Origin of the sequence: Streptomyces sp. XY431 (assembly GCF_001279805.1) — a bacterium.
In the GTDB taxonomy this organism is placed as follows: domain Bacteria; phylum Actinomycetota; class Actinomycetes; order Streptomycetales; family Streptomycetaceae; genus Kitasatospora; species Kitasatospora purpeofusca.
Window position 1 is genome coordinate 1 of the sequence record NZ_LGDO01000324.1, and the last position, 54,543, is coordinate 54,543.

A 54,543-nucleotide genomic window follows, 5' to 3' on the forward strand; every position below is an offset into this window, starting at 1 on the left:
CGCCTCGGGAGCGGGGGCCTCGGGGGTCGGGACCGGGGCAGCAGCGGTCGGGGTCGGGGTCGGCGTGGGGGCCACCGGCTCCGCGGTGGGAACGGGCTCCGCCGTGGGGACGGGCGCCGCGGTCGGGACGGACGGCGCGGGGCTCGTCGTCCGGGCGCAGGCGGCCAGGGCGGTGCCGGCCGCGGCCACCAGGAGGGTCCGCCGACTGAGTGACATCAATGCGCTCCGAATCTGCCCGACTGTCAGATGATCTGACTACCTCCTATTCAGGGCCCGCCCCACCCCCCGGCGCAACCCGGGTCCGCCTTCACGGGGCCGCCGTCCGCCGGTGGGGCCCGGCTCACCGGGGGTTCACCCGGGCGAGCGGGTCGCGGGTAGGTACGGGCCGCGAGCATCCCCGGCGAGAGCGGAGGCACCCGATGGCGGACGACGTGCACGAGGAGCAGGCCCGGCCGGGCCGGCGCGGCCTACTGGCCGCGGGCGCGGCGGGCGCGCTCGGCGCGGTGGTGGCGGGCGCCGGCACCGCCCGGGCCGAAGGAGCCGCGGCCCCGGCCGCGCCGCAGGACCGGACGATCACCCTGACCGGGAAGCTGCCGACCGGCGCACCCGACTTCGTGTACCTGCCCTTCGACGTCCCGTCCGGCGTCCGCGAACTCGCCGTCTCCTACCGGTACGACAAGCCGACCGTGCCGCCCGGCACCCCGGGCAACTCCTGCGACATCGGGCTGTTCGACGAGCGCGGCACCGAACTCGGCGGCCGGGGCTTCCGCGGCTGGTCGGGCGGCTTCCGGACCGAGTTCACGGTGAGCCGGGAGCAGGCCACGCCCGGCTACCTGCCGGGGCCGGTCCGCCCGGGTCGCTGGCACGTCGTCCTCGGGCCCTACCAAGTCGCGCCGCAGGGGCTGGAGTACCGGGTCGACGTCACGCTGCGGTTCGGCGCGCCCGGCGGCGAGTTCACCCCCGCCTACCCGCCGGAGCGCGCCCGGGGGCGCGGCCGGGCCTGGTACCGGGGCGACTGCCACCTGCACACCGTGCACTCCGACGGGCGCCGCGAGCCCGCCGAGGTGGCCGCCGGGGCGCGCGCGGCCGGGCTGGACTTCATCGTGTCGACCGACCACAACACCTCCTCCGCGCACGGCGCCTGGGGTCCGCTGGCCGGCCCGGACCTGCTGATACTGCTCGGTGAGGAGGTCACCACCCGCAACGGCCACTGGCTGGCACTGGGCCTGCGCCCGGGCGAGTTCGTCGACTGGCGCTACCGCTCCCGCGACGAGGCCCTCCCCCGGTTCGCCCGCCAGGTCCGGCGGCAGGGCGGCCTGGTGGTGCCGGCGCACCCGTACTGCCCGTACGTCGCCTGCCAGTGGAAGTTCGGGTACGAGAGCGCCGACGCCGTCGAGGTGTGGAACGGCCCGTGGACGTACGACGACGAGTCGGCCGTGGACGGCTGGGACGCCCAGCTGGCGGTGGCGCTGCGCGACGGGCGCTCCTGGCTGCCCGCGATCGGCAACAGCGACGCGCACAGCGCCCCGCAGGTGATCGGCTCGCCGCACACCGTCGTGCTCGCCGAGGACCTCAACCGCGACGACGTCCTCGACGGCCTGCGCGCCGGGCGCAGCTGGCTCGCCGAATCGGCGGCCGTCCGGCTCGAGTTCACCGCGACCGGGAACGGCCGGCAGGCCGGGATCGGCGAGGAGCTGGCGGTGCCCGCGGACGCGCCGGTGGACGTCCGGCTGGCCGTCTCCGGGGTGCCGAACGGCACGGTGCGGTTCCTGACCGACGAGGGCCAGCTGCACCAGGAGTCGCTGCCCGCCGACGGCGCGGGCACGGTGGTCTGGCGGACGACGGCCTCGCTCGCCGCGTTCGTCCGGGCCGAGGTGCGGCACCCGAGGGCCGACGGGACCCCGGGCCGGGGCAACGCGATGGGCCCGGACCTCCCCTGGGGCCCGATGGCCGCGCTCACCAACCCGATCGTGCTGCGGGCACGGGCATAGGCGTTGGCGTTGGCACGGACGCGGGCGTAGCGGGAAGGCGAACGGACGGCGAGGGGCCTGCGGGGGGACGGCGGGAGGTCCGGGGAGGGGAGGACTCCGGGGCGCACCGTGGACTAGGTTGATCCTCGACAGCAGTCACTCGTAGGGACGAGGCGGTCGGCTGTCCGCCTTGCCGGATTCGGCCGGTTCGTGTGCCGACTCCGGCCGGCCCCCGCGTGTTCCGCCCGTCCCGCCCCGGCCCCGTCCGTCCAGGCCCGCGAAGGGATCAGCAGCTGTGAACCGTACGACCGTAGGTGGGCCGGAGCTCGGAGGCGGACGGGGGGCGGGCAGCGTGGTCGTCCTCTCCGACCCGGCCGCCGGCGCCGGGAGCGGCACGGTGGCCCCCCTGGTCGCGGACGCGCTCTTCCCCAGCGTCCACCTGCGCGCGGAGGACTTCCGGCGGGCGGTCCGGCAGGGCTATGTCACCCCGGACCGGCCGGAGGCCCGGCGGCAGAACCTGACCGCGCTGGCGGCCACCGCCCAGGCGGCCTTCGCCTTCGCCGCGGGCGGCTACCAGGTGGTGGTGGAGGGCTCGGTCGCCCCGACCGCGCTGGACGCCTTCCGGCGGGAGAGCCGGGCCACCGGCGCGGCGCTGCACTACGTGGTGCTCAACGGTGGCACGACCGGCGGTGCCGCGGCCGGCAGTGCCGCGGCCGACGGTGCGCCGCAGGCCAAGGGCCCGGCGGCGGCGGACGCGGCCGAGGCGACGGCGGACACGGTGCTGGCGGGGCTGCGCCGGGGGGCGTACCTGCTCGGCTGGTGAGCCTGCCGCCGCCCCGGGGGGAGACCGGGGCGGCGGCGGGAACGGAAGGCGGCGAACGGCGGCCGCGAACGGAAGAGGGGCGGCCGGTCGGTTCTGGGGGGACCGACCGGCCGCCCGCGGCACGGCGTCCCGAGCGGCGACGCCCCGGCGTCCGCTCTCCCACAAGAGCGAACGCCGGGGCGGCCGCGGACCCGGCGCCCGAACGGGGGTACGGACGCCGGTGGCGGTGCCGCCACAATGGTCAACGGGCGGCGGATCGGAAGCGGTTCACGGCCTTCCGGTTCGGGTCCGCCCGGACCGGCCGCGGTTTCCCGAAAGGGCAGCGATCCGGGGCGGTGCCCCAGCCGGTCAGCCGCCCGGTCGATCCCCCGCCCGCTCGGCCGTCCGGTCAGCCGGCCCAGGCCATCCCGCGGGCCGCCAGGATCGGACGCAGCGCGCGGACCGCGTAGAAGCTGCGGGACTTCACCGTGCCGACCGGCACTCCCAGCACCTGCGCCACCTCGACCATCGACCGGCCCTTCATGTGCAACTCGACCAGGACGTCCCGGTGGTGGGGCTGGAGCTCGGCCATCGCCACCGCCACGTCCCGGGCGACGAGCACCTCGTCGTAGGGGTCGTGGGAACCGGCGTGGTCCTCCGGGGTCTCGTCGGCGACCTCCTGGGCGCGGGCGGCCTGCATCCGGTAGTGGTCGATGGCGATCCGGCGCGCCACCGTGAACAGCCAGGGACGGCTGTGCTCGGGACCGCGCTGCACGGCCGCCGGGTTCTGCCAGGCACGCAGCAGGGTCTCCTGGACAATGTCCTCCGCCTTGCCCCGGTCCCCGCTGGTCACCCGGAGCATCGCGCGCAGCAGGTAGCCGCCGTGCAGGCGGTACAGCTCGGCGAGGACGTCCTGGTCCAGCGTGGGCCGGACGGCGGGCGCGGCGGGCGCGGCAGGCGCGGCAGGCGCGGCAGGCGGGGCGGGCACGGCGGGTACCCGGGCGTCCCCGGAGGTCGTCCCGGCCCGGGCGGTTGCGTCGATGGCCACGGCTGTTGAACCCCTCACACCATTCATCGGTACCTCGGTCGGTCGGTACCGGGGTCGATCGCTGTCTCGGTGCACCGGGGCAGGCCACCGCGATCGGACGGCTCCCCGGGCGGTGCCACGCTGGCAGCCCCCGCCAACGCGCGGCCAACGCGGCCGCGACCGCCCGCGTTGGCGGGACGTTGGCGGGGCCCGCCGGGGTCACTCCGCCGACGGCGCCCCGGTCCCGGTCCCGGCCCCGGCCCGCCCGGCCGCCCGGTTGCGGCCGACCCTGGCGGCGGCCGCCGCCAGGGCGAGCAGCGCCGCGCCGCCCAGGCTCACCCCGGTGACCGCCGCCGCCAGCCGCACCGGCCGCCCGTCCGGCGGCGGCGGGACGACCACGGGTTCGGCCGTGGCGGCCGCGTTCGTCCCCGGCGCCGCGGCCGGTCCGGCGGCGGCCGGGGCGCCGACCGCCGTCACCGGGTCCACCGCTCCCCAGCCCACGGCCGGATCGGGCAGCGCCGTACCGGGCCGGTAGGCGGTCGAACGCAGCCGGTCGGCGAGCTGCTCGACCGTCAGCGACGGCGACCGGCCGAGCACCAGGGCCGCCGTCCCCGCCACCAGCGCGGCGGCGTAGCTCGGCCCGGAGGCCGTGAAGGTGCCGCCGCCGGGGCCGGCCGCCAGCAGGCCCTCGCCCGGCGCGGTCACGTCCACCCGCGAGGTCCGCCCGGGGGCGAGGGCGGCGGCCGCGCCGCCCGCCTGGCCCGCCGAGCCGCCGGCGGAGTCGGAGCTCCCGGAGCCGGCCGGGGCGCCGTCCGTACCGATCCCGGCCACCGCGAGCACCCCGGGGTACCCGGCGGGGTAGACCGGGGCGTTCACCGCCTGGCTGTCCGGCCCGACCGGGGCGACCAGCAGCATGCCCTTCGCCGTCGCGTAGCCGACCGCGTCGGCCAGGGCGGGCGCGGGCTCCGCGATCGGCGCCGCGACCAGGCCGATCCGGGCGCCGCCGTCGGCGGCCGCGCGGATGCCCCGGGCGAGCAGGTCGGCGTTGGTGCTGCCGGCGTCGTCGGTGGCGGCCACGGCCAGCACCTTCGCCGCGGGGGCGACACCGGACGGGCCGCCGTCGGCGGGTCGGCGGCCGGCCACCAGGGTCGCGAGCGCGGTGCCGTGGCCGACGCAGTCCCGGCCCGCGTCGCCGTCCCCGTGCAGCCGGGGCCCGAGCGTGAGCCGCCCGGCCAGCGCACCGGGGCCCGAACCGGCCGCGGCGTCCACCCCGGAGCCGATCACGGCCACCGTCACCCCGGCGCCCCGGCTCAACGGCCAGACGGCCTCCGGCCGCAGGAAGACCTGCGACCAGCTGGGCCGGTCCGCGGCGCGGGCGACCGGCTTGCGGCACCCGTTCTGCCGGACGTCGGACAGCGTCTGCGCCATCGGGGGGAACTCCGCCGGCTGCGCGCCCGCACCACCGGCAGCCGCACCGCCACCAGCACCGGCAGCGGCACCCGGCACCGCGTTCCCGACGGTCGGCGCCGTGGTACCCGCCGCGGGACCGGCCGCCACGGGCCCGGCCCCGGACGCACCGGCCCCGGACGCACCGCCGACAGCCGACGCCCCCACCGCCCCCGACGCCACGTCCGGGGCGAGGGCGGCGAGCGCGGCAAGGCTGCAGGCCACCGCGGCGGCGGGGCGGGCGAGCCGCCCGCGGCCTCGGCCGGTGCTCACACCGGGCTGCCGGAGCGGTCCGCGGCGATGTCCTCGGGCAGCAGCAGGCTCAGCTCCGAGAGGTCGGCGACGTCCAGCCGGCTGAGCCGGCCGGCCTGGCGGGTGATCATGCCCTCCAGGGTCTGCCGGGCGAAGCGGCCGTTGCCGAAGGTGCGGTCGCGCGGGACTCCCGCGAACAGCTGCTCCAGCGCGGCCAGCGTGTGCGGCGCGCACTCGTACCCGGCGTTGACCGCGTGGTTGCGCACGATGGTGACCATCTCCGCGTCGGAGTAGTGGCCGAAGTCGATCTGGCGCGAGAAGCGCGAGGCGAGACCGGGGTTGGAGGAGAGGAAGTGCCGCATCTCGTCCTCGTAGCCGGCCACGATCACCACCACCTCGTCCCGGTGGTCCTCCATCAGCTTCATCAGGGTGTCCACGGCCTCCTGGCCGAAGTCCCCGCCGCCCCCGTGCCGGGGCGTCAGGGTGTACGCCTCGTCGACGAACAGGACGCCGCCCCGGGCCCGGTCGAAGGCCTCCTTGGTGAGCTGGGCGGTGTGGCCGACGTAGCGGCCGACCAGGTCGGAGCGGGCGGTCTCGATCAGCTGGCCGCCGGGCAGCACGCCCAGCTCGGACAGCAGCCGCCCGTAGAGCCGGGCGACCGTCGTCTTGCCGGTACCGGGCGGACCGGCGAAGACCAGGTGGTGACTGATGGTGGCGGTCGCCAGCCCGGCCTCCTCCCGGCGACGGACCTGCCGGATCAGGTTCACCAGGTCCTCGACCTGCTCCTTGGCGGCGGGCAGGCCCACCAGGGCCTGGAGCTCGGCCAGCGGCTCGGTGCCGTCGCTCTCCTTCACGGGCGGTTCGAGTTCGACGCCCACGTCCCCGGGGACGAGCAGGGCGAGGTCCTGGTCGCTGATCTCGGGCTGCTCCGCCAGCCGGGTCGCCTGCCGGTCGACCATCTCCTCGAAGACCTTGCGGGCCGAGCGGCCGTTGCCGAAGTCCTCGCCGCGCGGCATCCGCTCGAAGAGCAGCGTCAGCGCGTCGCCGGTGCCCGCGGCGAGCTCGTAGCCGTGACTCGTGGCGGCCCGCTCGACGATGGTGACCAGCTCGTCGACCTCGTAGTTGGCGAACTCGACGGTCCGGCTGAACCGGGAGGCGAGACCGGGGTTGGAGGCCAGGAACTCGGTGATCTCGGCGGAGTATCCGGCCACGATCACCACCACGTCCTCGCGGTGGTCCTCCATCAGCTTGACCAGGGTGTCGATCGCCTCCCGCCCGAAGTCCGGGCCGGAGCCGCCGGAACCGGCCGACAGGGTGTACGCCTCGTCGATGAACAGCACGCCGCCGAGCGCCTGCTGGAACACCTCGGTGGTCTTGATCGCGGTGCCGCCGATGATCGAGGCCACCAGGTCGGCCCGCGCCACCTCGGTCAGGTGCCCGCTGCGCAGCACGCCCAGCTCCGCCAGGATGGCGCCGTAGAGCCGGGCGACCGTGGTCTTGCCGGTACCGGGCGGACCGGCGAAGACCAGGTGGCGGCTCATCGGCAGGGACGGCATGCCGGCCAGTTCGCGGCGGCGGGCCAGCTTGTTGAGGTTGACCAGGGTGGCGACCTGCTCCTTGACGCCGGCCAGGCCGACCAGCGACTCCAGCACCTCCAGCGGTCCCGGCGGCGCGGCCGGGGCGGGGGCGCGGCCGGGCTCCGCGCCCGGCTCGGGGGCGCCGTTCCCGGCGGCGGCCGGACCGGAGGAGGAGGCGCCCTCGGCGCGCGGGCCGCCGGTGGCGGCCGCGGCGGTGCCGTGGGCGTCCGGCAGGCCGTTCTCCTCGCTGGTCAGCTGCTCCACCGCGAGCCGCTCGCTCGCCGCCGTCTGCCGCAGGCCGGAGCCCCGGTTGCGGGACAGCTTGCAGCCGGTCAGCCGGACCGCCTCCACCGAGTCGAGGCGCACCCCGTCGCCGATGTTCTCCACCGCGTCGACCTGGGCCAGCGCGGCCCGCCCGCCGGCGCCGATCCGCACGCCGTGACGGCGGTTGCCGTGGCTGCGGACCCGGGTGCAGGTCAGGTCGCCGCCGTCCTCGACGGACAGGCCGTCCTCGCCCGAGCCGCTCACCTCGCAGTCCCGCAGCGAGGCCCGGCCGACCTTGCCGACGACCACGCCGGAGCCCTTGGCGCCGCGCACCACCCCGGCGCCGACGAAGGTGTCGGCGCCGTCCGTGATCCGCAGACCGGCCCGGCCGGCGTCGGTCACCTCGACGCCCTCCAGCCGGCCCCGGCCGTCCCGCAGCACCTCGACGCCGTCGGCGCCCGCGCCGGTGACGGTCAGGTGGCGCACCCGGGGGTTGGCGCCGCCGCCGATCGACAGGCCGGGCCCGGTGACGTCCCGGATCTCCAGCCGGTCGATGTCGGCGGCGCTCTCCTCGGCCAGTTCGACGCCGGCTCCGCCGCAGCCGCGCACCACGGTGCCCTTGAGCACCGGACCGGCGTGCTCGCCGACCCAGATGCCGGTGCCCTCGGCGTCGGCGACCTCGCAGTTCTCGAAGTGGCCGCGCGAACGGCCGGTGATGTGGATGCCGTGCCCGGCGGTGCGGGCGGTGGAGCAGCGGCGCAGCTCCGGGTCGGTGCCCGCGGCCAGCGCGATGCCGTGGCCGGTGGTGGCGCTGACCACGCAGTCTTCCAGCACCACCCGGGCCTCGGAGCTGATGTACACGCCGATGGCGGTGTCCCGGACGGCGGTGCGCACCAGCCGGGTGGTGGAGCGTTCCTCCAGGGCGACGGCAGGCTTGTCGGTGACGGAGATCTCGCAGTCCTCGAAGGTGCCGCGGGCCTCGCCGTTGGCGCAGATGCCGTTGCCGCGGGCGTCGCGCAGGACGCAGTTGCGCAGCAGCGGGTTGGCCCGCTCGCCGACCACCACGGCGGAGGTGCCGAGGTGCTCGATCACGCAGTCCTCGATCACGCTGGTGCCGGTGGAGGTCTCGACGATGCCGGCGCCGGCCGGGTTGGTGACCCGGCAGTCGCGCATCGCGAGCGAGCCCTGCTGGCGGGTGAGGACGGCCGTCCAGGAGGCGCCGACCACCTCGCAGTCGGACAGCGCGGCCTGCCCCCGGGGCACGTCGACGGCGGGGAGTTCCTCGTCCTGGCCCTGCACGACCAGGCCGGTGAGCTGGACGGCCTCGGCCACCACCTGGACGACGCAGCCCCGCCGGGCGGTGATCCGGACGCTGCCGCGCGGCTCCTCGGCGGTGATGGTGACCATCTTGGTGATGACCAGGTTCTCCTCGTAGCGGCCGGGGCGGACGGAGATCACCGCTCCGCTGCGGGCCGCCGCGAGCGCGTCGCCGATCGTGCGGTACGGGCCGCCCCGCTGTTCCGGGCACACCGTCAGCACATGGCGCGACATGGCCGTCCTCTCCTGGGTTTTCATCGGTACGTCGTCGTCGGGCAGGTCGGACGGGGTCGGGCAGGTCGGACGGGCCGGGGCCGGGCCGGGCGGGGGCGGTCCGGAGGAGGTCCGGACCGCCCCCGCGCGGTCAGGAGGCCGTGCAGTCGGCCCTGACGGCGGAGGCCGCGATGTGCGCCTTGTCGGTGGCGGTGCCGGCCCAGTCGAGGCCGCGGGAGTGCAGCATCACCGAGATCTTGCCGCCGGAGACCGCGACCGTCTTGCCGGCCGCCCAACTCCCCCGGCTGGTGGTCTGGTTGACCGAGAAGTCGCCGATGACGCCGGAGCCCGGGGAGTTGTGGACGGTGTAGTACGCGGGCTTGCCGCCGACCAGCTTGTAGTCGCTGTTGTTGGGCACGTAGACGGAGATCGTGCAAGTACCGGTCGTGACCGGCGCGGTGGAGAACGTCCAGACCACCGAGTTGTCGTTGTCGTCCTTGCTGTCCGAGCCGGACATCGGCAGCGACACGTACTTGCCGTTGCAGCCCGAACCGGTGTACCCGCCGGTCGAGCTGGTGAGCCAGCCGGTGGAGCCCTGCTCCCAGTAGCCGTGCTGGGCGTAGGCGACCGAGGCGGTGCTGCAGTTGCCGCCGCCGATGGCGCTGTAGGTGGCCTTCGCGGCGGCGGGCGGCTGGACGGGGGGCTGGGAGGCCGGCGGCGGCTGCGGCGCGGGCTGCTGCGGGGCCGGCTGGCCCGGCGCGGGCTGCTGGGGTGCCGGCTGCTGCGGAGCGGGCTGGCCCGGCGCGGGCTGCTGCGGAGCGGGCTGACCCGGGGCCGGCTGCTGCGGAGCGGGCTGACCCGGGGCCGGCTGCTGGGGCGCGGGCTGACCTGCGGCGGGCTGCGTCGTCTTGCCGTTGCTGCTGCCGCCGCCCGTGCTACTGCTGCTGCCGCCGGTGCTGCCGCCGCTGCCGTTCTGGGTCCCGCTCTGCGGCGCCTTGCCCGCCGGGACGGTCGTCCCGGCCGGCTGGCCGGCCGGCACCGCCGGGGCGCCGACGGTGCCGCCGCCGAGGGAGAGCCCGGGCACGGTGCCCGAGCCGTCCACGGGCGGCGCGTTGAGCGCGCCGGGGTCACCGGTGGCGGGCGGGTCGACGGGCGCCGGGAGCGGCAGTCCGGTCGTCGGCGGGTCGGTCGGCACCGGCTGCTGGACGTCGTCGATCTCCGGTCCGTCGACCAGCTGGGGGTCCGCCCGGTTCACGCCCCGGTTGTCGCCGTGCTTGTCCGCGCCGTCGGTGATCAGGAACGGCAGGCCCATCAGCACCACGCCCGCCGTGGCGGCGGCGACCAGCGCGGGCCGCCGGAACCGGGGACGACGGGAGGTCTCGTCCGGCTCCTCGCCGTCCGCGCCCTCCGTCCCGACGGGGACCGGCGCCCCGGGCTCCTCGCCCGGACCGAACCCGGCGGCGGAGGCGGCCGAGGGGACGACCGCGACCGGCGGCACCGCGGCGGCGGTCACCACCGGCGTGACCGGCCCGTACTGCGGCACGGCGACCTGCTCGGTCGGCGCCTCCGCCGTCGCCGGGGCGGCTGCCGCAGCGGCGGCGGCGCCTCCGGCCGAGGCGGCGGCACCCGCCGGCGCCCCGGCCGGCTCCTCCTCCATCTCCCAGTCCATCGACGGCAGCTGGATCCCCGCCGCCCCGCCCCGAGCCCCGTTCCCGCCCGTACTCGTGCTCACCGCAGCTCCTCCGGCCTCGCATGCAGTCCCAGTCGACAGGACCACCCCGGCGACTGGACCTCGGGTGCTCCTACTCCGTTCCTACGGCCGGACCCGGCCCGACGGTTCACGGCCGCCCACCGCCGCTGGGGAACCACTGCGTCAGGGCGCTGAAGATGCTGTCCTCCAGGGTTTGTGCGGGTTCCGGCTCCTCGATCCGCGAGGGCCCGCCTGCCTCGCGCGACGGCAGCGGCGTGTTCGAGAGCTGCGGGGGCTGGATGTTCGGGGGCTGGACGTTCGGGGGCGGAAGCACCACCCAGGAGTCCTCGGACGTCTCGCTCCGGGAGTCCGACTCGTCCGACAGGGCCGTGTACCAGGTGTTCGTGGTCGCCTCGCGCTGGTGCGGCGCCTCCGGCAGACCCAGCAGATCCGTGTCCACCGACACGTTGTCCGACTCGTCCCCCAGCCGAGCGCCCTCGTGCTGGTAGAACGTCTCCGGGGCCGTCGCGTACGAGGCGCCCGTGGCCTCCCGCTCGTGCTCGCCCGAGCGGTCCTCGGAGGAGACACGCCGCGATCCGTCGTTCGACGGCGCAAGGCCCGGCGCGCGCTGCCCCGGCTGGATGTGAACGGGCGGGACCTGCAGCGGCGGACCGACCTGCTCCGTGGTCGACTCCTGCACCACCACCGGCTCCTGCAACACCGTGGTCGACTCCTGAACCACCTCGACTTCCTGCAACACCGTCGTCGACTCCTGCACCACCTCGGCTTCCTGCAGGACCGTCTGGTCCTGCACCGCCTCGGCTTCCTGCAACACCGTGGTCGACTCCTGCACCACCACCGGCTCCTGCAGGACCGTGGTCGACTCCTGAACCACCTCGACTTCCTGCAACACCGTCGTCGACTCCTGCACCACCTCGGCTTCCTGCAGGACCGTCTGCTCCTGCACGACCGTCTGCTCCCCCGTCTCCCCCGTCTCCCGCGACGGCGGTCCGACCCGGAAGCTCCGGACACCGCCGACGGGACGGCCCGCCTCGAGTGCCTCCGCCCGCTCCACCCGGGCCGTGGTGGTCACGATGGCCACCTCCACCTCGCGCGGGCTGGTCCGGAGCACCCCGCGCAGCGTCCGCTCCAGACGGTCGGCCTCCCGCACGGCCCGCTCCGGCGACACGTCCAGGGTGATCTCGACCCGCTGGGGCGCGTCGCCCTCCACCGCGAGGACCCTGCGCCGGACGTTCTCAAGCAGCCGGTTCAGGCTCCCGTTGTTACCGGCGTCGGCGGCCAGCCGGACCGTCGGATCCGGTCCGGCCGACGGTTCCCGCAGGTTCAGGTCCGCTTCCTGGTGCAGGCCCGGGGCGTTCCAGTGGGTGTTCACCTCGGCCGCCGACATGTCGACACGCTCGCCGATGTGCTCGACCAGATCCTGGAGCCGGCGCCGGTCCGCAGCCGGGACGGACTGGCCGTCGCGCACCCGGCGGATGTGCTCGAAGGCCCCTCCGTTCGACTCGTCCGCGGCGAGGACGAGCATCCGGTCCAGGCCCCTGAGCCACCGCACGGCCCGGTCCCCCTCAGTGGTGAGGGAGCCCGCGAGCAGGTCCCGGGCGACGCGGCCGACACCCAGGATCCGGGCGCGGTCGCCCGGGACCCCCGGGTCCAGCCCCAGCGCGTCCGCCACCGACCGTACCGCCCCCGACGAGGCACCGTGCAGCCGGAGTTCACCGTCGCGCGTGTCCTCGTCGAACCGCAGGTAGCCGCCGGCGGGGACGTCCGCGCTCCCCTTGACCTGGTCGGCGGGGATGTCGATCTCGATCGCCATCAGCTCCTGGCGGGGGAGCGTCTTCCCGTCCTTGTGGTAGATCACCTCCACCTCGGCGAAGCCGTGGTACCGCGCGGTGTCGGTCTTGATCTTGGCGTTGTTGACGATCTGGCCGCCCTCGCCGGTCGCGAGGTCGGTCCGGTGCTGGTAGGCACCGTCGACGTAGACGCCGGCGCGACCGCCGACGTGCTCGTTGATCTCGCCCTTGCCGCCGCCGGTGAGGCGGATCGCCGCCTGGACCGAGCGCTGCGCGTTGGCACCGTCGGTGACCGAGGTCGTGTTGGTCGGGTTGGACTCCGAGGTCGCGTCGGTCCGGACGAACTCCAGCTGCTTGATCCTCACCCTGACCTCCACCCGGGCGTCGCCGGCCAGGTCGGTCGGTCCGATCAGGAGCGTGGAGTTCCCCGGTCCGTGCGTGATCGTCGGCGCCGACGGATCGGGAGCCGCGCCCGCGTTCTCCACCGGGGTGCGCGGGGGCAGCGGGGTGACCGGGCTGCTGAGACGGCTCGCCAGCGCCACCGGGTCGATCATCCGGTCCACCGTGCCCCGGATCCGGTCCCAGGTGTCCGCGCCCAGGAACTCCTCCGCCCCTGCCTTCAGCTGCTGCCGCGCGTCCGGCCCCATCTCGACCTTCCGGACCACGTCCGTGTCGACGAGCCCGTGCGTCCACACCCGGTCCGGCGGGATCCGGACGACCTGGTCCGCGGGCGTGTGATCGGTGAGGCCGCGCAGGGCGGCTCCGCGCGGCGCGGTCGCGGCGTCGAAGACGTTGCGGGGGTTGGGCGTGTCGCCGACCGGTGCCTGTGCCCTCGTCTCGGCGACGTCGATGACCGTCTCCATGCCGAGCGCGCGCCGGAAGTAGGCGTGCTTGGTGGCCATCACGAAGGGGGGCGTGGTGCTGATCGGTTCCTTCCACTCGACCCGGAAGTGCAGATCGGCCTCGCCGCTGAAGATGCTCGCGTTGGCGGGCTTCACCTTGGTGGTGTTGCCGGAGCCCGCACGGTTGGACCAGGTCTCCTGGGTGTCGTGTCCGGTCGCCCCGGTCAGCGCCCCGCCCGCGTACCAGGGGCCGCCGCTGACACCCAGCGTGGCGCGCAGCTGATGGCCGGAGCCCGCCCCGCCGCCGGTCGCCCCGTCGGCCGCCGAGTGGCTGTGCTCGTTCTGGGTCCCGGTGTTGAACTCGGTGGTCTTGGTGCTGCCGGTGTGCTCCAGCGTGCGAACGGACGCGCCGATCCGGACGGTCACGCCCCCGTCGGAGACCACCAGTTCACGGCCGGACATCATGGTCTTGAGCTGGTCGTGCAGGGTGTTCGGGGTGAGGACGTCGTAGAGCTTGTGCCGTAGGCCGGACCTGCCCGGGCCGGCCAGCCACTTGGTGATGTCCCTGCCCCCGAACTCGCCCGGGTCGCCCTGTCCGCGCAGGAGGTCCTTGGCGAAGTCGGGCCTCCTGGCGCCGGTGTTCGTGGTGGCGTTGTTCGTGTCGGCACTGTTCGCGACGATGGTGTTCGTGCTGGTGTTGTTCGTAGCGAGGCTGTTCCCGCCGACGCTGCTCTCGTTGGCGTGCCCCGCACCGGAGTTCCGGTCGGAGGACACCGATCCGGTGCTCCCGTGGGACGACGCCGCGCCGTTGTTCCGGGTGTCCGGCACGAACACGTTGGTGACGACGTCCGAGGACCCGAGCCGATGTGTCTGCCAGATCCGGTCCGGGACGGCGCGCGGCGCCTCCACCGGACTGTACTGCGGGGTGACGACCTCCGCCTCCGCCCGGATCTCGCGGAGCTTCGTGGTACTGGGGATCAGGCCGCCCGTCCAGCCCCGGATCTCCACCTCGAAGCCGACATCGGCGTCGGACACGGCGGCCCTCGACACGTTCTTCGCCCGGTTCACCGTGGTGCCCGCGGTCTCCAGGGCGATGCCGGTCGCCGAGTCGTGCCGGTAGGAGTAGTCGACCGTCAGCACGCTCTTGCCGTCCGACCCCGGCTTGCCGGTCACGCCGACGGTGCCGGTGATGCGTTCCCGCTCGTCGTACGAGACGCCGTGGCCGGTCCGGTTCTGCGTACCGACCTCGATCTCGGCGTCGCCCACCTCGCGGCGCAGCACGGGGGCTTCCCTCAACCGGGCCCGGACGACCACCTCGGCCGACCAGCCCGGGCCCCCGACCGGCACCTTGAGCGCCCCGCCCCGGGTGAGCTGGGACAGATTGGCCTGGAGCGCCCTCGGCCCGAGCTCCTCGGCGAGGGTGCGCTCCAGTTGCCGGGAGACGCCCCCGCGCGCGGCGAAGCGCTTCTGCAGGGCGGCGCGGACGTCCGTGAGCACCTGGGTGCCCCCGCTCCGCCCGTCCGGCAGGTCCTTGAACGAGACCACCGAGGAGGCGCTGAGCTGGTTGCGCGGCAGGACGGTGTGGGTCCGCAGGTGCGGCTCCAGCGGCAGCTCGGCCTTCGGGGCGCGCACGCTGAACTCGGTGCTGAAGTCCCCCTCGACGGGGCGCGGAGCACCCCTGCCCTCCAGGGTCAGGGTCAGCGTCACCCGTCCGCCGAAGATGTCCTGCGCGTCGCGGATCTTGCTGTTCGCGTAGAGCTTGTCCGCGGCGGAGTCGCGGGTGCCGACCCGGACCCGCTCCTGCGAGCCGAGGTCCGCGTTGGCGTAGGGCGCGTTGGCGACACCGGGGAACGCGACGCCGCCCTGCTTGACCTCGTGCTTCCCGGCCTGCCGGCGCTCCGAGCTGAAGGTGCTGCTCTCGTTCTGCCGGCTGAGGTCGGCACTGGCGCTCTGCCTGAGGTACTGCGGGTCCGCGAGCGTGGCGGTGACGGTCACCTTGAGGTTGCGCCCGAGCACCGTGTCCTTGAGAACGCCCGGCTTGCCCTGGTCGAAGGAGTTCAGCTCGAACCGCTCCCCGCGGGTCATCGCGCTGAGCCGGGACGCAAGCGCGGGCTGGGTGACGAGTTGCATCACCTCGTCCCGCACGGTCGGCCAGAGGCTCCCGTAGTACTCCTTGCCGGCCGCCTCCAGATCGGTCCGAAGCTTGTCGACGGAGCCGATGTCGCGGACGACCGCGGACTCCGGCAGACGGTTCTCGACGAGCCTGGCCGCCGCGGCCCCGGCCGCGTCCGCATCGTGCTGCGGCGGTGCCATCAGGTCCGACTGCGGCATCACCGTACGGAACCCGACCGGGATCTCGACGGGATCGCCCACCTGCCGATCGCCCTTGTGGACCACGACCTCCAGGTAGCCGTCGCCGTCGAGGATCGCGCCGGGTTCCTTGGTCTTGGTGGTGACCGCGGTCTCCAGCGTCCGGCCGGAGATGTGGATCGAGTCCGACCCCTTCCGGCCGCCGTAGGAACCGCTGACATTGAGTTCGTCGGGGCCGATCCGGCCGCCGCCCTGGAGCTGCCGGAGCCCGCTCACGACCTTCCGCCGGAGCCTGGTGACCATGTCGCCCGCGCCGGTGTTGAACTCGGTCTCCTTGGTGAGGGCCAGGACGTTCAGCTCGCGGTTGGCGGCCTTCACCTCGATCCGGACATCGCTGCCGGGGATCCGGAGGACGACGGACTCGCCGTTGGTCATGCCCTTGAAGTCCTGCTGGAGGCGCTGGTAGCCGAACTCCGCCACGAGCCGGTCGGACAGCGACCTGCGGTTGCTCCCGAGCGCCTCCCTGACCTCGGCGTTCCCGGCGAGGAGGTCGACCACGCCCGCCATGACCTGCCGCGGCAGCGGCCGGCCGGGCGGGGTGTTCAGGGGCTGCAGCTCCACGTTGCCGCCCGCGTCCTCGCCCGGCGTGGCGCGCAGCCGCGGCAGGCCCTTGGCGTGGACGTCCAGCATGACGTGGGACAGGTGCAGCCGCGGCTGCGTCCGGCGGGCGGGGTCGAAGCCGTCCGGCCAGCCGAGGTGGACGGCGTCGAGGTCGTCGGCGGAGGCCCTGGTCTCGCGCTGCGGGATGCCGACCTCGATCGGGGTCGTCACGACGTTCGCGGCCGCCGGGTCCAGCCGGACCGACAGGTCCTCCGTCCCCCTCCGGCCGGCCGGCTGGTAGCCGACCTCCAGACGCAGCTTGCCGTCGAACATCTCCGTCAGCTCGGTGGTCTTGGACCGGGAGAAGAGCCGCGCCCGGGTGGTCAGGCCCTCCCAGGACATCAGATCGCCCTGGACGCCGCCCGCAGCCTGGACCCGGAACAGCTTGATGAAGTCGAACCGTCCCTGGAGGCCGAGTCCGCCCCGCTTGCGTCCACCCGTGGTGGTGCCGAGCGTCACGACGCGGTCGCTGCCGCCCTCGTACTCGAACTTGGCCTTGGCCTTCTCCTTCGACCGGTGCACCAGCTCCGCCACCTCGCCGCGGACGGTGATGGTGCCCTGCCGGGCGTCGGTGCCGACGGGGATGTGCAGGACCTCGCCCCGGGACAGTGCGGACACCTGGGCGCGCAGCCCGGAGTCGCTGAAGAGGCTCTCCGCGAGCGTCCTGGCCAGGGCCTCGCGGTTGACGGTCGCCGGGGGCAGGGCGTCGGCGATCCTCGCGGCGAGGTTGACGATCAGGGCGCTGCTCGGCTCGCCGATGCCGGTCACCATGTGCGAGCCGGAGAGCAGGCCGGACTCGGTGACGGCCCGCGGCGCGTGCAACGGCACCCGTTCGTCGGTCCTGGGCAGGGCCTGGACCACGATCTGCTCGTCCTTGGGCGGGAGCACCTGAGCGGGCTCCACTTCGGTCTCGTCCTTGGGCGGGAGCACCTGAGCGGGCTCCACTTCGGTCTCGTCCTTGGACGGGGCCTTCGGCTCCTCCTCGTCGTTGAGCGGGGACTTCGACGGCCGGCTGCCCGAGCCCTCCCCCTTCGTCTCCGCCTCCTTCGCGGCCTCGGCGACCTCCATCGCCCTGATTTGCCGGTTGATCTCGGTCATGTCCGACTCTTCGACCGCCCGCTTGCCCTGCTCGGGGTTGTCGCGCCCGGGGTTGTCGCGCCCGGGGTTGCTGCCCGCGCCGTCGCTCTCGTCGACCGTGGCGGGGGCCTTGGCCTTGTCGGCGGCGTTCCTCCGGATCCGCTCCAGGTCCTGCTCGGTCAGTTCCTCGTCGGTGTCCCGCGTGAGGCGCTGCTCCTCGTCGGTGTCCCGCGTGAGGCGCTGCTCCTCGTCGGTGTCCCGCCCGAGGCGCTGCTCCTCGTCGGTGTCCCGCCCGAGGCGCTGCTCCTCGTCGGTGTCCCGCCCGAGCAACTGCTCCGGCTCCCGCTCGGCCTGCTCCCGCAGGGCCCGGTCGAGCCGCTCCCGCTCCTGGCGGCGCTCGGCGGCGGAGACGGCCGAGTAGCCGTCCTGCTCGGTGTGGTCGAGGGTGGTCCGGCGGCCGTTCGCGGTGCCGAACTCGGCGAGCGGCGCCAAGCCGTCGCGGACGTCCACGAGCGTGACCCGCAGGTCCAGCGCGGCGGCCGTGAGCACCGCGAAGGCGTCCCGCACGATGCGCGGGTCGGCCGCGCCGCGCTCGTCCGTCCCGTGCCGCGCGCCGATCTCCCGCCCCAGGTCCTCGACGAAGGGCTGCCAGTCCGCAGGCTCGATGCCAAGCCGGCGGGCCCAGGCGGTGTGGAGTTCGTGCGCCTCCCGTGCCAGCTCGGGGTTGTCCCGGAACCGCTGCTGGACCAGCTCGCGCAGGGCCCGTTCCGCGGCGGCCGGGTCGGCGGCGAGCCGCCCGCCCTCCTCCGCGCCGAACAGCGTCCGCAGCAGCTGCGGATCCTCCTCGACGAGCGCGCGCAGCAGCGGCGAACCGCTCTCCGGGGTGTCCCCCTCGACCTGGGCGGTGTGCCGCGGGCCGAGGACGCTCCCGTTGCCCGGGGTGGAGTGCTGGCGGGAATCCCGCTGGCCGGGTCGGCCCCAGTAGTCGGCGATCAGGCCGTCCTCGCGGCGGACGTTGACGACGACCCCGCCGACGGTGTCCTGGACGACGCCGTTGTCCGGCACGTGCTGCCCGGCCGCGCGCAGCTGGACGATCACGGTGGCGGCGGCGTTGCGGGCGTCGTCGGCGGACCATTCGCGCGGCAGGCCGGGGCCGGCCGGGTCGTTCCAGGCCCGGGCGGTGAAGTCCGGCCGGAGGGTGTCGACGTCCAGGTCCGGTGTGCCGACGGGGCGCCGCTCGTCCGGCCGCAGGGGGCCGGGTTCGCGCAGCGCGGTGGGGCCGTGCAGCGGGAACGCCTCGTGGGTGAAGGCGTTCACCGGGGAGGCGGCCCGGAACAGGCCGGGGAACAGGGCGTCCCGGCCGTTCCAGCCAGGCGCGGGGGCCAGTGGGCCCAGCAGGCCCTGCAGGCCCAGGGAGTTGGCGGCCTGGATGCCGATGCTGCGGACGGCGCCCGCAGGGTCGGCCACCGGTACCACGTTGACGTTGACGAGCAGGGGCTGCCCGCCGTGGCTGTGCTGGGCCCAGGCCTGCGCGGCCGCGGTGTTCACCCGGAGGGCGAAGTCCCGGACCTGCTGGGGCGTCGTGCCCGGGTCGGCCGTCAGGTGGAGCGGGACGGTGACGTCGAGGCCGTGCTGGCCGGAGTCGAAGAGCACCCGCCGGGCCAGGAGCCGGGCGCCGCCGACGGGCAGCTCGACGGTCCCGCCGGCGCCCGTCACCCGGGTCGGGTCCCAGTGGGCGAGGGTCGGACCGGGCTGCCGGTCGGACGGCCGGTAGGCCAGGTGCTGGCCGTCCCGGGAGAGGCCCTCGATGCGGACGCCGCCCGCCTCGCCGATCCAGCGGTGGGTCCGCTCGTCGACCCGGACCCGGGTGTACGCGGAGCGGTGCGCGGTCTCGACGGCGTCGAGGAGCATCGGGCGCGTCCAGGTGCGCGGGAACATCGTGCGGCCGTGGGTCTCCCGCGGCTCGCGCCAGTGGTTGCGGAACGCGGCGAGCGGGCTGTCCGGGGCGACGGTCGCGTCGAGGAAGCGCACCCGGGCCCGGTAGGTGCCGTTGGGTGCCACCGGGCCGCGTTCGAACACCTCGACGCCGCGCCGGCGGTGCCAGTCGGGAAGGTCGGCGTTCTGGAACAGGCCGGGCTCGTGGTGGAGGCCGGTCATGCTCTGCCGGTCGCCGTAGCGGGCGATGTCCTGGGCGCGCTGCCCGTAGCGCTGCAGGCCGGCGGGCCGCGACGGCGCGGACGCGGGGATGTCCGGGTGGGGCTGGGGGGACAGGTCGGAGAGTCCGTCCCAGGTCCTGGCCGTGGGCCGGTGGCGCGTCGGCTGGGGCGGCTGGCCGTCCTGGTCGGGCTGGGTGTCGGACGGCCGGAAGCCGAGGAACTCCCCGGCCCGGATCCGGCCCTCGATCCGTACACCGTGGTACTCGCCGGTCCAGTGGTGGCCGCCGCCCCCGGTGGGGACGATCCGGCCGTGGCGGCGGGCGTCGAGGTAGGCCTGCTCGGCGGCGTACAGCGCGTCGTCCTCGGTCCAGTGCTGCGGGAACATCCGCCGCCGGACGGCCGTGTCGGAGCTGTGCAGGTCGCCGGCGTCACTGGTGAGGCGGACGTCGGCGGCGTGCCTGGTCCCGCCGCGGCCGGTCGGCGCGGCCTCGAACTCGACGTGCAGGACGCCGTTCGGGTGCCGGCCGATCACACCGGTCGGCCGGGGGCGGTCCGAGCCGGGCGGCGCGACCAGGTGGCCGCCGGGGTTGTGCCGGTCGCCGTAGAGCGAGCTCTGCCGGGCGTCCGGGCCGAAGGAGGCCCGTGGCGGCTGTCCGCCGCCGTCGCCGAGGCGGGACGGCTGGGTGCCGAACGCGCCGTCGACGGCGGCGCCCAGGTCGCGCAGGTTGCGCGGGGCCAGGGTGCCGCGGCCCGGTGCCCGGGTGCCGCCGATCCCGGCCTGCTGGTCGGCGGAGACCCGGCCGTGCTCCACGCTGTCGGAGCCCATCAGCCGGGCGTCGGTGTGGACGGGGTTGCGGCGGTGCCGTTCGCGGTACTCGTCGGGCAGGCCGAGCAGGTGGCCGATCTCGTGGGCCACGACGTGCGGCGCGGAGTCGAGGGACCAGGCCTCGTGGTTCTCCCTGGGCATGGTGCGGTGGAGGTCGACGATGTGGATGTGGTGGTTCTCGTCGTCCATGTAGTCGACGAACTCCGGGCGGACCAGCAGCACGTCGCCGTTGGGCAGCCGGTGGCCGATGTTGAGCACCTCCTCGACGCCCTGCCAGGCGTTCTCCATCACCCGGTCCATTTCCGCGGGCGTGAACTGCTCGGTCGGGGCGTCGTCGTAGTCGTAGTCGCTCTCCGAGTCCGTGGAGCGGCGGTCGAAGTCCATGCCGGGGGTGTCGGACAGCAGTGCCGGCAGCAGGTGGATCCGCACCACGAGTTCGGTGGCGGGTTCGCCGTTCTCCAGGAAGCCGCGCCGGGCCTCGTAGCCGCGCAGGGCGGCGGCGGAGACGGTCTGGCGGAAGTGGTCCGCCGGCGGCCTGACCTCCCGGGAGCCGGTGATGTGGTCGAGGAAGGACTCGGCCCCGCCCATGGAGGTGTCCGAGTGGGCGTCCATGGAGGTGTCCGAGGCCGCGTCGTCGAACTGCTCGTGCGGCTGCTGGTGCGGCTGCTCGTGCGGCTGGGCCCCGGAGGGGTGCAGCGCCTGCAGGGGCGGCTGCTGCGCGGCCGGGGGCCGCCGCCGCTGGGGGGCGAACTCCTGGCCGGGGGCTCCTTCGTAGTCGGTGATCCGCCCGTTCCGCAGCGTCACCAGGATCCGGACACCGGCGAACTCGCCGTCGACCGGGTCGTTCGGGCCGCCGGGCGAATCGCCCGCGACCGTCCGGGCCGCGTGCCGGCGCTCGGCCTCGGTCCACTCGGGCGGCAGGCCGCGCCCGGCGTCCTCCGCGAGGTCCTCGTGGAACGGCGGCGTGAACTCCGTCGGGTTCTCGTCCTGTTCGCGGGTGCGGGTCGGCGGCCGCTCACCGGTGCCGGGAGTGACGGGGGCCCTGAGCGTGGACGCGGGCGGGTCGCCGGCCGGGCCGGCCGCCTGCTGGTCGTCGGTCGGGCGGTGGAAGAGGTGCTGGCCGTCCCGGACGATCCCTTCGATCCGGACGCCCCCGGCCCGGCCGATCCAGTGCACGCTGCCGTCGGGCAGCTCCGTCGAGCTCGTCCGGGTTCGGTAGGCCCGGTCCACCCTCTCCAGGGTCTCCTCGGGGCCCCAGCCCTTCGGGTAGAAGGTGTGGCCCTGCTCGTCGGCGCGACGGTGCCAGCGGGACGGGAACCGGCTCATGGGCGAGCCGGGCGCGACGGTCGGATCCAGGAAGTAGGCGTGCGCCCGCCGGGTCCCGTTGGGGTTCGTCGACAGGTCGGGCCCGACATGCAGGCCGCGCTCGGCGAGGACGGCCTGCATGGGCCGGTCGTTGTGGAAGCCGGTGAGCGTGTGCCGGTCGCCGTAGTGGTTCAGTTCCTCGACCCGGTGGCCGAAGGGGGTGGACCGAAGGTGGGGGACGAACGTGGCCGCTTCCAGTCCGTGCTGGTTGTCGGAGGGCCGGAACCAGGTGAACTCGCCGGCCAGGATCTCGCCCTCGATCCGCACACCGCCGTACTCGCCCGTCCACCGCTGCCGACCGCCGACGGGCCCGGTGACACCGTCGGTCCGCCGGGCGTGCAGGAACGCCTGCTTGGCGTTGTACACCGCGTCGTCGGCGTTCCAGGTGTCGGGGAACATCGTCCGGTACCGGCCGCCGTCGCGGCGGCCGTCCGACAGCTCGCCGACGTCGGTCCGGTAGGTGCCGTTGGGGTTCTCCGAGCCGGGCACCGGCGGCAGCCGACGACGTCCGGAGGCGGGCGGGGCGGGCAGGTGCCCGCCCCGGCCGTCCGGCCCGTCGTACAGGGAGGTCCGACGGGCGTCCTCGCCGAACTCCGCCCGCCGCGGGAGCGTGCCCGGCGGCGTCACCTGCGGCGGGGTGCCGAACGCCCGGTCGAGCACCGCGCCCAGCTGGTCGAGGTTGTGCGGGCGCAGGGCCGTGTCCGGCAGGTCGGTTCCGTTGTCCAGCCGGGGGTGGGCCGCGTCGACCGAGACCCGGCCGAACCGGTCCAGCGCCGGGGCGCTCATCAGCCCGAGCTCCGGGTAGACGGGGCGGGGGCGGGAGCCCGGCCGGCGGTACTCGTCGTCCAGGCCGAGCAGGTGGCCGACCTCGTGGGCGATCACCCGCGGGTCGCTCTCCACGCCCCAGTTCCCCGAGTCCTCCGCGACGGAGCCGTCCCAGAGCTCGACGGTGTGGTGCGGATCCTGGTCCGCGTCGACGAACCGGACGGCCACCTCCAGCCGGTCGCCGTCGGGCAGCCGCTGGCCCCGGTCGTAGAGCTGCCGCAGGCCCGTCTCGGTGGCGAGCTGCACGTGTTCGAGGTCCCAGTCCCGACGCACTCCGGTGGTGTTCACACCCCCGGTGTCGAGGTGCACCCGGACGGTCAGGACGGTCCGGGTGTCGCCGTCGGGGTCCACGAGCCGCTGGGCCTCGAAGGCCTGCACCCGCTGGGCCTGCAGGGAGGACAGGAACCTGCCCCGGGGCGTCCCGGTGTCCGGCGGCCGCACCTCGACCGTGCGCAGCACCCGGCCGGGCAGGGGCGCCGGCGCTGCCGAGGCCTGGTCGCCGAGGCGCTGCCCGGGCTCGGCGTGGTAGTCGAGGATCCGGCCGTTGTCGACCAGCAGCCTCATCCGGACGCCGCCGGACTCGCCCTCGACGATCGCCTGGTTCCGGCGTCGCTGCTGGTGGTACTCGCTCCCCGTCAGCACCTGCTGGGCCGCGTGGTGGCGCTCGTCGGCCGTCCACTCCCGGGGCAGGCCGAGCCCGCCGTGCGCCAGGGCCTGCTGCTCGAACAGGTGGCGGTCGTAGCGGGGGGCCGCCGGCGGCTGCGGTTCGGGGGCGGCCGGCGGATCCTCGGGGTCCGGGAACCGCAGCATGGCCGCCGAATCGCGGTCCAGGCCGTCCCGGACGTGCTCGGTGCCGTGGAACACCGCGTCGATCAGCCCGCGCTCGTGCTCGGGGTGGAGCGCCTGCGGAAGGGAGATGCGATCGCCGGCGATGTGCCAGTCGGCCTCCTCCGGCCGGTCGGTGAAGGTCAGGGTCGCCCGCAGCTGCCGGTGGTCGTCCGAGTTCTCGAAGAGCCGCTCGACGTGCTGCGTCAGCCGGTCGCGCAGGACGTCGGCCTGCTGAGGCGTCAGTCCGGCGGGGTCGTGGTGGACGGCGAGGCTGAGCAGGTGCAGTTCGTGGCCGCTGTCGACCAGTCCCCACCACGCGGCGAACCGGACGCCGCCCAGGTCGACCTCCGCCTCCTCCGACATGAAGAGCTGGCGGGAGTCCGCCCACTCCCGGGTCGTGGTGTCGTCGCGGTGGTCGGCCGGGCCGTGGACGAGGATCTTCTCCCCCCGGGAGATCCCGGTGATCTCCACACCGTCGTGGACGCCGGACCAGCGGGTCCGGCCGTCCCCCAGGTCGAGCCGCCGGGCCGGGTTGTCCGCGATCGCGCGGACCGCGCCGTCGACGGTGCCGGCGTCCCAGTGCTCGGGGTAGTCCAGGGGACCGCGGGGGTCCCGGGGTGTCCACCAGCGGGACGGGAGCTGGGACAGCGGCGCGCCGGGCGCCACGGCGGTGTCGAGGTGGCCGAGGGTCAGCTCGCGGACGCCGTCGGCGCGGACGCGCTCCCCGATGACCGTGCTCCGCGGGGCCGGGCCGTCGAGGTGGGCGGGCGGCGTCGGGGCCGCCTGGTCGGTGAGCGGCGGGGCCACGGTCTCCCGCACCGGGGTGGCCGCCGGAGTGTCGTCGCGGAGGACGACCTGGGTGGCGGTGTTGTGCGGGCCGAACCCCGCGACGACCGCTCCCGCCTCGTCGACCACGACCATCCGCACCCGGAAGGTGTGGGCCAGCAGCGGGGCGAGCGCCCCGCCGAGTCCGCCGTCGCCGTCGAGCGCGGGGTCCCAGTCCAGCAGTCCGTGCCGCAGGCCGCGCAGAGCGTTCGCGGCCCCGGAGTCCGGCTCCAGATCCGGGCGGAAGCCGGCCACCACGTCGCGCGGGAGGTCCTCGGGCCGGGTCCGCTGGAGGTAGTCGGCGACGTCCTCCATCATCAGCCGGTGCACCTCCGCCGGCTCGGCGTGCTCGGTCAGCCCGTAGCGCTCGCGGAGGCCGTCGGGGTGCGCCTCGACGACCGTCCGCAGCAGCCCGACCGGGTCGGGGGCCTCCAGCACCGGCCCGTCGGCGCCGGGCGTGAGGAGGACGGGGACGTTCGCCGGCCCGGCGGGGTGGCTCCGCGGCGGCACGTGCAGCTGCGGCGTGTCCCGCTGGTCGCCGACGCCCTCGACCCGGACGATCAGCCCGTCCTGCAGCTCGACCCGGAGCCGGACGCCCTGGTATGTCCACTCGACGACGCCGTCGTCCGTGCCTTGGCCGGCCGCGTCGTCGTGCTGGGTGACCGCCCAGTCCGCGATCCAGTGGGTGTCGTGGGCCGTCCACTGGTGGGGCAGGCTGCGGTCGGCCGGGAGGTCGCGCGGGTCGGCGGCCCAGGCCTCCGGCGAGAAGGCCGCCTCCAGCAGCCGCAGGTCGGCCATCGGCCGGAGGTCGGTGGGCGGCGTCTCACCGGGCCGCAGCGGCCCCGGTTCGCGCAGGTCAGCGGGGCGGGCGGCCGGGCCCGCAGCGGTGAAGAGGTCCTGGTGGGTGGGGGTGAGATGGGTGACGAGGCCGTTCACCACCCCGGCGAAGCTGTCCTGCCCACCGTGGAGGACCAGCGGGCCGAGGACCTCCACGAGTCCGGGCTGCGTGCCCGGGCGGACCCGCACGGCGGTGAACGCGACGGCCGGGTCGGTGACGAACTCCACCCGGACGTTGAGCAGCAGCTGCGGCGCCCCGCCCTCGGGCACGCCCTGCATGACGCGCTCCTGGACGAAGGCGGCCACGTCCTGGTGGATCCGCAGGCTCGCCGCGTCCCGCTGCTCGGCCGTCATGGCCGGATCGATGTCCGGGAGGACCCGGACGGTGATGTCGAGACCGGCCTGGTCGGAGTCGAAGAGCACCCGCCGGACCGGCAGCGGCCGGCCGCCCACCAGGACCTCGGAGAACTCGGAGACCATCCGCGCCCGGTTGCTGTCCCAGGCGGTCATCGGCTGCGCCTCGGTGGGCCGGTGGGCCAGGTGGGCGCCGTCCCGGGAGAGGCCCTCGATCCGGACCCCGCCCGCCTCGCCCACCCAGTAGACCGTCCGCCCGTCCCCCTGGGGCACGGCGTGCAGGGCGTTGCTGTACGCGTGGTCGACGTTGGCGAGCAGCTCCGTCGCCGTCCAGCCCCGGGGGTACATGGTGCGCCGGCCCTCGCCGGCCGCGTCGGTGCGCCAGCGGGTCGGGATCTCGGCGAGCGGGGAGCTCGGGGCGACCGTCGGGTCCAGGAAGTACGCCTGGGCCCGGTAGGTGCCGTTGTGGATCGGCTCCGAGCGGTCGGTGACCATCGCGCCGTGGCCGCGGAGCACCGGATTGGGGTCGGAGGACATCGTGGTCGGCAGCGCGGGGTTCACCATGGCGACCGGGGTCACCTCGTGGTGCAGACCGGTGAGGTTCTGCCGGTCGCCGTAGCGGGCGACGTCCTCGGCCAGCTGGCCGAAGACCGGGACCGGTCGGCGCGGGGCGTGGCGGGGCGGCGGCGCCGGAGTGCCGCTGCCCGGCGGGGGCAGCTGGGCGCCGAGGTCGGTGGTCACCGGGTCCGGCCGGTGCTGGGCCAGCGACTCCCGCAGATCGCCCCAGGTGCGGATGTCGGCCGCCCCCGGCTGGACGTCGGACGGCCGGAACGACCGGAACCGGCCGGAGCGGAACTCGCCCTCGATCCGCACCCCGGCGTACTCTCCCGTCCAGTGGTGCAGGCCACCGCCGGTGGCCACCACGCGGCCGGTCCGGCGGGCGTCGAGGTAGGCCTGCTCGGCGGCGTACACGGCGTCGTCCGCGGTCCAGTGCCGAGGGAACATCCGCCGCCGCACCGCGGTGTCGGAGGACAGCAGGTCGCCGGCGACCGCCGGGCCGGCCACGCCGACGGCGCGGCGGCGGCCGTTCGGGCCGGTGGGGCCGGACTGCGCCGGGTCGAACTCGACGTGCAGCACGCCGTTCTCGTGCCGCTCGATCAGCGCCCACGGGCTGCGGCGCTCCGCACCGGCCGGGGGGATCAGGTGACCACCCGGGGTGCGCTGGTCGCCGTACAGCGAGGACTGCCGGGCGTCCAGGTCGAAGGACGCGCGCGGCGGCGGCGTGCCGGCGTCGTGCGGCGCCGTGACGTGGGTGCCGAACGCCCCGTCGATCGCGGCGCCCAGCTCCCTGAGGTTGCGCGGGGCGAGCGTCTGGTTCTGGATGGTGCCGTCCGTGCCCGCCATGCCGGCGTCCTGGTCGTAGCGGATCCGGCCCTCGGCGAGGAAGCCGGGGCCCATGATGCCGCCGTCGGGGTAGGCGGGCCGGGCACGACGCTCCGGGTGGGCGACGCCGTTGTCGTCGGTGCCGGGGATCCGGCGCTCGCGGTACTCGTCGGGCAGGCCGAGCAGGTGGGTGATCTCGTGGGCGAGCGAGGGCTCGTCGGTGTCCAGGCCCCAGCGGGCGCTGTCCTCGCGGAAGGTGCCCGGGAAGACGGTGACGTGGTGGTGCGCCGCCTCGGGGGTGTCCACGAACTCGGTGCGGACCAGCAGGACGTCGCCGCTGGGCAGCCGGTGGCCGATGTTGAGGCGGTTGTCGAGGGAGCGCTGGGCGCGCCCGCGCAGCGCGGCGACGGCGTCCGTGGTCGCCCGGCCGTTGGGGAGCTGCCCGGTGTCCAGGTGGATCCGCAGCACGAGCTCGGTGGCGGCGTCGCCGGTGGACAGCCGGCCGCGCCGGGCGTCGAAGCCGCGCAGCTCGGCGCCGCCGGAGGGGCCGAGCAGCCTGGGGTCGCGGGGCGGGCCCACGGTCACCGGGGCGGTCTCGGGCACGAAGCGCGGGGCCTGCGGCCGGTGCGGCGGCGGGACGTTAGCGGCTCCGGCGTCGGAGCCCATGTCCGAGTCGAGGTCGGAGTCCATGGACGTGTCCGGATCGGAGTCCTCGTCCATCGACTCGGTGTCGTCGGGGCGGTCCGACCCCTCCATGTCGTCGTCGCTGTGCAGGGAGTCCGTGTCGTCGCTGTCGGACTCGTACACGTAGTCGGAGTCGTCCATGTCGTCGTCGGAGTCGTCCTGACGCGGCACCAGCGGGGCGTTGGGCTCGTCGCCCCCGGGGCGACGCGGAGCGTTCGGCCCGGCGTTCTGCCCCGTGCTCGACCCCGCGTTCTGCCCGGCGTTCTGCCCGGTGCCCGACCCCGCGTCCGCCATGCCTTCGGGCTCCGGTACGGCGCGGGTGAGCTGGGGCGGGAACTTGCCGTCGCCGACCGCCTCGACGCCGACGATCCGGCTCCGCTCGTCGCGAACCAGCCGCAGCGTGACGCCCCCGTACTCCAGCACGTCGACGGTGTGGCCGGCCGGTCCCTCGTCCAGCGCCTGCCGCCGGGCCGTGAACACGCCGCCATCCACCGCCCGGCCGACATAGTCGAAGGTGTCCGCGCGGGACCAGTGGACCGGCAGGCCGGACGGCGCCGGAGCCCAGTCGGCGGGCAGGTGGTAGTCGCTGTCCGCCCCGGGGTTCTCCGAGGCCCGCCAGCTGACCGTCTCCGGCCGCCGCGCCGTCCCGGGGCTGTCGGGCTCGCGCAGCGGCACCGCGGCGGGGCGCGGGTCCCCGTGCGGCGTCCAGCCGTCGGCGGGGGCCGCGTCGCGGGCGTAGTCGGCGAGGCCCGGGAGCTCGACGTGGCCGCCTTCGATGTCGGGCATCAGACGGCTCAGCCCGACGCCGTCCGCCGGGACGTCCGCGGTGACGTCCACGGTGCGGTGGCCGGGGCCGTCGTGGTCGACGAACTCGGCGACCACCCGGACCAGTCGGCCGTCCGAGTCGCGGACGTCCGCGGTGAGCCGGTCGGCGGCGTCCTGCACGGCGGCCCGGTAGGCCGCCGTCTGCTCGGGCGTGGCGTCCGCCGGGAAGCGCAGGCGGACCGGTACGTGGAGTTCGACGCCCTGCTGCCCGGCGGCGAAGCGGACGTGCCGGACCGTCAGTTCGGAGGTCCCCGCGCCGTACACGACCGGTCCCCCCCGGGCGGACCGTTCGACGACCTCCTCGTCGCGCCAGCGGCTGATCGGCTGGTCCGCGGTGGGGCGATGGACCAGGTGGACCCCGTTGCGGGTGAGGCCCTCGATCCGCACCCCGTCGTGGGTACCCACCCAGTGCTCGGTCCCCTCGCCCGTCGGCTGCGGGTCGAGCCGGTTCCGGTAGGCCTCGTCGACGGCCCTCCGGATGGTCGACGGCGTCCAGCTGTCCGGGTACATCGTGTGCGGAGCGTTGTCCGCGCGACGGAACCAGCGCGTCGTGAAGGACGCCAGGGGCGCGTCCGGGCCGACCACCGGGTCGAGGTACCAGACCTGCGCCCGGTAGGTGCCGTTGTCGTTGGTGTGCAGAGGGGTCTCGTCCACCTGGACGCCGTGGACGGTGCCCACCGACGCGGGGGGAGGGCTGTCGACACCGGTGGCCACCGGCACGGGGGGACGGCTGTGGACGCCGGTGAGCGCCTGGCGGTCACCGAAGAGGACGTGGTCCTCGCCGCGCAGCCCGAACCGCCGCTCGCCGAGGTTCGGCGGCTCGAAGGCGGGGGTGGCGATCCCGTCCTGGTTGTCGGAGGGACGGAAGGCGCCGAACACCCCGCGCGTCACCTCGCCCTCGATCCGCACACCGCCGTACTCACCGGTCCAGTGGTACGTGCCGTTGCTCTCGGTGATCCGGTCGGTGCGGCGGGCGCTGTGGTACGCCTGCTCGGCGGCGTAGACGACATGGTCGGCCGACCAGTGCTCGGGGAACATCGTGCGGGTGACCGGCGCCCGGCCGGCGGCTCCCGTCCACAGGTTGCCGGCCGACTGCAGGTGCCGCGAGCTCGGGCCCGCGTCGGACACCAGGACCCGGAAGGTGCCGTTGCGGTGCTCCGAGCCCGGGACCCGCTCCGGTCGGGGCCCGGGCGCGGCGGCCCCGGGGTAGAGGTGTCCACCGGCTCCTCCGGGGCCGCCCTCCAGCACGGTGCGCCGGGCGTCCTCGCCGAAGGCGGCGCGCGGCGGCGGCCCGCCGGGTGTGGCGGGACGGCGGGGTGCACCGAGCGCGGCGTCGACGACCGCGCCGAGGTCGCGCAGGTAGCGCGGCGGCAGGCCCTGCGCGGGGTGGAAGTCCGCCGTGCTGCCGTCCAGGCGGTCCATGTCGGTCAGGAAGTGGCCGTACCGGTCCGTGTTGTGGGCGGTCATCAGCGCGCCGTCCTGGTAGACCGGCCGGGAGTTCCAGGCGGCCTCGCGGTACTCGTCCGGCAGGCCCAGGGCGTGGCCCAGCTCGTGGGCGAGCGAGCGTTCGTCGGTGCCGAGGTTCCAGTTGTGCAGGGACTCCCGGTTGCTGCCCTGGTTCACCCTGGCGTTGAGGTGGGCGTCCTCCGGACGGTCCACGAAGGTCACCTCGACCCGCAGCAGGTCGCCGTTGGGCAGCCGCTGGCCCCGGTTGAAGTGCTCGCCGACGCCGTTGGTGGCCCGCTGCCGCAGGCCCTGCAGGCCGGCCTCCAGCTCGTCCTTGGGCAGGGTGAGGCCGGCGGTGTCGAGGTGGACCCGCAGGCGCAGCACGGTTTCGGTGTCGCCGTCGGCCAGCCGGACCCGGTCGGCCTGGTAGGACTGCCACTGACGGCCCGACATCCTCAGGCCGAAGGCGTCCCGGGGCGGTTCGATCTCGGCGGTGGAGAGGATCCGGCGCGGGCCGGGCCGCGGAGCCGGCAGTTCGGCCCCGGGGCCGGGCCGGGAGATCGAGAACCCGACGATCCGGCCGTCGGCGGACATCGAGGTCCGCACGACGGCGCCCGCGACGACGCCCTCGACCACCGTGCCCGCCACCTCCCTGGGCCGCCGGGGGACGACCAGCACGCCGGGCACCGCGCCGGTCGCGACCGCGTGGGCGGCGTACCGGGCGTCGTCGGCGGTCCAGGTCGGCGGGACGCCCTGGCCCGGCCGGTCCCACGCCGCGTCGGTGAAGGCCCGGCGCATGAACGGCAGGTACTCCGCCATCAGGTCCGCGGTCCGCGGCGGCCCGGCCGGGTCGTCCGCGCCGGGCTCGCGGAGGCTGCCGGGCACCGGGTCCGGCAGCGGTACGTCGAGCGGGGTGTCGGGCAGCTGCCTGGCGAACGTCTCGGCCACCAGGTCCATCGCGCCGTCCCCGCCCGCGTCCAGCAGCGGCCCCAGGTGGTCCCGCAGGGCGGGCTCCCCGCCGACCGTGGGCCGGGCGCTGGAGAACGCCCCGTTCGGGTCGTCGGTGAAGTCGAGCCGCAGATGGACCGGCGTGAACGGGTTCTGGTCCCGCACCAGGCGGTCGGCGGCCTCCTGCAGACGCTGCCGGTACGTGGCGACGTCCGCCGCGGTCATGCCCTCCGACTGCAGGTGCAGGCGGACGCTCAGCTCGAGGCCCGCCTCCCGGGTGCCGAACAGGGCCCTCCGGACGGTCACCGGGGCGCCGCCTCCCACGGTGTGGGTGGACGACTCCGTGCCGCGGGCGACCACCGTGTTGGGGTAGCCGTCGCTGTAGGTGCCGTGCCGCCAGGCGACCTGCCGGTCGAGCGGCCGGTGGACGAGAAGCCGTCCGTCCCGGACCAGTCCCTCGAACCGGATGTTCCACGCCTCGCCGACCACGTGCTCGGTACGGCCGTCGCCGAGCGGCACCCGCCGGCCCGGGTCGGCCAGCAGCGCCTGCTCCGCGGCGAGGCGGACGCTCGCGGCCGGCCAGTCCGCCGGGTAGTGCATCGGGTCCGGCCCGTCCGCCCGCCGGTGCCAGCGGCTCGGGAGGTCGGCGAGCGGGGAGTCCGGCCGCAGGGACGGGTCCAGGAACCAGACCCGGCGCTGCGCGGTCCCGTTGGGGTTGACGGTCTGCGGCGGATCCAGCCGGAGGCCGTGGGCGGCGCCCGTCGGCGGGTCGAAGGCGTGGTGCACACCGGTCATCGAGCGGCGGTCCCCGAACTCCTCGGGCCGGCCGAAGTCCTCGGGGCCGGGCGGCGCGGGCCGCCTCGGGGCGTACGGCGGCGGGGTGTGCGTCCCCTGGTCGGCCGCGGGCCGGAAGCCGGTGATCAGACCGTCCTGCTGCTCGCCGACGATCCGCACGCCCGCGTACTCGCCCTCCCACCCGCGCGCGTCCGGGTCCGGGTCCCGGGTGCGGGCGTCCCGGAACGCCTGCTCGGCGGCGTACACGGCCTCGTCGGCGGTCCAGTGCGGGGGGAAGAAGGTCCGGCCCCGCTCTCCGCTGTCGGCCACCGGTTCCAGGTGCACGGTCCGGTTGCGGTTCTCCTGGAACTGTCCGCCGGTGTGGGCCTCGCGGACGGTGGTGCGCAGCAGGTGCCCGCCCGCGCCCTCGGGGCCGTCCGCCCCGTACAGCGAGGTGGTGCGGACCGTCGGTGCGACGAGCGGCGGCGCCGGGGCGGCGGTCGGGCCGTCGGGGCCGTGGTCGGGGGCGAAGGCCTCGTCGACGGCCGAGCCCACCGTGCGCAGCCGCTGCGGCCCCGGGCCCTGGACGGGCCGGTCGACGCCGCCCTCCCGGTACACCTCGCGGGAGCGGTCGCGCAGGCCGAGGACCCGTCCGATCTCGTGCCCGAGGGTGTCGCGGCCGGCCCGCAGGCCCCAGTTCGCGGTGTCCTGGCGGACGGTGCCGTCGTGCAGCCGCACCGTGTGGTGGGCGGTGCCGGGCGCGTCGACGAACTCGACCCGCACCCGCAGAACGCTGCCGTCGGGGAGCCGGTGGCCGCTGTTGTAGGCGTCGGCGACGCCGTCCAGGGCCCGGCGCTGCAGGGCGGCGACCCGCTGGACCGACTGCTGTCCCAGGCCCGTGCCGTCCAGGTGCAGCCGCAGCACGAGTTCGGTGGCCCGCTCCCCGGTGGGCAGGGTGCCGCGCCGGGCCTCGTGGGGCCGCAGCGGGGAGGGCGCCTCGTTGGCGGCGCGGGGCCCGGCGGGCGGGTTGACGTTCCGGGTGGTGTAGTCGGGCCGCAGGTCCGAGCCGCCGGCCGCGCCCGGCAGATGCGTCGGCGCGTGGGGCGGCACCGGGACCGGGACGGGTCCGGGGTGGGCCGCCTCCGTCTGCTGCTGGTGCGGCACCGGCTGCGGGGCTCCGGTCTGCGGGGTGTCCTGGTGACCCTGGCTGCTCGAACTGCTCGAACTGCTCTGGTTCTCCTGGCCGCTCGGGGCGGACTCGCGCTGCGTGGTGGACGGTGCGGTCGGAAGGTCGGTGCTCGACACGGTCGGCGGCACGGAGCGCGCGGGGGCGGGGTCCAGGCCCGGTGCGGGCGGGTCGGACGGCGGGCCGCCGGCCGGCTTCGGGTGCGGCGTGGGCGGCGTGGCGGAGGCCGTGGAGACCGTCGCGGTCGCCGTGGCCGGGTCCGGCGCGGCGGAGGCCGTGGCCGTCCTCGGGGCCGCGGTGGACGTGGATGTCGTGGATGTCGTGGCCGTCGTGGAGGTGTCGGACGAGGTGGAGGTCGTCCGGACCGGCGAGGGGCGGGAGGTGTCGCCGGGGGTCTGCCCCGGCTGCTGCCGCTGGGTCTGGCCCTGTCCCTGCGTCTGGCCCTGGTTCTGGCCCTGGTTCTGGCCCTGGTTCTGGCCTTGGTTCTGAGTCTGGGTCTGCCCCTGGGCCTGCCCCTGGGTCTGGGTCTGCCCCTGCTGCTGGCCCTGGCCCGGCGTCTGCGCACGGGCGGTGTCGCCCCCGTGCGAGACGGTGCCGACGGGTGCCGGCGCGGCGCCGGGCATCCACTCGTCGAAGGTCTCCTCCAACCGCACGTGTTCGAGGGTCTCCTGGAACACCTTCGCGTACTCGACCGCGTCCGGGTCCTCCGGGGTCTTGAAAACGTCCTCGATCTGCCCCCGGCCGAAGGCCTCACGGAAGAGGTCACGGATGTCGTCGGCCTCGTCCCGGAAGACGTGCTCCAGGTCGGCGTTGCCGAACGCGCGGTGGAAGGCCGAGGCGATGTCACCGTCCGCCGGGCCGCCCTCCCCCCGGGAGAAGCCCAGCAGGCGCTCGTGGCCCCCGGAACCGGCGCCGTCCAACCCGAGCTGTGGTCCGAGCCGGGGCACCGGGAACGGGGCCGGGTTGCCGGACAGGTTGCTCAGCAGGGCCAGCACGGTCAGCGGGTGGTGCGGCGGGAAGTACTTGGACTGGCCCTCGCCGATCGCCTTGAACTGGGTGTCCCGGACCCAGTCCATGTACCGCCCCATCAGTGGCGTCGCGGCGTGGTGCAGGCCGCGGGCCATCAGGCCCATGGCCATGCCCGAGCCGAAGGTCGCGAGGGTGGTGGTGAACTCGTGCTTGTCGGTGAAGAGGAGGTTGTAGAAGCCCTCGGTCAGGTTGCCCTGGGCGCCCTCCTTGAGCTGCTCGCCGATCGCGTAGCCCAGGTGGAACATCCGGTTGCCCTGCGACATGTGCTCGCCCACGTCGACCATCCGGTCGGCGAGGGCGCCGATGCCGCGCTCGGCGAGCTTCTTGTTGCTGTTCTCCAGGACCTCGCGCAGTCCGGCGCTCAGTGCGGCGTGGTCGACGCCGTTCTTGCCCCACCCCTTGACGAATGCCTCGCCGAATTCCCGGCCGAGCTTCTCCGAGGCCACGTCGCCGAGTTCGTCCTTGAGGTGCTTCTTGAAGCTCGCGGCCAGGTTCTCGACGAACTTGTCGGCCGCCGAACCCGCCCCGGCCTTCCCGAAGCCGTGCCGCAGCAGGTTGTCGGAGGACTCCAGGAGCGATCCCAGGTCGCGCGCGAAGGCGCGGGAGCCCGCCTTGTTCAGCCAGGTGCCGGTCCCCTCGGCCGTGGTCGACTTCAGGGTCGCGCCCGCGACGTCGCCGAGCGTGCCCTTGCTGCCCTTGGCCGCTCCCGCCAGGCCGGCCTTGAGCGCCTCGTTCAGGGCCTTCCGGTCGCCGTTGACCATGAAGTCGGCCAGCTTGTCGGCGGCGACCCGGCCGCCGGTCTTGCCGAGCAGCCGGCCGAGCAGCTTGCCCAGGCCCATCCCGATCAGGTTGAGCGGACCGGCGATCACACCGCCGATGACGCCGAACAGCACGGCCTGCTTGAGGGCGTCCTTGTCGATCTCCTTGCGGTTGCCCTGCCCGATCTGGATGCCCTGGATGACCAGGTCCATGGTCAGGCCGCTCATGATGCCCGCGAAGGTGTGCAGCAGGATCGTCTTGAACAGGAACTTCATCAGCGTCTTCAGCACCTCGCGGGTGAAGATCGTCTTCAGAGTGATCCCGGCGAGGCTGGAACCGAAGGTGAACGGCGCCCAGAGGATGGCCAGCGCGATCTCCAGCAGCAGCTGGACGAGCTGGGCGATGGCCATCCACTTGGTGTACTCGGCGGCGGTCGCCACGTCGTTGGCGCACTTGGCGAGCGCGTCGGCGGTCTTCTTCGCCGAGGCGATGTAGTCCGACGCGCCGTGCTCGCCGATGAACTGGCTCATCTGCTCGGAGAAGGCCTTGGCGGCCTGGCCCTCGAACTGCTGCCGTGCCTTGACCGCGACCTCGGCGATCAGCCGCCGCAGCTCCGGCAGGTCCTGGGCGAGCTTCTGGTAGGCGTCCCGGACCTCACGGAGGTCCCCCTCCCGGATCTCCGGCCAGGGCATGCCGGTGACCTTGGAGAAGAAGTCCGCGGTCGTCTTGTCGACCACGATCGACGAGTAGGGCACGTGGATCAGCCTGCCGTTTCCGGTCGTTCCAGGGGGTGGTGCGGGTTCTGCGGGGGGTCCTAGGGCCCGTCTTCAAACCCCCGCCGTCCGCCCGGAGGGCGGGCGGGGCGGCGTTGGGGTGCGTGCATCGGCGGTGCCGAGGAGGGAGTCCATGCGGTGGGGGCACCTCCCGGCCGGAGGCTGGGGGCCATCGGCGACCGACGAGAAGCCGGCGAGGTGCGTGCCCCGGCGTCGCCCCGCAGGCGCGGGTTTGAAGACGGGCCCTAGCGGTGGTTGGCGATCTCGGTGGCGAGGTCGTCCGCCCGGTCGAGCTTGTCGGCGAGCTTCTCGCCGTTCTCGCCGATCGTGCCGACCACCTGTCGGACCTTCTTGATCAGCTCGGTCAGATTGGTCGTCGGCTCGTCGATCTGCTCGTGGTACTGCTTGCCGATCTCGTCGCTGCCGCCCACCGACTTGTTGAGCCGGTTGATCGTCTCGACCTCGGCCTCGATCTCCTTCAGGAGCTCCTTGAGCTCGGTGAACTCCGCGAAGGCCTTCTTCATGTACTCGGTCTTGGCGAGCACATTGGGGTCCTCAGCCACCGAACTCCTCCTGCTTGCGGGTCTTCTTCTTCTCGTTCTCGGCCTCGTCCGCGTAACCCGGCCGCATCGACCACAGCGGCTCCAGCAGGTCGTTCAGCTCGCTGCCGCCGGTCATCGACAGGCGCAGGCTGTCGGCCACCCCCTCGAACTCCCCGATCCGGGCCGCGACCTGCTCCCCCACCTTGGCGCGGGCCTCGTTGAGGACGTCGGTCAGCAGGGCGCCGAGCTCGGCCGGCGCCTTCTCCCGGTAGCCGGTGGTGTGGAAGGTCAGCGCGAGGACCTGGCCCTGCGGGCCGACCTTCACCGTCACCAGGCGGTCCTTGGAGGTGACGGAGGCGGTGAGCTTCTCCAGCTCGGCCTGCGCCTCCTCGGCCTTGGCGAGCTGGGTCCGCATCGCCTCCATGGTCTGGGCGATCTGGTCCGCGAAGGGGTTGCTCATGGTGGTGTTCCTCGTCTCTCGTTGCGGTCGGGGCGGGCCGGCGCCGGCCGGTCGGGCCGACGCCGGTGGCGCCGTGGGCGGTGACGGCCTCAGCGGCCGATGACGCCCTCCACGGCCCCGCTCTCGGTGCCCCAGACCTCTTCGTCCTCCGCCAGCCAGGTGGTGCGCTGACGGTCCTTCTCGTTGCCGCCGGCCCCGGCTCCGGCGCCCGCGCCGGGCGGCATCATCGGCGGCATGCCGCCACCGCCGGTGGTGGCCACCTGCCGGCCGGTCAGCGCCGACTGCTCGGCGGCCGCGGCGCGGGCTGCGCGCTCCGCAGCCAGGCGCTCGTTGGCCGCCTCGGACGCCGCCTTCAGTCCGCTCGGGTCACCGCCGGTCGCGTAGCCCCGCGCGCTGGTCCCGGCGGCGGTGGAGGTGATCGGGGAGATCCCGCCCGGTCCCGAGATGAGGGAACCGCCCGGACCGAGGCCCCCGGAGCCGAGCAGGCCGGATCCGCCGAAGCCTGACGCGCCGAGGCCGAAGTCGTTGGGCGCGAGCAGGTCGTCCCCGGTGTCCAGGTAGCTGCGACCGAGGTCGTCGATGATCTGCCGGCTCTCCGGGACCGGGGTGCCCCGGCCGTCGAGCAGGGTGCCGTCCGGGGAGATGCTGTAGTCCCGGCCGACCACCATCGGGTTGCCCCGGCTGTCCAGGACGGGACGGCCCTCGCTGTCCACCACCCGGCCCTCGTCGGTGATCCGGGAGCCGGGCGGCACCACGACGTTGCGGCCCCCGGAGCCGCCGATGCCGCTGCCGATGCCACCGGTCCAGGTGCCGCCGCCGTTCCCGGTGTTGTCGAGGAGGTCGGGGTAGCGGACGCCCGGGTAGCCGCCCGTCCCGCCGCCCGGCAGGGTCGTGCCGCCCCCCGGGAGGACGGGCCCGTCGCCGCCGCTGCCGCCGCCGGTGATGATCTCGGGCGGCTTCACACCGCCGGGGAGGCTGGTGGGCGGCTTGATACCGCTGCCACCACCGCCGCCGCCGTTGCCGCCACCGATGTTCCCGATGTTGCCGATTCCACCGGTGCCGCTGCCACCGGCCCCGCTGCCACCGGCCCCGCCGTCGAGCTTGAGCTCCTTGTTGCCGGGACCGCCGCCGAGGTCGTTCTTCAGGTCGGGGCCGCCCTCACCCGTGCCGGGGCCGCCCTTTCCGTCGCCGCCGAGGCCGGGCGGGGCGTCCACCTTCGGCGGGGCGGGCGGCGGCATCCGCAGCTCGACCCGGGGGTGATTGCTGTTCATCAGGTTCGAGATGGTGGTGTAGGCCGATTCGAGGAAAACCAGCGCCCGGCCCGCCTCGTTGTCCAGGTAACCGAGGTTCGCCAACCAGATCTGCTTGGCCCGGACGACGACCTTCTCCCAGAACTCCTTCGTCTCCGGGTCACCGAAGGGGGAATTGGTCACCTTGAAGCTGAGGTCCGTCTGGCCGTCCGCGGCGGGGATGTCGGTCGAGTGCTGCTTCTCGTCATAGATGGTGTTGGTCTTCTCCGTCCGCCATTTGACCTCGACCGTGGCGTTCCTGAAAGCATCGGCCACCGCGTCCTGGAGGGCGTTGGCGGGGTGCGCCAGCCGGTTGGCGCGCCACGTGTTGTACCCCATCTCAAGAGTGGCCAGGGAGTCCAGCAGCGCGGAAGTCACCCCGTTCAGCGCGTTCTCGACGCCGTTGCCCGCCAGTTGCCGCTGGAAGCTGGTGATCTCGCCGTGGAAGGCACCGAGGATCGTGTGGAACGCGCCTGCGGCGCTGCCCTGCCAGTCCCCGTCCGGGGCGTCGACCTCGTCCATCCAGGCCTTGCTCCTGGTGACCCAGTCGTCGAGGAAGAGGCGGGCGTTCTCGTGGGCCTTGGCCGCGCGCAGGAAGGAGCGGATCTCGAACCGGTCATTGGCGAACGGTGGATTCCGCAGCGGACTGACGACGTTGAGGAACTCGTGCTGCCACCGGTCGAACGGCGAGCCCGCGTTGAGGGTGGAGTAGTCGTAGTTGACCCCCCAGACGTAACTTCCGTAGTACGTCTGATCGTTGTACGTGAAGTGGTAGTTCCACGCCCACCAGGCGTCGTGCGGCATCCCCTTGCTCTCCGAGGTCTTCCACTCGTAGTAGGTCGTCGGCTCCCCCTTCCCGTCACCGGGCGTCCACTTCACGTCCTGGCCGGCGACCGCGCCGCGGTCGACGAGACTGGTCTGGGCCGACGACGCGAAGATCGCGACGACGTCCTCCCACTTGCCCACGGTGAAACCCCTTCGGCTGGACCGGCGCGGTCGTGTCGGATCGGATCGGATCGCCCCCGAGGGGGCCGGTGGTGCGGGCCGGCCTGCGCCTGGACCGGCCCGCGCGCGGCGGTGCGGCCGGGGTCAGCGGCCCCCGGTTCCGGAGCCGCCGGGGACGACGTTGTTGAGCAGGTACATCAGCTCGGCCACGCTGATCGCGTCCTCCTCACCGTTCTGCAGGATGAGGTCGGCGTCCTTGAGGTCCAGCTTCATGTTCGTGGCCTGGGTGTTGATGTTGCCGAAGCCGGTGTTGACCGAGGCGAAGTAGCCCTTGAACGCGGTGGTGAGGATGCCGATGGACGGAGCGGTCGCGCTCGCGTTGCCCGCCAGCAGGTGCGACGGGGCGCCGACGCTCAGCGTGCCGCCGTCGGTCGCGTAGAGACCGATGTCCCGGACGTTCGCGTTCTGCAGGAAGGCGTTGATGAGTTCCTGGAGCTTCTTGTCCGCGAACTCCGCGACATAGCCCTCGGTGATCTTGGTGACGGTGTGCCCGCCGCCGTTCTCGTTCTCTGCCATGACCTGTCAGCCCCGTCCGTCAGCCCATGCCCCGGCCGGCCTCGAAGTCGGCCGACCAGAGGATGTGGTGGATCTTCGCGAGGTCCTGGGTGGCGGAGTTGATGTCACCGATCATCACGCCGTCCTTCTGGCGGAGCGCCTCGGAGAGGTTCTCCGCGGCGGTGGAGAACACACCGAGGAGGGGACCGCCGTAGAAGCTGTCCAGCTTCTGCTTGGTGACGCGCATCGCGTCCTCCATGCGCTCGGCCGTGTCGCTGAGGTACTGGATGGCGCCCTCGACGCCCGCGTGCTCGACGAACACTTCGCTGACTCCCGTTTCGTTGGGGTTGGAGAGGGGGAACGGCCGGACGCACCGCCCGGCCGGTGGGGCTGACGGTTCCGCCCGCCTACTTGGGGTTCAGGGCGTCCTTGATCGGGTCGCTCCCGTTGCCGCCCTTGTTGGCGACGGCCAGGGCGTTGTCCTCGGCGGTGCTGAAGGTGTTCTCACCGGCGGCCAGCTTGCCCAGGAAGTCGTTGTAGAGGCCGATCACCTCCTGGTACTTCTGCTGCCACTCGCCGATCTTCTGCACGAAGACCACGCTCGACTTCGCCTGGAACTTGGTCTCCAGCTCCTGGATGCTCTGGTCGATGTCCCGCTTGACGCCCTCCATCACGCCCATCTGCGATTCGATGGTGCTCTTCACGGCCTGAATGGAGGCCGGATCCGCCTTCGTGACGGCATTCGGGTTCGTGTTGGCCATCTCGGTCCCTCTCGCATCTCACGTCTCGGGGGCCCGCGCGGCGGCGGGCCCGCCAGGCTGAACGGCCCCGGGGGCCCGGCCGGTTCAGTGCACCGGCGGGCCGGGGCGAATCACCTCAGCGGGCGCACTTGCCGTCGGTCGCGGACGGCTGGACCAGCGCCGTTCCGGCCAGCGCCGCCGGGTCCAGGCTCGGCCCGGTGGGCAGCAGCGACAGCAGCCGGCCGGGGACGGCCACCGGGGCGGCGGCGTTGAGGCCGAGCCGCTCCACGGCGGCCGCGGCCAGCGGGTAGCGCACGCCGTTGTCGGCCACCAGGTACAGCGTCGAGCCCTGCCCCGCGCCGGAGAGCGCCCGGACCAGGGCACCGCCGCCCGGTCGCACCGAGATCCGGTCGGCCGGGGTGCAACTGGGCAGGACACCCGGCTCGGCCGTCGGCGGCAGGCCGAGGACGGCGGTCGCGTCCAGCAGGCGAAGGTCGACCTCGCCCGCCCCGGAGGTGGACAGGCCCGCGCAGAGCGCCTGCCCGGGCGCCGCCGGCACCAGCAGCGGCGGCCGGGTGGGCAGGCCCGCCGGAGCCAGCTCGCCGGCCGCGGCGGCCGGCGCCGAATGGGCGAGGAGGTCGGCCGCGCCGACCTGCTCGACGGTCACCGCGCCTCCCCCGTAGGCCTCCTCCTGGGTGCGCGGATCGCCCTGGACCAACGCCAGCACCGTGGCGTCGACGGGCACCAGGCCCTGGGCCGTGAGGACGAAGCGTTCCTCGCCCGTCCCGGAGAACAGCTGGCCGACCCGGGTCCTGCGGCCCGCGAGGTCCGGCCCCGCGGTGCCCCGGCCGGGCAGCTCCGGGCGGCGCAGGTCGGGCCCGGCGGCGAAGGTCTGCAGGAAGGCCGCCGGGACCGCGGCCGGGGTGGCGGCCGCGTACCCGAGGGCGCGCGGCGCCCCGCCCTCGACGTCCAGCGCGTAGCGGCGCCCGTGCCACAGCAGGTGCGGGACACCGTCCGGCCCGGCGACCAGGGCGCCCCGGTCGCCGGCGGCGGTGCCCCCGGGCCGGCTGCCGACGGAGAGCGACAGCAGCGGGCCGGTCCGGCCCGTCGGCCCGCCGGCCGCCTGCACGGTGCAGGCCAACCAGTCGGAGCGGTCGAGGTCGGCGGGGGCGGGCACGCCGTCCGGCGCGCCGACGATGCCGACCGGGCCACCGCGGGCGGTGCCCTCCAGCGATCGCCGCGACACCTGGTTCACGGTCAGCTGCTCGCCGGCCAGCAGCCGGGCACTGGACTGGTTGACGACGGGGTGCAGCTGCCCCCCGGCGAACAGGTAGCGGGTCCCGGTCTCCTTGACCACCACCACCGTGCCGGCCTTGCGCCAGCCGGTCGCCCCGCCGGGCTTGACCAGCCCGTAGACGCCGGCGCCCAGACCGGCCAGCAGCGCGAGGGCCAGGCCGATCACGGCACCCCGGTTGGTCCGCCCGGTGGGGCTGTCGGGGGCGTCCGGCTCGGCCCGCAGCATGCCGGCGGAGACCCGGCCCATCACGAAGAGGTGGGCCTGCACCTGGTCACGGCGGGACTGCATGCGGTGGTCCTCCTGCGGGGAGTGGCGTCGGGGGCCGGGCGGCGGTCCCGGTCGTCCCCGCCCGCGACGGGCACCGACCGGGCGGGGGATCAGCCGCCGAGGCCCCGCATGGTCCGGTAGAAGCCGAGCGCCTGGAGGGCGAGCGGCAGGAGCGCGACAGCGGTCAGCGTGTGTGCCAGGTCGCCGATCCGCCCCCAGTAGGGCAGCAGTCGACGGCCGGGAACGGTCCAGGCCGCGGCGGCCAGCGCCACCGCGGCCAGCACCAGCCCGGTGAACACCACCAGCCGCTGCGTCCCGTCGCCGTCCGTGCCCAGCCGTGCCGCCAGCAGCGCCAGGCCCAGCACGCCGGGCAGCAGCACGGCCATCCGCTGTCGGATCCCGCCGATGTCCCGGGCGTGCAGCAGGAGCAGCAGCGACAGGGCGAGGGCGGTGGACGGCGCGCCCCACCCGGCGTCCCGGGTGCCGGCCAGGACGACCAGCGCGCCGGCGCAGACGGCACCGAGAGCGGTCAGGAAGGCGCACAGGTAGCCGTCGGCCGCCGTGCTGCGGGTGAGCACGTCCTCGGCCGGGAAGGGTTCGATCTCCTCCTGGAGTTCGTCCGCGTTGCGGGGCAGCGCGGGCAGCCGGAGACCGGAGAGCTTGAAGGCCAGACCGGGCACGAAGGCACCGAGCACCACGGCCCCGGCCGCGACCAGGGCGGCGATGCCGGTGGCGGCCACCCCCGCGGCCGCCAGCGCCCCCGCCAGCAGGGCGAACAGCGCGGCCGCCAGCAGCCCGGGGAAGAACGGCCCGCCGCCGACCACGGCCAGCGCCACGACCGCCGAGCCCACCGCCGCCGAGCCGCCCGCGAGCAGCCGGGTGGACCCGTCGAGCCCCGGCAGCAGCGCGGCCGCCGCGCAGGCGTAGGCCACCGCGGCCGCGCCCAGCGCGGTGCCGGCCGGACCGTCGCCGACCGAGCGGGAGGCCGCGGCGGCGCCGCCGAGCAGCAGGACGGCCGTGACGGCGGCGAACGCCCAGCGGGCGCCGTCCGGGCCGGGCAGCGTGAGCACCAGCAGTCCGCCGGCAAGCGCGAGCAGGGCCAGCGCCAGCGCCGTGTGATGGGTGACGGCGGGCCGCCAGGAGTCGCCGCGCCCGGCCATTCCGGTGCGCACGCCGTCGACCAGGTCGTCGAAGTGCACCTCGGGAAGGGCGTCGCGGCGCGGCCGCAGGAAGAGCTCCTCGCCGTCGCGGACGGCGAGGGCCTCCAGGGTGAGCTCCTCGTCCAGGGGCGCGCCGCCGGCGCGCTGGAGCACCCAGCCGTCGTGCTCGACGCCGCCCTCCTCGACGGACCGGCCCGCGTAGCCGAGCACGGTCGGCAGCAGGTCGGCGAGGACCACGTCGCCGGGCACGGCGAGTTCGAACGCGGTGTCGGGTGCGCGGAATCTCAGCCTGCACAGCCCGGTCGCCGCCACTGCACCGCTCACCTGATCCCGCTCCTCCGTCGCCACGACCGCTCTCCACTGGCGACTACGCGCGGCGGAGCGCCGACGGTTCACCGGGTCGGCCGCGGGGCCGGGTGCCGCGCCGATCACCGCACCGTCACCGAACCGATCACCGCACCGTCACCGAACCGGCCACCGCACCGTCACCGAACCGCCCGGGAGTCCGGTCGCGCCGCCGGAGGTGAACCGCGCGCGGCGCGCGGGCCGTAGGCCAGGGTGCGGTCCCGTGCTGCAGTCCGTGCCCGGCGGGGCGCGGTGAGAGGAGAACCCCCGTTGAGCGTCGTCCTGGTCGACCGACCGCCCCGGCGCCCCGGACCGGAGATGCCGGACGGGGAGATCCAGCTGCAGGAGCCACCGGGCCTGCCGGAACCGCAGAGCGGCGTCTCGCAGATGCTGACGATGGCCCCGATGGCCCTCAGCTCGCTCTCGATGGTGATGCTCTTCCTCAACCCGACGGGCGGCAGCGGACCCCTCCAGTACGTGGCGATGGGCATGATGGGCCTGTCCGCCGTCGCCATGCTCGTCACCCAGCTGCTGCGCACCTCGGGCGACCGCAAGCGCCAGTTGCGCGGCGAGCGCCGCGACTACCTGCGCTACCTCGCCCAGATGCGCCGCCAGGTGCGGCGGCACATCGTCAAGCAGCGGCTCGCCCTCGCCTGGCGGCACCCGGAGCCCGGCGCTCTCGCCTCCCTGGTGCGCACCTCCCGCCTCTGGGAACGGCGTTCGGCCCACCCCGACTTCGGCGACGTCCGGATCGCCCGCGGCCCGCAGCGGCTCGCCGTCCGGCTGGCGCCGCTCGCCACCAAGCCGGTCGAGGACCTGGAGCCGCTCTGCGCGCACGCCCTGCGCCGCTTCATCCACGCCTACGGCTCGATCGCCGAGCAGCCGATCGCCGTCCACGTCCGCGGCTACGCCCAGGTGCTGGTGCGCTGCGCCGCCGCGCAGGACGAGGACGAGGACGGCACCCCGGTGGCCGCCGACCCGGAGCCGGCCCGCGCGCTGGCCCGGGCGATGATCGCCCAGCTCGCCTTCTTCCACGCGCCGGACGAGCTGCAGATCGCCGCCGCCGTCGCCCCCGAGCGACGGGAGGACTGGGCCTGGCTCAAGTGGCTGCCGCACGCGCTGCACCCGACCGAGAGCGACGGGGCCGGTCCGGTCCGCCTGGTGGCCGGCTCCCTGGTGGAACTGGAGCAACTGCTCGGCCCCGAGTTCTCCGAGCGCCCGCCCTACGAGCCCGACGCGCAGCCCGCCCGGGACGAACCGTTCACGGTGATCGTGCTGGACGGCGTCCGCGTCCCGGCCGGTGGCCGGGCCGCCCTCGCCGGCTACCGCAACGCCGTCCTGCTGGACCTCGGCGACGCCCTGGAGTGGAAGCACAACAAGTACCGGCTGCGGCTGCGGATCACCGACGGCGAGCTGGAGCTGATCGGCGCCGACCGCAACCGCAACGACGAGGTCTCCCCGCTCGGGCGCCCCGACGCGCTGGCCGTCCCGGCCGTCCGCCGCTACGCCACCGCGCTGGCGCCCTACCGGCTCGGCGACTCGGTGGACAGCGCCGAGCCCCTCAACACCGACTTCGACCTCACCGCCCTGCTGGGCATCCGCGACCTGCACCAGCACGACGTCCGCCGGGCCTGGGCCGACCGCGGGAAGACCAACCGCCTGCGCGTCCCGCTCGGGCTGGGCGCCGACGGCTCCCCGGTGGACCTCGACCTCAAGGAGTCCGCCCAGGGCGGCATGGGCCCGCACGGCATGCTGATCGGCGCCACCGGCTCCGGCAAGTCCGAACTGCTGCGCACCCTCGTCCTGGCCCTCGCGCTCACCCACTCCTCGGAGATCCTCAACTTCGTCCTGGTGGACTTCAAGGGCGGCGCGACCTTCCTCGGCCTGGACCGGCTGCCGCACACCTCGGCGGTCATCACCAACCTCGCCGACGAGGCCGCCCTGGTCGACCGGATGCGCGACGCGCTGCACGGCGAGATGAACCGCCGCCAGGAACTGCTCCGGGCCACCGGGAACTACAGCTCGCTGCTGGACTACGAGACCGCCCGGGCCGCCGGCGCCCAGCTCGACCCCCTGCCGACACTGTTCGTCGTCGTCGACGAGTTCAGCGAACTGCTCTCCGCCCACCGCGACTTCATGGACCTGTTCATCATGATCGGCCGGCTCGGCCGCTCGCTCGGCGTCCATCTGCTGCTCGCCTCGCAGCGCCTGGACGAGGGCCGGATGCACGCCCTGGAGTCCCACCTGTCGTACCGGATCGGCCTGCGCACCTTCTCCGCCATGGAGAGCCGCGGCGTCCTCGGCGTGCCGGACGCCTACCAGCTGCCCTCGCAGCCCGGCAACGGCATCCTGCGCAGCGACATCGCCACCCTCACCCGGTTCAAGGCCTCCTACGTGTCCGGCCCCTACCGGCGCCGCAGCGGTGCCGCGCAGCAGGCCGCGGCCGCCGGGCAGATCGTGCCCTACGACACCGCCTACGTGACGCCCAACCGGCCCGCGCCGGAGCCGGTCGAGCACGAGCCGGAGGAGGCGGAGGAGGCCGTCACCCTGCTGGACCTCGCCGCCGAGCGGCTGCTCGACGCCGGCCCGCCCGCCCACCGCGTCTGGCTGCCGCCCCTGGACGTACCGCCGACGCTGGACGAACTGCTGCCGCCGCTCGCCCCCGGCGCGCACGGCCTGGCCCCGGAGGGCTGGCCCGAGCGCGGCCGGCTGACCGTCCCGATCGGCGTGGTCGACCGACCGTTCCAGCAGCTTCGCGAGATCCACACCGCCGACCTCTCCGGCGCCGGCGGCCACGTCGGCATCGCGGGCGGCCCGCAGAGCGGCAAGAGCACCCTGCTGCGGACGCTGATCACCGCGCTCGCCCTCACCCACACGCCGCAGGAGGTGCAGTTCTACTGCCTCGACTTCGGCGGCGGCACGCTCGCCGCCCTGCGCGGCCTGCCGCACGTCGGCGGTGTCACCGGCCGGCACGACCCCGAACGGATCGGCCGCACGCTGGCCGAGGTGGCCGGTGTGATCGCCCGCCGCGAGCAGAGCTTCGCCCGGCTGGGCATCGACTCGATGACGACGTTCCGCCGCCGCCGGGCCGCCGGGGACCCGGCACTCGCCGACGAGCGCTACGGCGACGTGTTCCTGGTCATCGACGGCTGGAACACCGTGCGCCAGGACTTCCCCGACTTCGTGGCCGCGGTCAACCTGATCGCCGGACGCGGCCTCAACTACGGGGTCCACCTCGTCATCGCGGCGGCCCGCTGGGGCGAGGTCCTCGGCGGCCTGCGCGACCAGCTGGGCACCCGCTTCGAGCTGCGGCTCGGTGACTCGATCGACTCGATGATCAACATGCGGGCCGCGGCGACCGTCCCCCGGATCCCCGGCCGCGGCCTCACCGAGGACCGGCTGCACTTCCTCACCGCGCTGCCCCGCATCGACGGCACCGGCACCACCGAGGACCTCGCCGAGGGCGTCACCGACCTGGTGGACGCCGTCAACGAGCACTGGACCGGCCCGCGCGCGCCCGAGGTGCGGATGCTGCCGCTGCTGCTGGACGCCGCCGACCTGCCCGCCCCGGAGGGGGCGCTGCGGGTTCCGATCGGCCTGGAGGACACCAACATCGCGCCGCTCTGGCACGACTTCGAGGAGTCCCCGCACCTCCTGGTGGTCGGCGACACCGAGAGCGGCAAGACCAACCTGCTGAAGCTGATGATCAAGAGCATCACCACCGCGTACACGCCGGAGCAGGCCCGCATCATGCTGGTCGACTTCCGGCGCGGGCTCTACGAGAGCCTGCCGGAGGAGTACCGGCTCGGCTACGCCGTCTCGGTGGACGTCGTCAAGCAGATCGTCACCGGCGGCGCCCGGGCGATGGAGGCGCGGGTGCCCGGCGAGGACATCAGCCCGGCCCGGCTGCGGCTGCGCGACTGGTGGACGGGCCCCGAGCTGTTCGTGATCGTCGACGACCTCGACCTCATCCCGGCGACCTCGCCGCACCCGTTCGACGCCCTGCTCCCGCACCTCGCCCAGGGCACCGAACTGGGCCTGCACCTGATCGTCGCCCGCGGCGCCAACGGCATCGGGCGCTCCTACTCCGACCCGGTGCTCCGCCGGCTCCAGGACCTCAACACGCCCGTCGCGCTGCTCTCCTGCCCGCCGAGCGAGGGCACGCTGTTCGGCAGCGTCAAGCCGCGGGAGCTGCCGCCGGGCCGTGCCCTGCACGTCACCCGCCGCCGGACGGTGCAGGTGCAGACCGCGCTGGTGCAGGAGCCGGGGGAAGCGGGCGGGACCGGATGACCGGGCCGGGGCACGGCTCCGGCCAGGCTGCGGCAGGGCTCCGGCAGGGCCGGCGGTGAACCGGAGGCCCGGCCGGAGCCGTAGTCCTGGACGATGAGCCTCTCCCGCACCGGTGCGCGCTCCGGCGACCCCGCACCCCCGGCCGAGCCCCGCCGCCGCTTCGGACTGCGGCGCGGGGCGCAGCGCGCGCTGCCCGCCGGGGACCCTCCCGCCGCGTCCGGCCCCGCCGCGACCCTCCCGGTGCCGGCACCCGCCCGCACCGCGGAACCGGGCCCGTCGGTGCTCCGCGAGGTCGGCCCGCACTTCGTGATCGCCGCCGCCACCGCCCACCCGAACGAGCTGAAGGCCGCGATCGGCGCCCTGCGGCCGGTCCCGGACGCCGTCGTGGTGATCGCCGCCGCGCCGGACTCGGCCAAGGTCCTGCGCGACCGGATGACCGACCTCGGGGTGATCACCCGCGCCCGGGGCGCCACCCACCTGGTGCTCGCCGCCTCCGGACTGGCCGCCCTCGCCCCCAACGGCCGCCGCCCGGCCGAGGTCGTCGCCGAACGCTCCGGCGTGCCGGTCGTCGCCCCGGACGGCCTGGTGGAGATCACCCCGGCCGGCCACCTCACCGTCAACGACCCCGAGGGCGCGGTCGCACGCTCCTCGTGGTGGCGGTGCGAACCCGGCGAGCAGCCCCGGCGGGTGGCCGGCACGATCGGCGCCGTCGCCCCCGTGGAGTCGCGGCGCACCCGGCCGACCGCCTTCGTCGAACCGCCCGCCGTTCCCGCCCCCGCCGCCGCCCGGGGCCGGGCGAACGCCGTCCGCGTCCTGCGGCTGCCGGCCGGCTTCTGGCTCACCGACCCGGCCGACCCCGCCACCACCCCGCTGCCCGACCTGCGGCTGGCGGCCGCCCCGCCCGGCACCGCCGTCATCGTGATCGGCACCCCGACCCGGCCCGTCCTGCTGCCCGAGGACTTCGCCGAGGCCGTGCTCTCCCTGCCGCTCGGCTCCGACCGCCCCCTGATCAGCGCCCCGTGGGCGGCCCCCGACGAACTCTCCGCGCTCATCGGCGCGCTGACCGCCCGTACCGCCCGGCCGGTGCAGGCCGCGATCGGCCTGCCCGTCCTCGGCCACGGCGGCCCCACCTCGCGGGTGCTGGACCGGGAGGGCCGGATCGGGTGGGAGCCGTTCCTGCTGCGCCTCTCCTCCGCCCCCGGCTGCCCCACCACGCCCGCCGCCTGGCGCAACGGCGGCTCCGACTGGCGGACCGCCGGGCCCGGGGTGTTCCAGGCGTTCCCGTACTGGGCGCTGGAGGCCGTCCCGGCCGGGCTCTGGCTCCGCCCCGAACCGCCGCACGTGCTCACCCCGCGCTTCCGCCGGCCCGAGCCGAGCCGCCCGCTGCTGATCGTCGGGGAACGGGACCGCCCGGTGCCCGCCGACGCCTTCGAGGAGCTGGGCGCCCTCCTGGGCCGGTTGCCGGCGGCCGGCGCCGAGGGCTTCGGGCTGCTCGTCCACGGGCTGCTGGAGCCCGCCGCCGAGACCGTCGGGCGCTTCGTCGCCCGGACGTACGAGCTGGAGTGGCTCGGCGCCGAGCAGCCGGCGGGCGGCCCGCCCGCCGTCGCGCCGGTGTCGTACGGCATCGGCGGCACGGACGCGGCCCGGCGCGGGGCGCAGGTGACCACACCGGTGACCGCGCCGGTATCCGCGCCGGCCGCCGCTCGGACGGCCGCCGCCGTCGGCGGACCGGGGCAGCACGCGCCCGCCGCGCTGGGAGCGGGCGCTGCCGCCTCCTCCGCGCACCGGGTACCGGCCGTCCCCGGGCCGGCCGTCCCCGGCGGGTCGCGGACCGCCTCCCGCGGCGAACTGCCGACCGGTCACCGGGTACCGCCCGTGCCGGACGCCGAAGGTGCGACGGGTGCCGGGAACGGCACCGGAGGCGGGGCCGGGAGCCGGTTCGAGTCGCGGGCCGAAGCCCCGCTGCGACACCGGATGCCGCCCGTTCCCGAACCCGAGGCCGGAGCCGAACCCGAGGCCGGGGCCGAACCGCCGCTGGCGCCCCGGACGCCCGCCGTCGGCGCCCCCGCCCCCGGTCCCGGGGCGGAGAGCCCGTTCGCGTCCCAGGCCGACCCCCGGGCCCGGCACCGGGTCCCCGCCGAGCCCGGAACCGCCTCCGGACCCGAGCCCGGACCCGAAGCCGAACCGGGTCCGGTTCCCGTGCCCACGCCCGTCCGGGCCACCGGTGCGCCCGCCACCGGCAGCCTCACCGGCGCCGGAGCGCCGCCCCGGCGGGTCCCCCTGGCGAGCGCCGACCCGGCCACCGACCCGGCCACCGGCGCGGGCGCACCGCCCTCGGTCGGAACCGCCACCGCCGGATCCGGATCCGGATCCGGCCCGTCCGGCTCCGCCCCGGTCGGCCGGCCGGGTGCGCCGGGCGAGCCGGACGGCCTGCCGGTCCGGACGCCCGACGTCCCCCGGACCGCACCGGCCTCGCCGGCCGCACCGAGCGCCGGACCGGAGCCCCGGCCGGAACCGCCGTCCGGGACCGTGGCCCCGGAGGAGCCGACGTCCGAGCCGACCGCCGAGCCCGCGGCCGCGCCGCCGGTCGAGGCCGCACATCCGGTCGAGGCCGCACCGCCCGGGACGGCCGCCGAGGCACCGGCGGCCGTCCCGGAGCCCGCACCGGACCCGACCCCGGCCCCGGCCCGGTACTTCGGCCTGGACGACAGCCCGCCCCCGGTCACCGCGAGCAGCCCCGCCGAGCGCGATGCCGTCCGCGCCCTGCTCGGCGACCACTACCACCGCTGCACCGGGCGGCTGGACCAGCTCGCCACCCGGCTGCCCGGTCTGCGCTCCACCTCGCAGGACGACTTCAAGCCCGACCTGGCCGCCGTGCTGCTCCACCACACCGACGCCGGCGTGCCCGCGACCCGTGCCGCCCTGATCGCGGCCGCCCGGTCCGGGGACCCGGAGCTGCGGCCGTTCCTGCGCTGCCTCGGCTCCGGTCTGCGCCGGCTGCCGAGCCATCACGGCGCGGTGCTGCTCGGTGCCGGGGCCGGTCTCGACCCGGAGTCCGTGCTGGCGCACTACCCGACCGGCCGACAGTTCCGGGAACCGGCACCGCTCGCCGGGCTGACCGCGCCGGGGGCCGAACTCCCCGGCTCGTCCGTGGAGTTCCTCGTCTGGTCGGCCACCGGTCGGCGCACGTCCGTCTTCGACCCGACCGACGGCCCGGCCCAGGCGGCGTTCCCGCCGGGCACGGCGTTCACCGTGGTCGGCCAGGTACCCGCCGACGGCGACCGCCCGGCCTGCGTCCTGCTGCGCGAGTCCGGCGGCGATCCCTCCGAGCGCAACCGCAACTCGCTGACCCGGCTGCGCGCGTGGCTGGAGCGGCGGGCGGCGATGCCCCAGACCGAACGCCCCCGGGCCGAGTCCCCCGAACGCTTCCACCTCACCCCGGGCGTCCACCTCGACATCCCCGAACCGCCGGACCCCGCCCCCGAGGGCCCGGAGGGCCCCGAGAACCCCGACGCCCCGGACACCGCCCCGGACGCCTGAGCGCCCATTGCTCGGCCCGGGCCCGGCCGATGAGCGGCCCGGGCCCGGCCGCCGCGGGGCACGGCATCGACGACACCCCGACCGCTGTGAAAACCGGGATGGCCCGACGGCCACCGGTCGGGTACCGTGCGGGCCATGTCGAGTCCCGAGTCAGACACGGTGGGGGCTTTCGGTCACGCCGTCAGCCCCCTGAACCACTGAGTTCGTAGTCCTGCCGTCCCGCCGCGTTCCGCGGCCGGACGAGCGCGCCCCTGGGTGCTGACCGCGGTGACGGGTTGACCTTCCCGTGCTTCTCCTCACCTCGGAGCCCTTCGATGCCCCTCCCGCTGTATCTGCTCGCCCTGGCCGCCTTCGCCATGGGCACCTCGGAGTTCATGCTCGCCGGCCTCCTGCCGGACATCGCCCCCGACCTCGACGTGACGGTCGGGACAGCAGGCGCCCTCACCTCGGCATTCGCGATCGGCATGGTCGTCGGTGCCCCCCTCGTGGCCGGGCTCGCCCGCCACCGGCCCGGACGTTCCGCCCTCGCGGGGTTCGTCCTGGTGTTCCTGACCGCCCACGTCGTGGGCGCCGCCACGTCGAGCTTCCCGCTCCTGGTGGCGACCCGGGTGGCCGCGGCGCTCGCCTACGCGGGGTTCCTCGCCGTGGCCCTGACGACCGCCACCACGCTGGTCCCGCCCGACCGGAAGGGACGCGCGCTCGCCGTCCTGCTGTCGGGAACCACGGTGGCCGCGGTCGCCGGTGTCCCCGGCGGGGCGGTGCTCGGCACCTTGTTCGGCTGGCGGGCCACGTTCTGGGCCGTCGCCGCCGTCTGCCTGCCCGCGGTCATCGGCATCGCCACCGGGGTCCCGGCGCGACGTGCACGGACGGCCGCCACCGACGGCCCGGCCCTGCGATCGGAACTCGCGCAGCTCAAAAGGCCTCGGCTGCTCCTGGTCATGCTGCTCGGCGCCGTGGTGAACGCGGCGACCTTCGCCGGCTTCACCTTCCTCGCGCCCGTCGTGACCGACACCGCCGGGCTGGACGAGCTGTGGATCCCGGTCGTGCTGGCGCTCTTCGGCGCCGGTTCCTTCGCCGGGGTCACCGTCGCCGGCCGGTTGTCCGACCGGCACCCCGGTCCGGTCGTCGCGGTCGGCGGTGCGCTGCTGCTCGTCGGCTGGCCGGCCCTGGCCCTGCTGGCCGACAGGCCGGCCGCGCTGCTCGCCCTCGTCTTCGTCCAGGGCGCGCTGTCGTTCGCGCTCGGGAGCACGCTGATCACGCGGGTGCTCTACGAGGCGGCGGCAGCGCCCACCATGGCCGGCTCCTACGCGACCGCCGCGCTCAACACGGGCGCTGTCGTCGGACCCCTCGTCGCCGCGACGACCCTCGGCACAGCGGCCGGGAACCTCGGGCCGCTGTGGGCGAGCGGACTCCTGGTCCTGGTCGCGCTGCTGGTCGCGTTCCCCCTGCGCGGTGTGATCGCAGCGGACCGGAGCAGCGGGGCACTCCGGTGACGCCCGCCGACGCCCCGTCGGGCGTCACTCCGCCGCCGGGGACCGTCCTCCCGTCCCACGCCTCCGTGCGGGCGTCACCGACGCCGTAGTCGGCAGCGGCTAGTGGCCGCTCCCCCAGCTCTCCCGAGCCTCGCCGCGCGCCACCGGCGTCGCCCGCTCGGCCTCCACCGGCCGGGCCTGCAGCGGCCTGGCCTCCAGCGACCGCCCCTGCACCGCCCGGGCGGTCGGCGCGGGCCACACCGCCGGGGCGACCCGGCCGGTCGGCAGCCGGCCCGCCTCCACCGGGACGGCGTTCAGCTGGGCCCGCTGCCCGGCCTCCCCCATCCGGACGCCCGGCACCGACCGCGCGACCGCCGCCCCGGACACCGCGGGCGCCCCGGACACCGCGGGCGCCCCGGGCATCGCGGGCACCCCCGGCACCGCGGGCACTCCCGGCACCGCGGGCACCCCCGGCATCGCGGGCACCCCGGGCACCGCCCCGCCGACCGTGCCGAGGCCCGCCCCCGAGCTGGTCCGCAGCCCCCCGCGGACGGCCGGGCCCACCGCCTCGGCGGCGGCCGGGGCCGCGCCCGGCCGCTCGGCCACCGTCGCGGAGAGCCGCAGGACGAAGTTCCGCTCGGTCGGGTCGCCGTGCAGCCAGTCGCAGTCCTTGCTGCGCACGATCCGGCTGCGCAGGCCGCCGGAGGTCTGCCACGGGTACGGCAGCACCCGGACGTTGGGCCGCCAGCCCACGCCGGGCACGCAGTGCTGCAGTTCCAGCTCCCACTCCTCGGCCTGCACGTCCAGCGAGGCCCCGGCCCTCCCCTCCAGCACGAACGTGCCGTACGGGGTGCGCACCACCGCGCGCTGCTCGTAGTAGGCGTCCTTGTCGAGCACGGTGATCCGCAGCGGCCCGTTCATTCGCAGCATGGTGGCCCTTCCCGGCGGTCGAAACTCTCGGAACCGCGACGGCCCCGCACTCTGATCGACGGGGCGGCCGGAGGCCCGGGTTCACCGCCCGCCGACAGGTGAACCCCAGGTGGACGCCCGTCCGTTGAACACGGGAGACGGGTCGTCCGGGTATCCGCCCCGGGGCCCGCAGGCCCGTCCCGGAGACCCCGTTCGGGGGTTCCCCTTCGGGCAGCCCGGCGGGTCCGATCGCGCACACCTCCCGAACCGCCGGGCACGCGCTCCGCCCGGACGGTCCGCGCCGGTGGGACCCCGCTCCCGGGCGGCCGCCCCCGGCCGTCGCCGACAGGCCCGCCCGCAGCGCCCCCCGCACCCGCCGCCGCGGCACCCGACCCGCCCGACGGCCCGTTCGTCAGCACGCGGACGACAGTGCCTCACCGGCGGCGCGACGGCGGACCCCGTGGGCGCGCCGGGCGGACGCGCCGCCCGCTTCCGGCCGGGGGACACCCCCGCGCGCGCCCGCGGGGACCACGAACCGGCTGCCGTCAACCCCCCGGTCGGACAGATACCCACCATTCCCGAAATCGCACACCGAACGTCACAAGACGAACCTCCAGCGTGGCTAGACTGCGCCCCGCACAGGGATGGAAACCCTCGTCCACCCGCTCTCACCAGGGAGGATCCGTGTTCGTTCGGCTGCTGGGTCCGGTGGAACTGCGGACCGCCGACGGCCGGTCCGTCGAGCCCGCCGCCGCCAAGCGGCGCGCCACGCTGGCCCTGCTGGCGCTCGAACTCGGCCGTACCGTCCCGGTCGGACGCTTCTTCGAACTGCTGTGGGGGGACGCGCCGCCGGCCCGGGCCCGGGCCGCGCTGCAGGGTCACATCGCCGCGCTGCGCAAGCTGATCGCCGGCTCGGGCCTCGTCCTCTCCACCCGTCCGCCCGGCTACCGGCTGGACGGCCCGGCGGACGCGGTGGACTCGCTGCTGTTCGAGCGGCTGGTCGCCGACGCCGCCGCGCGGAACGCCCCGGACGGCGACGAGGCGGCGGCCGGGCTGCTGCGACGGGCGCTCTCGCTGTGGCAGGGGCCCGCCGCACTCGCCGACCTGCCCGAGACCGACCTGCGGGACGCGCTCGCCGACCGGCTGCGGAAGGACCGGACCCTCGCGCTGGAGGCGTGGGCCGACCGCCTGCTCCGGCTCGGGCTGGGCGCGGACGCCGTGCCCGAGCTCGACCGCGCCGCGGAGGCCGATCCGTGGAACGAGGCGCTGGCCGCGCGGCTGGTGCTCTGTCTGCAGCAGTCCGGGCGCTCGTGGGACGCCCTGAACGCCTATCACCGCACCCGCCGCCGGCTCGCCGCGGACCTCGGCGTCGGGCCGGGCAGCGCGCTGCGGTCGGCGGTGTCGGGGGTGCTGTCCGACGACCCGGCGCGGCGCCCGGCAACGGGAGCGGCGCCGGGACCGGTACGGCTCATCGGCGGGCCCCGGCCCGGCACCGCACCGGCCACCGCCGCCCCGACCGTCACCGCACCGGCCGTCCGGCCGCCGACGGCGGTGCCGTACGCGAGCTGCAAGTCGACCCCCCGCCCCACCGGCGGCGGCCGCCCGGCCGTCACCCGGCCCACACCCCCGTCCACCGCACCCGCCGCCACCA

The 54,543-nt window shown here is 75.3% G+C and carries 20 protein-coding genes and 1 pseudogene; 6 read left to right on the forward strand and 15 right to left on the reverse strand.

Translation table 11 applies throughout. From position 1 onward, the window contains the following. A pseudogene (locus ADK60_RS46940) lies at window positions 1-216 on the reverse strand (hypothetical protein); the annotation flags it as partial. 203 nt (window positions 217-419) lie between these two features. Between ADK60_RS46940 and ADK60_RS24795 the strand changes: the two are divergent. Next, window positions 420-1,991: a CehA/McbA family metallohydrolase gene (locus tag ADK60_RS24795; protein WP_053648996.1), complete on the forward strand. Its 1,572-nt coding sequence runs from the start codon at window positions 420-422 to the stop codon at window positions 1,989-1,991. Between the two features lie 274 nt (window positions 1,992-2,265). Then, entirely contained in the window at window positions 2,266-2,793 is a 528-nt protein-coding gene (locus tag ADK60_RS24800) for an ATP-binding protein (RefSeq protein ID WP_159400566.1), read from the forward strand. A 388-nt stretch (window positions 2,794-3,181) separates the two neighbouring features. On the opposite strand, the gene ADK60_RS24805 is transcribed toward ADK60_RS24800, so the two are convergent. From ADK60_RS24805 to eccD, 13 genes are all read right to left on the reverse strand, one after another. After that, window positions 3,182-3,820 (reverse strand): sigma-70 family RNA polymerase sigma factor, encoded by a 639-nt coding sequence (locus ADK60_RS24805; protein ID WP_079008671.1) that lies wholly within the window; start codon window positions 3,818-3,820, stop codon window positions 3,182-3,184. Window positions 3,821-4,018: 198 nt separating this feature from the next. Next, the gene (locus ADK60_RS24810) at window positions 4,019-5,227 is read right to left on the reverse strand and encodes a S8 family serine peptidase (RefSeq protein ID WP_053649000.1); all 1,209 of its coding nucleotides are present in this window, start codon (window positions 5,225-5,227) and stop codon (window positions 4,019-4,021) included. A 287-nt stretch (window positions 5,228-5,514) separates the two neighbouring features. Beyond that, on the reverse strand, window positions 5,515-8,889 hold the full coding sequence (locus ADK60_RS24815; protein WP_053649001.1) for a right-handed parallel beta-helix repeat-containing protein: 3,375 nt from the start codon (window positions 8,887-8,889) through the stop codon (window positions 5,515-5,517). 130 nt (window positions 8,890-9,019) lie between these two features. Next, on the reverse strand, window positions 9,020-10,600 hold the full coding sequence (locus ADK60_RS45860) for a hypothetical protein (protein WP_199839753.1): 1,581 nt from the start codon (window positions 10,598-10,600) through the stop codon (window positions 9,020-9,022). A 106-nt stretch (window positions 10,601-10,706) separates the two neighbouring features. Further along, window positions 10,707-35,063, reverse strand: coding sequence for an EndoU domain-containing protein (locus ADK60_RS24825; protein WP_053649005.1), 24,357 nt, complete (start codon window positions 35,061-35,063; stop codon window positions 10,707-10,709). A gap of 263 nt (window positions 35,064-35,326) precedes the next feature. After that, complete coding sequence (locus ADK60_RS24830; RefSeq protein ID WP_053649008.1) at window positions 35,327-35,644, reverse strand: hypothetical protein; 318 nt, start codon at window positions 35,642-35,644, stop codon at window positions 35,327-35,329. Further along, the gene (locus tag ADK60_RS24835) at window positions 35,637-36,083 is read right to left on the reverse strand and encodes a YbaB/EbfC family nucleoid-associated protein (protein WP_053649010.1); all 447 of its coding nucleotides are present in this window, start codon (window positions 36,081-36,083) and stop codon (window positions 35,637-35,639) included. Before ADK60_RS24835 ends, ADK60_RS24830 begins: the two co-directional genes overlap by 8 nt. Window positions 36,084-36,172: 89 nt before the next feature. Beyond that, window positions 36,173-38,338, reverse strand: a complete 2,166-nt coding sequence (locus ADK60_RS45045; protein ID WP_053649012.1) for a hypothetical protein — start codon at window positions 38,336-38,338, stop codon at window positions 36,173-36,175. 123 nt (window positions 38,339-38,461) lie between these two features. Then, window positions 38,462-38,893, reverse strand: a complete 432-nt coding sequence (locus ADK60_RS24845; RefSeq protein ID WP_053649014.1) for a hypothetical protein — start codon at window positions 38,891-38,893, stop codon at window positions 38,462-38,464. A 19-nt stretch (window positions 38,894-38,912) separates the two neighbouring features. Next, window positions 38,913-39,194, reverse strand: a complete 282-nt coding sequence (locus ADK60_RS24850) for a hypothetical protein (protein ID WP_053649016.1) — start codon at window positions 39,192-39,194, stop codon at window positions 38,913-38,915. Between the two features lie 85 nt (window positions 39,195-39,279). Continuing rightward, window positions 39,280-39,633: a WXG100 family type VII secretion target gene (locus ADK60_RS24855; RefSeq protein ID WP_053649018.1), complete on the reverse strand. Its 354-nt coding sequence runs from the start codon at window positions 39,631-39,633 to the stop codon at window positions 39,280-39,282. A gap of 115 nt (window positions 39,634-39,748) precedes the next feature. Beyond that, window positions 39,749-41,197, reverse strand: a complete 1,449-nt coding sequence (gene eccB, locus ADK60_RS24860) for a type VII secretion protein EccB (protein ID WP_053649020.1) — start codon at window positions 41,195-41,197, stop codon at window positions 39,749-39,751. 89 nt (window positions 41,198-41,286) lie between these two features. Beyond that, the gene (eccD, locus tag ADK60_RS24865; protein WP_053649022.1) at window positions 41,287-42,660 is read right to left on the reverse strand and encodes a type VII secretion integral membrane protein EccD; all 1,374 of its coding nucleotides are present in this window, start codon (window positions 42,658-42,660) and stop codon (window positions 41,287-41,289) included. A 339-nt stretch (window positions 42,661-42,999) separates the two neighbouring features. On the opposite strand from eccD, the gene eccCa reads away from it, so the two are divergent. The 3 genes from eccCa (at window position 43,000) to ADK60_RS24880 (ending at window position 52,004) form a co-directional block, all read left to right on the forward strand. Then, window positions 43,000-46,971, forward strand: coding sequence for a type VII secretion protein EccCa (eccCa, locus tag ADK60_RS24870; RefSeq protein ID WP_079008672.1), 3,972 nt, complete (start codon window positions 43,000-43,002; stop codon window positions 46,969-46,971). 93 nt (window positions 46,972-47,064) lie between these two features. Further along, window positions 47,065-50,511, forward strand: coding sequence for a hypothetical protein (locus ADK60_RS24875; RefSeq protein ID WP_053649026.1), 3,447 nt, complete (start codon window positions 47,065-47,067; stop codon window positions 50,509-50,511). A 314-nt stretch (window positions 50,512-50,825) separates the two neighbouring features. Then, window positions 50,826-52,004: a Cmx/CmrA family chloramphenicol efflux MFS transporter gene (locus ADK60_RS24880; protein ID WP_053649027.1), complete on the forward strand. Its 1,179-nt coding sequence runs from the start codon at window positions 50,826-50,828 to the stop codon at window positions 52,002-52,004. A gap of 99 nt (window positions 52,005-52,103) precedes the next feature. Here ADK60_RS24880 and ADK60_RS45050 read toward each other — a convergent pair whose 3' ends face one another. Further along, the gene (locus ADK60_RS45050; RefSeq protein WP_159400568.1) at window positions 52,104-52,913 is read right to left on the reverse strand and encodes a hypothetical protein; all 810 of its coding nucleotides are present in this window, start codon (window positions 52,911-52,913) and stop codon (window positions 52,104-52,106) included. A 663-nt stretch (window positions 52,914-53,576) separates the two neighbouring features. Here ADK60_RS45050 and ADK60_RS24890 point away from each other — a divergent pair. Then, on the forward strand, window positions 53,577-54,543 hold a 967-nt coding region (locus ADK60_RS24890; protein ID WP_286185303.1), incomplete at its 3' end, for an AfsR/SARP family transcriptional regulator.

What these genes read in the sequence shown, in the direction of transcription:
- ADK60_RS24795 (WP_053648996.1), top strand. Translation starts at nt 420, where the DNA reads ATGGCGGACGACGTGCACGAGGAGCAGGCCCGGCCGGGCCGGCGCGGC.
- ADK60_RS24810 (WP_053649000.1), bottom strand. Translation starts at nt 5,227, where the DNA reads ATGGCGCAGACGCTGTCCGACGTCCGGCAGAACGGGTGCCGCAAGCCG.
- ADK60_RS24815 (WP_053649001.1), bottom strand. Translation starts at nt 8,889, where the DNA reads ATGTCGCGCCATGTGCTGACGGTGTGCCCGGAACAGCGGGGCGGCCCG.
- ADK60_RS24835 (WP_053649010.1), bottom strand. Translation starts at nt 36,083, where the DNA reads ATGAGCAACCCCTTCGCGGACCAGATCGCCCAGACCATGGAGGCGATG.
- ADK60_RS24845 (WP_053649014.1), bottom strand. Translation starts at nt 38,893, where the DNA reads ATGGCAGAGAACGAGAACGGCGGCGGGCACACCGTCACCAAGATCACC.
- ADK60_RS24855 (WP_053649018.1), bottom strand. Translation starts at nt 39,633, where the DNA reads ATGGCCAACACGAACCCGAATGCCGTCACGAAGGCGGATCCGGCCTCC.
- eccB (WP_053649020.1), bottom strand. Translation starts at nt 41,197, where the DNA reads ATGCAGTCCCGCCGTGACCAGGTGCAGGCCCACCTCTTCGTGATGGGC.
- eccCa (WP_079008672.1), top strand. Translation starts at nt 43,000, where the DNA reads ATGCCGGACGGGGAGATCCAGCTGCAGGAGCCACCGGGCCTGCCGGAA.
- ADK60_RS24875 (WP_053649026.1), top strand. Translation starts at nt 47,065, where the DNA reads ATGAGCCTCTCCCGCACCGGTGCGCGCTCCGGCGACCCCGCACCCCCG.
- ADK60_RS24880 (WP_053649027.1), top strand. Translation starts at nt 50,826, where the DNA reads ATGCCCCTCCCGCTGTATCTGCTCGCCCTGGCCGCCTTCGCCATGGGC.
- ADK60_RS45050 (WP_159400568.1), bottom strand. Translation starts at nt 52,913, where the DNA reads ATGCTGCGAATGAACGGGCCGCTGCGGATCACCGTGCTCGACAAGGAC.